The sequence below is a fragment of the Mycobacterium sp. FW102-FHT13B02 genome (genome assembly GCF_058790275.1).
Window position 1 is genome coordinate 1 of sequence record NZ_JBYTCM010000019.1, and the last position, 57671, is coordinate 57671.

The following is a 57671-nucleotide window of genomic DNA, read 5'->3' on the forward strand; positions in this document are numbered from 1 at the left end:
ACAGTAGGACGTCCCGACAAACCTTGCAAAACCCAGCAACCGCGGAGCCAGACTGCGATGTTCAATGGGATCGGACAATTGCGATGTCGAACGCGGAGCTGCTCTTCTCGAGCGTTCGCTCGAACACCTTCATGGCCGGCGACCAGTTCGCGGCGATTGCGGCGTCGGCGCGGGCGTGCTCGGCCTCGGGCAGAATCCGCGCGATGCCCGCGACCGGCCGCCCCTTTGGCCGGCCCCGAAGATCGCACGGCACCACAACGACTCGCGGATCGTTACGAATCCGCTTGACCTTCCCCGTCGACGCATCGGTGCGCACGTACAGCTTGCCTTCGGCGACACCGTGATTGACGGGGCTGGGCATGGCCTCACCAGAGCGTTTGAACGTGACGAGGACGATCTGCCGGGCCCCGTCGAAGCCCGAGAAATCCGACCCTGTCGGCTCCCCGATGTCGAAGGCGTCGCGGTGACGCAACCTGTCCATGCCCCGAAACATCAACCGGCCCATGGCCGCAGCAAGGTTGTTCCCGGTCATGGCCGGAGCCTAGTCGGGAAGTTGAATTCATCGTGGGCACAACGGTCGATCACCGACGCCGACGCACATAACGTCGCCGGCGTGACTGCTTCCGCGACTTCCCTCAACGCGATCACCGACGCCACCCGGGCGGCCGTCGCCGATAACTCCGCCGCAGCTGCCGTGGTCTTCAGGGCCTCGGCTCAGCCTGAGGGCACAGTCGGTAGCGAGATCACGCTCGGCACTTACCGCGTCCACGTCGACGAGCCACCCGCACTCGGTGGGCAGCACACGGCGCCCAACCCCGTCGAGTACTACCTCGCCGCGCTGCTGTCCTGCCAGGTGGTGACCTACCGATTCTGGGCCGAGCGGCTCGGTGTCCAGGTCGACTCCCTCAGCGCGAGCGCCGAAGGCGACCTGGATGTGCGCGGCTTCTTCGGCCTGGACGACAACGTTCGCCCCGGCTTCCAGCAGATCCGGGTCACGGTCAATGTCTCCGGCCCGGAATCCCCGGAGCGCTACCTCGAACTCCAGGAAGCGGTGGATGCACACTGCCCGGTGCTGGATCTGACGACGGAGGCGACGCCGGTGCACACGCAGCTGCTCATCAGATGACACATCCGATCCGATCTGGCTGGACCGCCGCAGTCGCACCTGGCAGCCCCAGCTTGCGGGTCCGGGGCTGCCAGGTGCGCGGCGTTCTGACTACCTCGCAAGCGGGGTGAGCAGGTCTGAGAACGCGTCCAACATGCTGCTCTCGCCGTTGGGATACGTCGAGTCGATGAACCGATCGACGTTGGTCTCGAAGGCCCCGAGGAAATGCGTGGTCATCATGGTGGTGTGGTGTGGCCCGGGAACCACGGGTTTGGGTTTGGCCTGGGCCGTGCCGACGCCGAATCCGAGACCTGCGCCGGTGACCAGTGCCGCCATACCGGCGATACCGGCGATACCGGCATACGAACTCTTCATGACTACTCCTTGAGTGTGAGTACGTCCGATGGGTTGAGTTGGCCGGCCATCGGGTACACGAGAGACAGCTCGCGGTAGTTCAATCTCAGCAAAGTGACAACGGACGCCACATCGAGACAGCTCAACCGTCCTGACCCGCCAGCCGACGATTCGACGTCACCACCGATCTAGCCCTGAGTCGATGTCGGTCTGCTCAAAGTGCGCCCAGAACATCGTGCTTTCGCCGACGTGTCTATTCGGATCACTGCAGACCGAGTTCGGCCTCGGCCCGCACCGATGGTGGGCTTGGCCTACCACCGGTGTCGCACGCTCGGCCACGAGCTAATAATCGTCACGGCGCGCGATGTGCTCGAGAACAGGTCGTACTACCCGGCTGTGGCCAGCTGTGCGAATCGCCGATTGCCGATCGGGCACAGCGCGTAAAGCTCACAGGCCGATTGGACCCATCGTGAAGAGGTCCTTACCGGAAGGACACTGCCGAGAAACCGAATTTGGCCTGCGCCTTGCGATCGTGTGCCGATGGCAATCGATCTCACCGACGCGCTTCCCCGCACTCAGCTGGGTGCTGAGTCGCCCGTGACGACGAGCCGAGCAGGAACATGAGAGAACGATGCACGAAGGCCGTTGCGGCGCTCGTCGGCTATCTACGCTTCGGCCAGCCGCCGGATGCCCCGGCGACAGGTTACAGCCCCCTGCTGGCGTTGGTGCCCCGGCGTCTCGCAGATGATGAAATCAGCGTAATGGCAGGTTATTTCGCGCCGCAGGCTGCGGCCGTGTCAGATGTCGACATCGCCGTCGCAATCATGACCTACACAGACGACGTCGCCGACCGCGCGGACATCGACCGCGTCAGGCGATCACTGTCGAGCAGCTGCTGACTGTCGTGGCGAGGCGGTCCGCAATGCACCCCCGGGCAGCGATTCGAGGTACGCACGTGAGCACGTACGCAGTCCTCCTGTCCTGCGCCACCGACGCCGTCGATGGGCCGGCTCTGGTGCGCCCCGAACGCTACTGTCAGTCTCACGACGCAACAGCGTTCGGCGAACGGATGCGCCGCGAACAGGGCCTCGAATATGAAGTGATGATCTGGACCGGGCCGACTTGGCGCAGCGTTCGCGGCGAAACCGCCCGCGAAGTCATCCGGCGTAGGTGGCAACCCTGATCTGGCGCCGACTGGCACGGACGGACTGGCCACGATCCCGACAAAGCCGGCCCGAACATCGAACTCGTGGCGGAGGTCGGTCGGTGGTTGAGCGGGTTAGCGCCTGCAGTTTGGGAGCATTGTCATTGGCTCCGTGCTATCACGGTCTCAATACTTGATCAGAACCGTGATTGGCCTGCTACGGCGTATGGCGTAGATACATCCAGTCTTCGATGAGTTCCCATAACGAGCTGTGAGCGTCCGAGCGATCGTCGAACGCGCCCGCCTCAGTCGCCCAGACGCTCATGATTCGGCACCTATTCCCTTGCGTGTGCACGGCCAGGATTTGCTGAATTTCGACCATCGATCACGATTAAAATTAACGCCTGAATAAAATTGCAGCGATAATGGAATTAATTGCGACAGTAAAGCTTCCATTGATCTTGAACCGTGCCTAGCATATTCAGCAGCGGTATGGCGGGAGCACTTTCGGCCCGATGCTCGGCGGCCCCACGTCATAGGCGGGGCCGACGTTGGCGTCGGCACCCGAGCCGGGGGCCGAGTAGAACCAAATCTTGCGGCGTGCGACGGGCGGCGGCGAAGGCTGGACAACGCCGAGCTGCACCTTCATCGGCCAGTCGTAAACACCACCGAGGTTGACCTTGGGGTCCGGATTCAAGCCCCGGTTGATCTCGGCATTGCGGTGGACGGCGAACATCTCGAGCGCTAGCGCGAACTGCTCGGTGTATTTGTTGCTCTTATGGAGGCCTGCCGTAACTGAAGTCGCGCAAAGACGCCTTAGCGGCCCCGATGGTCGGGTCCTTATGGCCTGGTTCGCGCGCCGGCGTTTGCGCCATGATCAATGGTAGCCCTTTCGAACCACAAGCGAACGGCGTTTCGTCCGGCCCGTTCGAGGTTGACCGAACGAACTCAAGAATTGAACAAGACGCTCACAGTTGGCTAAGCAGGTCGTCGAGCGCTTCCCATAAGTCGCCTTTGGGTGTGAACGTCCCCTGATACCAGTCCCATGCCCTGCCGAGGCCATCACTCACGTCGAGGCATAATCCACCACCGGCACCATCGCGACCGATTTCAACCAATTGATTTACGTCGGGCTTACTGCGTTCTCCACGAAATGTAAATTCTGAAGACTCACCATACTCTGCGGGCAACAAAAAGTTGCCGCTCGGACTCAGCCCAGCTCCGCCAAAGTCGTCGTAAAAGCCGTCATGGATTTCCAGATAAAAACCCTGCAAGTCGGCTGGAATGCCGCTCCAATACGTTGGAATGTCGGTACGGAGCAGCGGCGGGGGCCCGAATCTGGTATCGAATGCACTTTCGTTATCCGGATTGCGTAGGACGTACAGCAGAACTGGCTTCTGTCCAATCTCGTCCGCTGCGCGTGTCGAGACCATGCGCGCAATAAATACGCCGAGGCCATCTTGCGCCAGTTTGTGAGTCAGGCGCGGCAGGCGTCGCGCGATTACGGGCTGCCATACGCGTAGGGCGAGTTCGACGGCGTCCCGCCCGTCGGCTGCATTTGCGTCGAGCCACCATTGCGGCACGCTTCCGGGCGCGACGTCGTCGTTTTCGAGCAGGTCGATACGGTGTCCACCGATTCTGTCCCTAATGAACAGTTGATAATCTGCCCTGAGTGTCACGTTTGTTCATCCTTCACGAGCGAACGGCTTCGACAGCTTTCTGAAAAATGTGCTGGACGAACGCGACATCGATCTTGGGGAGATCGCTCGCGGCCGGCCCAGCGGTTGCGCTCACAGCCACAATATGCCGATCGTCGACCAGCCCAAGATAGACGTATTGATCCACCACACGATCACTGTGGTCGTCGAAGTCGGTGACGATATGAGTCCCGACAACCGTCATGTTGGCGATCGTAAGTGCCGGCGCTGGCACGATGGTGCCATTGACGTCACCGGGTCGGCTGAACGTGGCGTAGGAGCAGTCGGCGTTGTCCGGTGCTCGGTAAGACTGCGGATACTCTGCCGCCGAGACGCCAATAGTCTGTCCGGCCGAACGCGCAGTTATCGATTCGATCGATTGCCCGACGACGTCTCCTAGTCGCTGCAATCGTGCGCCGCATTGCGGCGGCCGGACCGTCAAGCCGTCAGCGGCGTGCCTGTGTTTGTCTGCTTCCGGCTGGGTGACGACGGCTTGTGGGTTCGTTCGAACTGTCCACCCAGAAGGGAACTCTTGCGTAACCCGGTGAACACCAGATATGGAGACAGACTTGTCGCCACCCGGGTGCGATGTCGGCTCTGACGTGTTTGTGCATGACATCGTGCTGCACAGGATCAGCGGGGCGAGCAACGCGGCAGCAGCGCGGTATCCGGTCATGCCTGCGCCCCCTGGGCAACCAGTGCAGCAAGGCCCAGTACTCCGCCCACAACGAGTACTCCGATGCCAGCTAACACTCCGACTGGATCACCGATCGGTGTCGACGCGATTACGGGTATCTCGAAAGGGTCGCCGACGGGAGGTGCTGACCGTGGAGCCGACGTCTCCGATGGACTCGTCCGCGGACTGTTGGGAATCCTCGGAACGGCGGTGTGGTCGGGGCTACTTGGCGGAGCTGGCGTCGGCTGTACGGCCGGCGCTTGGGTTGGTGCCTGGTTGGGCGCTTGAGTAGGCGCAGCAGTCGGGTGCTGTTGCCCCTGAGTAGTGTCCGGTTTTGTTGGGCTGGTCTTCGGCGCAGTTCGCGTGTCGCGCTGGCGCTCGGCAATTTCATTTAGCACCGCCTGCGTCGCTTCCTTCTCTTTCTTGCACCAGTCGCCAGACACATCATCCGGGACCGGCTCGCCCTTCACGGTCGTCCACTGACTGGGCAATTTGTCTTTTCGGGAACGGTTGAATACGGACGGATTCGGATACAAGTTAGCCAGCATATCCGCGATCGCCACCTGATCGGCCAATGGAAGACTCCTAAATTGTGGCAGCTTCACCAACGCCCTCAGGGGAATAATGTGATCCACGTCCCAGGTAATATACGTGCCGCCATTGCCGTAAGCCCCACTTTCAATACGGCTAATTTCGTCCTTGATCCCGGGGCCGAAATCTCCATTTTTCATCCGCTTACGGATGTTGGCGACCAGTTTTCGGGCTTCCGGCTCAAGCTTGTCGTATGCGTCTTGTTGCGCTTTGAGCTCCGCCTCGAGCTGCTCCGGTGTGAGATTGCTGTAGTCCTGTGGACCGAATATTGCATTCGGCTCGCAGTCATTTTGCTTTCGCTGCTGCTCTTGGTCGGAGGACTGTTCTTGTTGCTGTTCTTGTTGCTGTTCTTGTTCAGCCGGTTGCTGTTCCGGTTGTTGGCTCGGCTGCGGTTGCGGCTGTTGGCTGGGCTGTTGGAGAGGCTGGTCGTAGTCGGGTGGCTGTTGGCCATTCGCGGGCTGTAGTTGTTGGGGATTGCCCTGCGGGGAGTTGGGTTGTTGTTGCGGTAATTGCGCGGGTTGTTCGGCGGGATTGTTGATGTCGATCCCGTTGCCTTGGTAGGGCGCTGGATAGGACCCGCCGTTGTACGGAGCGGGGACCTCAGGCATCGCTGGCGGTTGCATCGGGAAAGGAGGCCCGCCGCCGTCGCCACCCGAACCGCCTGAGCCGCCGCCGGGCACACTAGGCTGGGCGGCCGCCCCGGGCAGTGCCGTGACGGTCGAACCATGCTCGTCGAGAGTGGTCGTGATGATCGCGGCCAGAAGCAGCGCCAATATCGAAACAATGGCCACTGCGCGCCGGTAGTGGTTCACGCGAGACCTCGATCGCGACTTCATCGGTGTCATGACTTTCCCTCTGACTCAACAACTCGGCGAGCGGATCAATACGCTTGGGTCATTCGGGGCCACCTGCCATGTTGGCTTTGGTCCAGGCAACTTCGTCCGACGCGGTGCGGGTGCAGGCGTCGTAGTCGTCGCCGATTTGGCCGAACACCGTCACGCACGAGATGGACATGTGCGCCAGTAGCCGGTCGTTGCAGGAGTCCACCGACGTGTAGGCCGGGGTGCCGGCCAGGCACAGTTGTTGCGTTTGGCAGGCGGCCACGAAGTTCGCCGCCCGTCCGTCTGCGGAACTGTAGGCGTCGGGGCCGCCCTGGCAATGACCGGAATGGCGCTGTGCATACACGGCCGGGTCGATGTTGTCCGGGCGGTGCGCCCCGGTCGGGTCGGTCATGTACCCGGTCGGGTTCGGTGGCGTGACTGACGCGGCCGGTGTCCCGGCGGGCAGCCCAGCCCAGTTCGGGGCAGGCGCGCCCGTAGTCGCCGCATCAGAAGCCCGGTAGGACAGGGTGATGGTGACTGGGAACGCGAAAACGCTTGTCGGACCGAGGTCAATGGTGAGGTTGGATTGTCCGGGTGGGAATCCCGGCCCCAGCGTGGGGGTGACGCCGACGAGGGCTTGGTTGGCGTCGGTGGCCGCGGGGATGCTGAAGGTGCCGATGACGTGGGCCGGATTGCCCGGTGCGGCATCGGTTTCCACCAGCACCACGTTGTTGCCTTGCCGCAAATGTGTCGCGGCGGGAAGCTTGATTCCGAATGGGATCGTGGATGCGGAGAACACCGTCTTGCGGGTCACGGTGACGTCGACACCGCCGCCGGAGAACGGGATGACCTGGTAGTCAACGTCATTGGAGCCGTAAATCGCGCCACCATCAGCAGTCCAGGTGGCCGGACCCAGCCCCAGCTCGCCGGGTAGGTGGATGGCGATCTGGCGGTTCGGGTGCGCCGTCGGGGCGAAGATGCCATCTTTGGCCCACATCGGCACCGTCACTGCACCGCGTTCCGCCTGAGCCGCCAGCGGTCGTTCCATACCCGCGGTCTCACCCTGCGGGGTGGTGGAGGAAACCCGTGCCCCACCAATGGGATTCACCCGGCCCGGGTCGTCAGGCATCGGGCGTTGGACCGGTAGCGGCACCGGGGGCCGCGACACCGGCGCCGGTACGGGGGACGGTGGTGCCGGTGCCGCGGGGTCCGCGCCGGCGGTGCCGGCAGATACACCACCGGCGCTGCTCATCGTCAGGAGCACCGCCGCGGTAATGGACGCCCAACGACGGGCGCCGCGCGGATGATGTCCTGAACGTTGTAGGAGTGCCACGGTCACAAATCCTTCGGCTCGCCGTAGAGGGTTTGGGTGTCGTTGCCGTTATCGGTGCGCACCCGAATCGTGGTGTACGACTGGATTTTCACCTGACCGCCACAGCCGTCGGCTTCGATGTTCTGATCGCGCAGATTCGACACCGCATGCATGCTGCGCAAGCTGATGCGATCCATCGGAACCTGCGCCAGCCCACCAGGTTTCAACAGCACCCGAATGTGGCCACCCAAATGCTCCTGCACGCCGAGCGTGGCACCAGCTGAGGCACCGGCGAAACCGCCGCCGCCTCCCCCGCCGCCGCCGGCGCCACCCTGGCCCTGACCAAAACCGCCGCCGTACACCTGGCCGTTGATCTGCTGATACGGATCAATGCCCGCGTCGACACCGACCTCCACACCGGGCGAGGAATCGGTGCGGCATCCAACGAAGTAGCCGGATTCGAGTTGAGCGTCCTGAATGACCGCGCCACCACTGCCGGTGATGCGGGCCTCGGAGCGCAGCGTGACGCGTGCCTGCCACGAGTTCGATGCCCCGGCCAGATTGTCGATGTGGTCAATCACTTCGTTGGTGGTGTTCACGTCCACCACCCAGCCGTCATCGGTGACGAATTGCGTCCACCGATCCGGCATCGGCTGCGGATCAGCGACCGCGACACCCGCACCGTATGCGCACGATGCGACAGATACAGCGAACACCTCGAACGTCGCGACCACACGCCGCGCCGACAAGCCAAATACGACCATGCACCAATCCCCCTGCGAAGACCAGCCTCAAGCCCCCCGGCTCACTTGGCCTTTCACGTAATACCGCGAACAATCGCATAACGCGACTGATGCGTCAACTCTTACGTGAGCAGAAGTAGAGCTAACAAGTTAGGTCAGTCAGCAAAGCTGGACAGAATCGCCCCTCGATGCGACTGCCCTCCGCGCATGAAGCAGCTATCAGTGGGACCATGCCCGCCGTCGGGGTGGGCTACTCCAGCAACGTGACAGAACGTGCCAACGTGCGCCGATGACGTAGCAGCACTCGCCGACAGCGATGCAACGTTCTGTAGCCACTAACTCAGCCGCCCGCATGCGTCGCTGAACTGCAATGGCCTGCATTGCCGCGATGGTGGTCGAATAGACGGGGACTCTGTGCGTGAATTCACACGAACCCAGCAGGCAACTTCCCATGCCAGCCGGGTGCCCACGGCGGCCCACTCACGAGTTCACCGGCGTCAATGTCGAGCCCGACCGGAATCTTAGATCGTCGAGTTTCTCTCCAGAAACAAGGCGCCCGTTAGACGCGGAACTACGCAGCTCGGGGACCAGCGAAGCCTCCCTAACCCATCTCGGGCGAGCTCATGGGCCGCCCGGTAGAAAGCTGTTGCGGGCGCGTGTCTACCGCGTGAATGAGCGGCGCGATGCTCGTTCGGGCGTATTCCTCGAGTCCATCTGAGGTGTCCAGCACGGGGGCTTGCGTTCGATCTCGAAGCCCTCATGATTCGGCGCCTATTCCCTTGCGCGTACACGGCCAGGATTTGCTGAATTTCGACCATCGATCACGATTCAAATTAACGCCTGAATAAAATTGCAGCGATAATGGAATCAATTGCGACGGTATAGCTTCCATTGATCTTGAACCGTGCCTAGCATATTTGGCAGCGGTATGGCGGGACCGCTTTCGGCCCGATGCCTCGGCAGTTCTGCGGACATAGGCCGAATCCGGGGGAAGGAGTAATCCAACGTGTCCCACCCGAATGTACTTTTGCCGTTTTTCGCCATCCTCGCGCTGTCCACCAGTGCGCATTGCCTATGGCTGCGTCGATTCGCGTGGCGTAGCTATTACGATCGGGCAGCAACGCTCTCTGTCGCCCTGGAAGGCCTCGCAATCCTTCTGATGACGCCACCAATAGGTATCCGTGTTGGCGTCGCACTGCACCAGCTCACCGGCTTATGGCACACGCATTACCTCTTAGCGCATTGGCTGCTTTTAGCCGGCGGCACCTGCGCTATCGCCCATTTCCTGACGCGTCTGGGAAACGACCACGCCGTCCGAATTTTCTTCCGCCGGCACGTCGAGCTGCCCGTTGCCCTGACCCTTCCGCTGATGCTCGCCACCTTTGCCCTCAGCAGCGTCAACCGTGCACCAACCGACCTCCTCCGGAGTCCGCCGGACACCTGGCTGACGGTCTACTGGGTTATCGCCTGTCTGATGGGGTTGCACCTCATCACGTGCGCCTTGCACTGCCTGATGATTTTGCGACGCGAACAACGCCATCGCGCGGTAGCGGATATCTACATCCTCGGGTACATCGCCGGGCTGATCGTCATAGCGACCCAGTTGACCACCATGTTCGTCGAGAGACGGTGGGCTGCGACGGCACCGCTAGTAGCAGGCTGCATCACGATCACCCTATTCGCGTGGAGCGCAACCTACTCGTGGCAGCGGCGACGAAACCGCACCGCCGGGTGAGAATCAGAAGACCTGAGGACTACAACGAGGTGCTCGGGCAAGTCCGCGTTGCTCCCGAGCGAATCGAGCAGCCCAGTGGCGTGGAGTCGCTGGGCGCTCGAATTGGGTTCGAACGTCGAACATTTGGCGGTGGCGGAGGGATTTGAACCCCCGGTTGGGTTTAACCAACTCTCGCTTTCAAGGCGAGTGCATTAGGCCGCTCTGCCACGCCACCGCCGAATAGCCTAAGGGGTCCGGCGCCGCGCGAGCCCCTCGGGTCCGTGTGTAGCGTGGCGGCTATGCGCGCAATCGTCGTCGAATCCCCTGGTCAACTGGCATGGTCCGAGGTACCGGACGTGACGGCCGCGGGCGGTGAGGTCGTCGTCGAGGTCACGACGGCCGGCGTGAACCGGGCCGACCTGCTGCAAGCCGCGGGCCTCTACCCGCCGCCGCCGGGCGCCAGCGACATCCTGGGGCTTGAGGTCTCTGGCGTCATCTCCGAGGTCGGCGCCGGCGTCGAGAATTGGGCAGTCGGTGATCAGGTGTGCGCGCTGCTGGCGGGCGGCGGCTACGCCGAGAAGGTGGCGGTGCCCGCGGCTCAGGTGATGCCGATTCCGGCAGGCGTGAACCTGCATCATGCCGCCGGTCTGCCGGAGGTCGCGGCCACGGTGTGGTCCAACCTGTCGATGACCGCCCACCTGCAGCCCGGCCAGCTGGTGCTGCTGCACGGCGGCGCCAGCGGCATCGGCACGCACGCCATCCAGGTCGCCCACGCACTCGGCGCGCGCGTCGCGGTCACCGCGTCACTCGAAAAGCTGGAACTCTGCCGTGAGCTGGGCGCCGACATCCTGGTCAACTACCGCGACGAAGACTTCGTGGAGCGGATGACGGAGGCGGGCGGCGCGAATGTCATCTTCGACATCATGGGCGCCTCGTACCTGGACCGGAACATCGACGCGCTCGCGCCCGACGGCCGCATCGTGATCATCGGAATGCAAGGCGGCGTCAAGGGCGAACTGAACATCGCCAAGCTCGTGGGCAAGCGCGCCGGCGTCATCGGCACCGCGCTGCGCTCCCGCCCCGTCGAGGGGGAATCCGGCAAGGCAGCGATCATTTCCGAAGTGGTGCAGCATGTTTGGCCCATGGTTGCCGACGGCCGGGTGCGCCCGATCATCGGCGCCGAGCTGCCCATCGAACAGGCAGCGGCGGCCCATCAGCTGCTACAGGTGGGTGCCGTGTCAGGGAAAGTGCTTCTGCGAGTGCGTGATTGATCTCCGCCGATACGCTGCAAAACGCGAAAGCACTACGCCCTGAACGCAGAATCAACCGCGGCAGATAGTTTGAGGCGGTGACGTTCACGTACACCGCGCCGGTGCGCTATCTGGAGGTCGACCAACAGGGCGTGGTCTTCAACATGTGGTACCTGGCCTACATGGATGAGGCCTTCGGCGCGTTCATCGCCCAAACGGCCTCGTGGCGCCAGATTTTCGACGCGGGCGTGGACACTCAGGTGGTGCACACCGAGCTGGATTGGTCGGGTTCTCTGAAGTGGGGCGACCAGATCCACGTCGACGTCACCATTCCCACCCGCGGCCGCACCTCGTTCACGGTCGAGTTCCTGATCCATACAGGCGATTCCGCCCAACCCATCGTGACCGCGCGCACCGTCTACGTGTGCATCGCGACAGATGGCTCCGGCAAGATCGAGCCGCCGCAGCTCCTGCTCGATGCGCTGGGCTACAAGTAACTAACCGAGCGAGGCCAGCGCCCGGACCAGCTGATCAACCTCGGCGGTCGTCGTGTAGTGGCCCAGGCCGACCGTCACGGCACCACCGATGTCGTTGACACCGATGGCCTCCAAGACGCGCGAGTTGCCGTCCGACACGGCCAGGACACCGTTGTCGGCCAGGCGGCTGATCACGCGGTCGGCAGGCACGCCCTGGACGGCGAAGCTCAGCACCGGGATGGCCGCCTCGGGGGCGCCGAGCACCATGACCAGCGGTAGCGACCGCAGCGAGTTACGCAGGTACGCGAACACCCGGTTGAGGTAGGCCTCGGCCGACTGCATGGAGCGCGCCAGCCGTTCGCGACGAGAGCCGGTGGCGGCGTCATCGAGATTGGCCAGATATTCGATGCTGGCCACAACACCGCCGAGCAGCCCGAACTGGTGCGCACCGACTTCCAGCCGGGCGGCGCCCGTGGCGGTCGGGTCCAGCGAGACCGTGGTCAACGTGTCGATGATCGAGGGGTCGCGGAACACCAGCGCGCCGATCGGCGGGCCGCCCCAGGCAATGGCGTTGAGCGCCACCACATCGGCGTCGACGTCGTTGATGTCCAGCAGCCGATAGGGCGCGGCCACCGAGTGGTCCACGACGACCATGCCGCCGTTCTCCCGCGCCATCTTGGTCACGGGCCGCAGATCGGTGACGGTGCCGAGCTTGGACGACGCCGACGTGATCGCGATCAACCGGGTCGGCCGGGTGATCAGCGTCTCCCACTGCCAGCTGGGCAGTTCGCCGGTCTCGATGTCGACCTCGGCCCACTTCACCTTGGCGCCATAGCGATTGGCGGCCCGCAACCACGGTGCGATATTGGCCTCGTCGTCCAGGCGGGTGACGACCACCTCGTAGCCCAGGCCGGACCGTGACGCCGACGCCTCGGCGAGGGAATTCAACAGGACGGCACGATCAGCGCCGAACACGACACCGCGCGGGTCACCGCCGACGAGATCGGCGACCGCTTGCCGTGCGGCCGTGAGGACCGCGGCGCTGCGCTGGGCGGCCGGGTGCGGCCCAGCGGCCGACGACATGGAACCGCGGAAAGCGGTCGAGACGGTGGTCGCTACCGAGTCCGGCAGCAGCATTCCGGTCGGGGCGTCGAAGTGCACCCAGCCGCCGCCCAGTGACGGGTGCAGACCGCGCACCCGGGCGACGTCATATGCCATGCCATGCCAACCTTCGAGCGATTCAGGCCTGCCAGCCAAAATTTATCCGGCGGGCGTGCCCCGCTGCACACCGGCGAAAGCCGGGCCACCCGAACAGCCATACTAGTGCAGTGAGCTTGGCGTCTGGCGTCCTTGTCGCCGTGTTGGTCATGGTGATCCCTGGAGCAATCACCGCTCGTGTAGCACAGCTAACCTGGCCCGTTGCCATAGCAGTCGGCCCCGCAGTGACCTACGGCATCGTTGCTTTGGCCGTCGTTCCACTCGGTGCCATCGGCGTTCCATGGAACGGCTGGACGGCGTTGCTGGCGTTCGTCATCGTGCTTGCAGTGGTTGCCGGGCTTCGTCGTGCCCTGCGGCGCTACGCGGACACCGCCGCCGAAGCACTCGCGATCACGCGCGGCCCGGCCCTGTTCGTCGCCGCCGGCATTCTCGTCGGCGCGACGGCGATCGCAATTTCAGCAATCGTCGGCATGCCGCATTGGCAATCCATTCCGAGCACCTGGGACTCGGTCTGGCACGCCAACACCGTCCGCTGGATTCTCGACGTCGGTCAGGCCTCACCGCTGCACATGGGTGAGCTTCGCAACGTCGAGACGCACGCTCTGCTGTACTACCCCTCGACGTTCCACGCCCTCGCCGCGATCTTCTGCCAACTCACCGGCGCCGCCCCGACTACGGCCTACACCCTGAATTCACTGGCAGCCTGCGTCTGGCTGTTCCCCGTCAGCGCGGCGAGCCTGACGTGGGCCATGGTGCGGCCGCACAAGTGCCAGCGCTGGAGCGCCGGGGCGGCCGCCGCGGCAGGCGCACTGGCGGCGTCGTTCACCGCCGTCCCATACGTCGAGTTCGACGTCGCCGCCGTCCCCAACTTGGTGGCCTACGGTCTCGCCGGACCGACCACGGTGCTGATCATGTCGTGCCTGCGGCACCGCGACCGGATCCCGCTGACCATCATCGCCCTCGTCGGGGTGTTCTCGACGCACATCACCGGCGGGGTCGTCGTCGTCACCTTCGTCGGCGTGTGGTGGCTGTGCGACAAGCTGTGGCATCCGGTGCGCGGCCGGCTCTCCGACTTCCTGAGCCTGCTCGCCGTCGCGGTGCCGTCGCTGGTGCTGCTGCTGCCGCAGTTCATCGGGGTGCTCGCGCAGGCGGACATCATCGTCGGGCATGCGTTCATCACCCACCAGAGCAGGCTCCGGGTGCTGTTCAACGCCGTCGTGCAGCACACGCGCCACCTCAACGACTATCCGATCCAGAACATCCTGATCCTGCTCGGTGCCCTCGGTGGGCTGATCCTGCTGGTCAAGCGGGTCTGGTGGCCGCCGACGGTGTGGCTGCTGCTGATCGTCGCGATCGTGCATTCGGGTGCACCGTTCGGCGGCCCGCTCGGCTTTGTCATCGGCAAGTACTCCGACCTCTACTACAGCGACCCGCGCCGGTTGTCTGCCGTCGTGACCATGTTGATCACGCCGTTCGCCGGGATCGCGTTGTTCGCCGTCATCGCCTTCGCCGTCGGCTGGCTGCAGAAACGGGCGCCCCGCACCGAACGGTTCTGGGCCGCGGTGACAGTGCTCCTCCTCGCCTTCTCCACTGTCGGGCTGGCCTGGCACTACTTCCCACGCCACCGCTATCTGATCGGCCAGAAGTACGACCAGATCATGGTCAACGACAAGAACCTGGAGGCCTTCGCCTACCTGGCGACGCTGCCGGGAGCCAAGGACACCTTGATCGGCAACGCCAACACCGACGGCACCTCCTGGATGTACGCCGTCGCCGGACTGCACCCGCTGTGGACCCACTACGACTACCCGCAGCAACAGGGGCCGGGCTACCACCGCTTCATCTTCTGGGCCTACGCCAACAAGGCGGACACCGATCCGCGGATCGCGCAGGCCGTGCACGCCCTGAACATCCGGTACGTGATCACCAGCTCGACCATCGTCAGAGGTTTCGTAATGCCCGACGGACTAGTGTCGCTGGATAAGTCGAAGTCGTGGGCGAAGATCTACGACAACGGGCGGTCCCGCATCTACGAGTGGCGCGGCGATACCGCTGCCCCGGCGAAGAGATAGGAACAGTGCAGCTATGACGCTGAACCCAGCAGACGACGACAACATCGAGGTCATCGGCGGAGACCTGGCGTTGGGCGGGGCCCCCGGCGGCGACCCCGAACAGGCCGACGAAGGCAAGTCGCTGACCGACCTGGTCGAGCAGCCGGCCAAGGTGATGCGAATCGGCACCATGATCAAGCAGCTGCTGGAGGAAGTGCGCTCCGCGCCGTTGGACGAGGCCAGCCGGAACCGCCTGCGCGACATCCACCGGTCGAGCATCCAGGAGCTCGAAGACGGCCTGGCTCCGGAGCTGACCGAGGAGCTCGAGCGGTTGTCGTTGCCGTTCTCCGAGGAGAAGGTGCCGTCGGCCGCCGAGCTGCGCATCGCGCAGGCCCAGCTGGTGGGCTGGCTCGAGGGCCTGTTCCACGGCATCCAGACCGCCCTGTTCGCCCAGCAGATGGCGGCCCGCGCGCAACTGGAGCAGATGCGCCAGGGCGCTCTGCCGCCCGGCGCCGAGGGCGGTCGCAGCCCGTTCCACTCGGGCACCGGCCAGTACCTGTAGCCCGTGAGCGAACCGCACATCTCCACGCAGAACGCGTGGGTCGAATTTCCGATCTTCGATGCGAAATCCCGTTCGCTGAAGAAGGCGTTTCTCGGTAAGGCCGGCGGTGGCATTGCCCGCAACGAGTCGAATGTCGTTGTGATCGAGGCACTTCGGGACATCACGATGTCGCTCAACATGGGCGACCGCGTGGGCCTGGTCGGGCACAACGGCGCCGGCAAGTCGACGCTGCTGCGCCTGCTGTCGGGCATCTACGAGCCGACGCGTGGTTCCGCGACCGTACGCGGCCGCGTGGCCCCGGTGTTCGACCTCGGTGTCGGCATGGACCCGGAGATTTCCGGTTTCGAGAACATCATCATCCGCGGCTTGTTCCTCGGACAGACCCGTAAGCAGATGCTGGCCAAGGTCGACGAGATCGCGGAGTTCACCGAACTCGGCGAGTACCTCTCGATGCCCCTGCGCACGTACTCCACCGGTATGCGCGTACGCCTCGCCATGGGCGTCGTCACCAGCATCGACCCCGAGATCCTGCTGCTCGATGAAGGCATCGGGGCGGTCGATGCGGAGTTCCTGAAGAAGGCCCGCACCCGGTTGCAGGCGCTGGTGGAGCGCTCCGGAATCCTGGTCTTCGCAAGCCATTCCAACGAATTTCTGGCCCGGCTCTGCCAAACCGCGATGTGGGTCGACCACGGCACCATCCGGATGACCGGCGGCATCGAGGACGTCGTCCGCGCCTACGAGGGCGACGACGCCGCACGGCACGTGCGCGAGGTGCTCGAAGAGAACGAGCGCGAGCGCCAGGCGTGACCGACATGTTGTGCGCGGTCATTGTGACCCACCGGCGGCCGGAGCTGTTGGCCAAATCCCTTGCCGTGGTGTGTTCCCAGACGCGCCTACCGAATCACGTGATCGTGGTCGACAACGACAACGACCCGGCGGTCCGGGTTCTCGTGGAGTCGCAGCCCGTGACGACGACCTACCTCGGCTCTGCCCGGAACCTCGGCGGCGCAGGCGGTTTCGCACTCGGCATCCTGCACGCCCTGGCCCTGGGTGCGGAGTGGGTATGGCTGGCCGACGACGACGGACGTCCCGCTGATTCGTCGGTGCTGGCGACGCTGCTGGACTGTGCGGCAAAGCACGATCTGGCCGAAGTGTCGCCGATGGTATGCGACCTGAATGAGCCTGAGCGGCTGGCCTTTCCGTTGCGCCGCGGGCTGGTGTGGCGCCGGCGTGTCTCGGAGCTGCAGGGGGACAAACAGGCCGGCGTCGATCTGCTTCCGGGCATCGCCTCGTTGTTCAACGGCGCCCTCTTCCGGGCGTCGACACTGGAAGCCGTTGGCGTACCGGACATCCGGCTGTTCGTCCGCGGCGACGAAGTCGAGGTGCACCGCCGGCTCGTGCGTTCCGGCCTGCCGTTCGGCACGTGCCTGAACGCGGTGTATCTGCACCCGCAGGGTTCCGACGAATTCAAGCCGATCCTCGGCGGCCGCATGCACACGCAGTACCCCGACGACGCCACCAAGCGCTACTTCACCTACCGCAACCGCGGATATCTGCAGTCCCAGCCCGGTATGCGCAAGCTGGTTCCCCAGGAGTGGGTGCGGTTCGGCTGGTACTTCCTGGTCACGCGACGTGATCCGGCCGGGCTGCGCGAGTGGATGCGATTGCGCCGCTTGGGACGAGACGAGAAGTTCAGCAGGCCCGGTTCGGGCGGACCCGATTCAGGAGGACAGCGATGACGTTCACGGACGCGGCCGCGCAGTCCAAAACGCTGCGCCGCGCCTGGGGCGACCTGGTGACCGGCTTCAGCAAGCGCGAACTCTGGCTGCACCTGGGCTGGCAGGACATCAAGCAGCGCTACCGGCGCTCGGTGCTCGGCCCCATCTGGATCACCATCGCCACCGGCACCATGGCCGTGGCGCTCGGCGGTCTGTACTCCCAGCTGTTCCACCTGCCGCTGGCCGAGCATCTGCCGTACGTGACGCTGGGCCTGATCATCTGGAACCTGATCAACGCGTCGATCCTCGAAGGCGCCGACGTGTTCATCGCCAATGAGGGCCTGATCAAACAGCTTCCGACGCCGCTGTCGGTGCACGTCTACCGGTTGGTGTGGCGCCAGGTGCTGTTGTTCGCGCACAACATCATCATCTTCGTCATCATCGCGATCATCTTCCCCAAGCCGTGGTCCTGGGCCGATCTCTCGGTCATCCCGGCGCTGGCGCTGATCGTTGCCAATTGCGTCTGGGTGGCATTGTGTTTCGGCATCCTGGCGACGCGGTACCGGGACATCAGCCCACTGCTGGCCAGCCTGGTGCAGCTGCTGTTCTACATCACCCCGATCATCTGGAACGACCAGACGCTACGCCTCCAGGGCGCGGGCACCTGGTCGAAAATCATTGAGCTGAACCCGCTTCTGCACTACGTGGACATCGTTCGCGCGCCGTTGCTGGGTGAGCCCCAGGAGCTACGGCACTGGGTCGTGGTGATCACGTTGACAGTCGCGGGCTGGGTTGTCGCCGCGATCGCGATGCGCCAGTACCGCGCGCGCGTGCCGTACTGGGTGTAGGTCGCTCAGCACTTGTCCGGGTGCGGCGACCGCAGCGGGCCGGGTGTCACGCGGGCAACTGTCTCGGACTTAGCTCGTTGTCTGCGGGGATCCGGCCGGTCATCTGACCGTCACCTCGGGTTCGGCGGCGCGGAGTTCAATTGCGGCGACCGGCTTTCCGCGTCCCACAGGAGCAATCATGACCATCACCGAAACCCCCACCACCAACGACATCGCGAACGGGCAGGTCATCGAGGCCGAGCTCGTCGAGACCGCTGACGCCGCGGAGAAAGAGACCAACAGTCTCGCCATCCGCGAGGTGCTGAGCGGCGTGCTGGAGCGTCAGCTCGACGCCGGCCACAGCCTCACCCGCCAGCTGGTCAGCGCCACCTCCGCGGCTGCCGAGGCTGTCGTCGAGTCGCCGGCCAAGGTGATCGCCTCCGTGCGCGACGGCGCCACCCTGCCGCACGCGGTGAACGAGACCGGCGCGGCCGTTCAGGACGTGCTGGCCGAATCGGGCCGCGACATCCGCAGCGCCGTCGGTGAATACGTCGGCCGCAACGCCGTCGGCCCGAACGCCATCATCGCCGGAGCGTCGCACGTGGCGGGTTCGCTGGTTCGCGCCCAGGGCGCCCTGACCGCCACCGCTGTGGACGGACTGTTCACCGTTGCCGGCACCGCCGCCCAGGGCGACGACGTGCGCGAGGCCGCCACCCGCGAGTGGAGCGAGCTGCGTACCACCGCGTCGTCGGCCCGCGAAGCCATCGAAGCGCAGGTTTCTGCTTCGCGCGAGAGCATCCGGGACGCGTTCGACACGGCGTCCTGATCACCCGGCCCGTCAGGGCCTTCTGACCACCCGGCCAGGCTCGAGGTCGGCTGTGATTCGGCAGCCGATCTCGGGCGTCCGGTGGTTATCCACAGGACTTGAAATGCCCCTGGCGACGCATGCCGGGGGCAAGTAATATCGAATGCATGTTCGAACACGTTGGCGTTGGTGACACAGGGGTTCTCGTGCACGACGTCTCCGTGGTCGACTCAATGATCCATTACGCGCGGGTATCGAACATCGCCGAATCCGGGAAGTTCAGGGCCATTGCGGACCTGGTGGCGTTGCGCGTCGATGACCAGGAGGGCCGGCAGTGGTGGGCCTGCGATGGCTGGGACGCCGCCGTCGCTGAAGTGGGGGCGGCACTGGGGATCGGGAAGCGCGAAGCGTCTGGGCAGTTGTCGATGGCCGTCGCGTTGCGGTTCCGGTTGCCGAAGGTGGCGGCGGTGTTCGCCGACGGCGGAGTCTCGGCGCGCACGGTCGGCACCATCTGCTGGCGCACTCGCCTGGTGGAGGACCCCAACACCCTGGCAGTGATCGACGCGGCACTCGCCGGAGCGCTGTCGGAGTGGGCCGGATTGTCCCGCAAGAAGATTGAGAAGAAGATCGACGGCTGGGTGCAGAAGTTCGACCCGGCCGCAGTCCTGAAAGCCCGGTCGGCAGCGCGCCGCCGCGGAGTCGGGGTGGGCAAACCCGACGATGAGACCGGGGTTACGTCCATCTGGGGTGCGCTGCTGGCCACCGATGCGGAGTTGTTGGATCGGGTGCTGACCGAGATGGCCCGGCAGGTGTGCGACAACGATCCGCGTACCTTTGGGCAGCGCCGCGCCGACGCCCTAGGGGCGCTGGCAGCCCGCGGGGACCGGTTGGCCTGCCAGTGCGGTGCCCCGGACTGCCCCGCCGCCGGCCCTGATGCGCGCGCCACCGCGGTGGTGATCCACGTGCTCACCGATGCGCTGCCCGCGCCAGTGGCTGACCCGCTGCTCAGCGGGGACCCGGCTGCACCCCTGGTTCCGCCCGTCCCTGGGCCCGCGCCCGAGCAGGTGACCGAGGCGGCGCAGCTCATCGACACGGCACCGGACACCGACGTACCCGCGCCTGAGCTCGATTCCTCATCTGCGCCTGAGCCGATGCCCGCGGTCACCGGGCACCCCGCCACCACCCCGGTGCCTGCGGGCCCACCAGCGCCGGTGCGCACACCCGTCGGGTATGTCCTCGGCGGCGGCGTGGTCCCGCCGGCGCTGTTGGCTGATCTGGTGGCTCGCGGCGCGAAGGTCCGCACCGTCGCCTCAGCCAGCGATCTCGGCGGGGTGCCGCGCTACCGGCCGTCGGCTGCGATGGATGAATTCGTGCGGATGCGGGCCATGACGTGCATGTTCCCCGGTTGCGATCACCCCGCCACCGCCAGCGACATCGACCACACCATTGCGTGGCCGGCCGGGCCGACGCATCCGGGCAACCTGAGCCCGAAATGCCGCAAACACCACCTACTCAAAACCTTCTACGGCGGGCCCGACGGATGGCATGACCGTCAACAGCCCGACGGCACCATCGTGTGGACCGCACCCACCGGCCACACCTACGCCAGCGTGCCCGAAAGCCGAATCCTGTTCCCCCGCAAGGTCGCCGACACACCGCTGCCGAATCCACCACCACCGGACGACACCGATCTGGACACCACCACGGCCCCTGGCCGGGACATCATGATGCCAATACGCCGCCGCACCCGCGCCCAGGACCTCGCCCAGCGGAATGCCTACGAGCGCGCTCTCAACGAGGCCGAGCTGCGAGAGATCGCGGCCGCGCAAGAAGCCGCGGCCCGCAGGCGCAAAGAACGCGAAGAACAGGAAGCCGCCGGGTCCGCAGAGCGACAAGACATCCCGCCACCTTCGGTATCAGGCGACGAAAACTGATCGGACGGCGGCCTCATCTCCGTCGAATTCGACAAGCCCGAGTGTCAGGGCATCGCTGAGGCTGAGAGCACCCGCGGCAAGACCCAGGATGCAGGCGGGACCGGCGGTGACGGAGGCGTCCAGCTTGCGGCCGTCGTACGGTCCGACTTCGAAGCCGGACCGGGTCGCGCGCAGCTGCAAGGTCTGGTCGCCGACCACAAGACCGATCGTCACTGCGGAACGGATCTTGACCCGGCCGTCGAGTAAAGCCGGAACAGCGAGGGTGAGCCACTCGGGCCGGAAGGAGTCACCGCCGGCGGGGCCGTTGATCATCAGCGGAGTCGACCAGCGGAGCAGGCTCTCGATCGGCTGGCGCAACTCCGCACCCCACGGGGTCAAGGTGTACTCGACGGCACTCCCCTCGCCGGCCAGCTTCCGCTCGACCACGCCTGCGGCTTCGAGGTCGCGGAGCCGGTCGGCGAGCAGATTGGTCGCGATGCCCGGAAGGCGCTCGATCAGGTCGCGATAACGGGCCGGCGCGATGAGGAGTTCTCTGACGATGAGCAAGTTCCACCGGTCGCCGACGATCTCGAGGGAGCGGGCGAGCCCACAGTATTGGTCGTAGCTTCGCATTGCCCGGTCCTTTTACTTGAGTTTCTCAAGTGACTATGAGATGTTCAAGCATAACCGGAAGCTGATCCGACGAGGGGTTGCCATGACCAACACCACTGCGGCCACACGGCCCGCCTGGGTCGACGACGAGCTGTTCCCGTTCGAAAGCCACTTCATCGAGATCGACGGCCACACCGTGCACTACGTCGACGAAGGGTCCGGCCCCACACTGCTGATGCTGCACGGGAACCCGACCTGGTCTTTCCTGTTCCGCGACGTTATCGACCTGCTGCGCAAAGACTTCCGATGCATTGCCCTCGACTACCCCGGTTTCGGATTGTCGACTCCGCGGCCCGGTTACCGCTACCTGCCCGAGGAGCACGCCGATGTCGTCACCGCATTTGTCGACGCTCTCGGCCTCAAGGAGACCACGCTGGTCGGGCAGGACTGGGGCGGCATGATCGGCTTGGCGGTGGCGCAGCGGCGGCCGGGCGTCTTCGATCGGCTGGTGCTCGCGAACACCTGGGCCTGGCCGGTCAACGGGGTCCTGCACTTCGAGGCTTTCGGTCGCATCATGGGTGGGCTCCCGATGCGCTTTTTGGTCCGGCAGTTCAATCTGCTGGTCAATGCCTTCATTCCGACCGGCCATCGGAGGCGAAAGCTCACCGACGCCGAGCTGGACCACTACCGCCGTGCACTCGACACCGCCGAGCGGCGCCAGGCGTCTGCTGTTCTTCCCGGCCGGGTCCTCGCGAGCCGGGAATTCTTCGCCGAGGTCGAAGCCGGGCTGCCGGACGTGGCCCACCTGCCCACGCTGATCATCTGGGGCGACGCCGACATCGCCTTCCGCGCGCAGGAACGCGAGCGGCTGGAAGCGACGTTCGGCGACCATACGACGGTGATCGTCGAGGGCGCCGGAACCTACGTCGAGTCCGACGCCCCCGACGAATTCGCTTCTGCGATCCGCTCATTCAGCGACGGCGCGCAACGGCCTTCCGAGTAGCGGCATTCAGTCGGTTCCACGAGTTGATGACGGTCGCCATGCCGACCACGTGCGCCAGCTCGCGCTCGCTGAAGACGGCGGCCGCTCGGGCGTACACATCATCCGGGACCGGGCCGCGGCTCAGATCGGTGATGGCCTCGGTGATCGCGAGCGCCGCACGCTCGCGCTCGGTGAACAGGTCGCCGGCTTCCTCCCACGCCGCAACCAGAGCCAGGCGCTGCTCGGTCTCACCGAAACGTCGGGCGTCATGGACGTGCATGTCGAGGCAGAAGGCGCAGTGGTTGATCTGTGAGGCGCGAATCTTGATGAGCTCGCCGATGGTCGAATCGAGCTCCTTGGACGCGGCATTGCTGAAAGCCATCAACCCGGCGTACAGCTCGGGAGCGACGTCGTAGATGTCGATGCGCTTGGCGTGGGTCGTGGTCGGTGCGTTCAGTGTCTCGGTCATGTCATCGACGTTAGCCATCAAAAACCCGCGTACATGGTTCAATTGATGCGTGGTTTCGTGGGCCAATTCCGCGGCGAGCGGTGCCGGACTGGACCTGCATCTGGACCTGGGCCGGTCGGTTCATCCCGGCCGCCGGGGTACTCGTGACCAGCTGATCCGGGCGCTGAGGGACGCTGTTCGGACGGGCCGGTTACCGGCCGGCACGATGCTGCCGCCATCCCGATCACTGGCCACCGACCTCGGATTGGCCCGCAACACCGTCGCCGAGGCCTACGCCGAATTGGTCGCCGAAGGGTGGCTGGGCTCGCGTCAGGGCGCCGGCACGTGGGTCGTCGGCTCGCACACCGAACCGACGCCGGCCACACAGCGCACAGGGCCGGGCACCCCGACCCACAACCTCATGCCCGGATCGGGAAACGTCGCGGCTTTCCCGCGCCAGGCCTGGCTGACGTCGGCCCGCCGAGCGCTGACCAACGCCCCCACCGAGGCGCTGCGCACCGGAGACGCCCGCGGCCGGCTGGAACTGCGCGCCGCGCTGGCCACCTATCTGGCCCGGGCCCGCGGCGTCCGCACCACAGCCGAGTCCATCGTCATCTGCGCAGGGACCCGCCACGCCATCGAGCTGCTGTCGAAAGTGGTCGCGCCGGGCACCATTGCCGTCGAGAACTACGGACTGTTCCTCTTCCGCGACGCCATCGCCGAGACCGGCGCCAGCACCGTGCCGATCCAGATCGACGATCGTGGCGCCGTCATCGAAGAACTCGAAAAAACCTGCGCCGCAGCGGTTCTCCTCACTCCGGCGCACCACTTCCCGCACGGCGTGCCACTGCATCCCGCACGGCGCACCCAAGCACTCGACTGGGCCACCCGCACGAAAAGCTATGTCCTGGAGGACGACTACGACGGCGAGTTCCGTTACGACCGGCAACCGGTCGGCGCGATGCAAGGTCTGGATCCCGAACGGGTGGCCTATCTCGGCTCGGCCAGCAAGAGCCTGGCCCCCGTGCTGCGACTGGGCTGGATGGTGTTGCCCGACAACCTGGTCGACCCGGTACTGGCCGCGGCGGGCGGCCAGCAGTTCTACGTCAACGCCATCGACCAGCTGACCATGGCCGATTTCATCGAATCCGGCCAGTACGACAAGCACATTCGCCGGATGCGTAACAGCTACCGGCGCCGGCGCGACGCGCTGGCCGCGAAGCTATCCGGTCTGGATGTCGAGATCAGTGGGCTCTCCGCCGGACTGCACGCCCTGATCCGCCTGCCCGACGGCACCGAACACGAAGCCATGCGGCGTGCCGCCGACGCCGGAATCGCATTGTCCGGGCTGGCGCTGCTGCGCCATCCTGACGCAGGAGCACACACCCCGCACCAGGACGGCGTGGTGGTGAGTTTCGGCACGCCCGCCGATCACGAGTTCAACGCGGCGCTCGACGCATTGCATGACGTGCTCGAGGCCGTCAGCCGCTGAGCGCCGCCAGCTCCGCCTTGAGATTGGTCCGGGCGGCGTCCTCCCACAGCCGCCGCCCCTCGTCCGTGCGGTACAGCGACGGCCCGGCGAGCATCGCCTCGATCATCCGGCCGCGCCACAGCCCGAAATCCGCATCGCTGACGTGGCCGTACTCGGACCGCACCCGGGCGGTGTTGTGTTGGTAGTCCGCCGGCGGCACGGCCAGCACGGCCAGGTCGGCGTCGGACAGCACCTGGCCGTTGTGGTCGTCGGCCGCGGGGTCGTGGGTGATGGTCACCCGCACCAGGCGGCCCACCTCTGCCACGAAAGCCGGGTCCACCCCCAGATCGGTGAGGTCAGACTCCGCGAGCAGCGCGCTGTTCTCCTCGTCGTCAGACTGGCCCGCGTACACCGCGTCGTGGTACCAGGCGGCAAGGCGCACCGCGTCAGGGTCGTCGGCGAACCCCTCCAGGGCGTCCACTCCGGCAAGGATGCCGCGCAGGTGACTGAGGTCGTGGTAACTGCGGTGCGGCTCGTCCCAGCGGCCCAGCAGAGCCGCTCCGACGTCGTCCACCCGCGGCGACTGAGAATATCGCGACAGCAGTGTGTGCCATGCCTGAAGCAGATCGGTCACGTGTCCATGGTGCACGTAAGCTGCCCGGGTGGCCGAGCCAGTGGACATCCCCGCCGAACACCATGCCGAACACAGCGCCGAGAAAGCCGTCGAGGCGTCTTTGGGACTGGTGACGCAGGCGTGGCGATTCGTCGTCACCGGCGGCTTGTCCGCAGTTGTCGACTACGGTCTCTACGCACTGCTCAGCGCGATTTTCGTGGCCAACGGCATGCCGGACGCCCGGGCCACACTCATCGCGAAGACGCTCAGCTTCATCGCCGGCACGACGACGGCGTACCTCATCAACCGGCGCTGGACCTTCCAGGCCGAGCCCAGCCGGGCCCGATTCATCGCCGTCGTGATCTTGTACGCGGTCACCTTCGGACTGCAGGTCGGCATCAATCAGCTGTTCTATCTGCAATTCGCCGGCGAGTCCTGGCGGCGGCCCGTGGCCTTCGTCATCGCCCAGGGCACCGCGACCGTGATCAACTTCGTGGTGCAGCGAGCCGTGATTTTCCGGCTGAAGTGACGTTGGCCGGTACCCTTTGACCGTTATGTCTACCCAGCCTGACGCCACGCTGCCCCTGACGCGCCGCGCCCTCACCGGGTTCGGCCGCACGGCACCGTCCGTGGCAAACGTGCTGTCCACACCCGACGTATCAGTGATCGCCGAGGCGGTCAAACGGGTCGCGGACGCAAACTCTTCAAGCCCCTCCCACCTGCGCCGAGGCATCCTCGGCCGCGGCCTCGGCCGGTCCTATGGCGACCAGGCCTGCAATGGCGGCGGAATCGTCGTCGATATGACGGCGCTGAACCGGATCCATTCGATCAGCTCAGAGACCGCCATCGCCGACGTCGACGCCGGCGTCAGCCTCGATCAGCTGATGAAGGCGGCCCTGCCGTTCGGACTATGGGTTCCGGTGCTGCCGGGCACCCGGCAGGTCACCGTCGGCGGCGCCATCGCCTCGGACATCCACGGCAAGAACCACCACAGCGCGGGCAGCTTCGGCAACCACGTGATGTCGCTGGACCTGCTGATGGCCGACGGCGAAGTGCACACGCTGACCCCGGACGGTCCGGACAGCGAACTGTTCTGGGCCACCGTCGCCGGAAACGGGTTGACGGGCATCGTGATTCGGGCCCGCGTCAAGATGACCCGCACGGAGACCGCATATTTCATCGCCGACGGCATCGCCACCCACGACCTCGAAGAGACCGTCGCCGTGCACCAGGACGGCAGCGAGGACAACTACACGTACTCCAGCGCCTGGTTCGACCTGATCAGCCCGGAGCCCAAGCTCGGCCGTGCCGCGGTGAGCCGCGGCAGCCTGGCCAAGGTCGATCAATTGCCGGCCAAGCTGGCGAAAGACCCGCTGAAGTTCACCGCGCCCCAACTGCCGGCGATCCCGAACGTCTTCCCCGTGAGCTTCATGAACAAGCTTTCGCTGTCCATGATCGGCGAAGCGTTCTACCGGATGAGCGGCAACTACCAGGGCAAGATCGTCAATCTGACGCAGTTCTACCACATGCTCGACATCACCTCAGGCTGGCAATACGCCTACGGCCCAGCGGGTTTCGCCCAGCACCAGTTCCTGGTGCCACCCGACGCCCTCGAGGAGTTCAAGGGCATCATCCGCTGGATGCACACCCAGAAGCAGTACTCGGCGCTGAACGTCTTCAAGCTGTTCGGACCGGGCAACAAGGCGCCGCTGAGCTTCCCGATGCAAGGCTGGAACGTCGCCCTGGACTTCCCGAACCGGCCGGGCGTCAACGAGTTCCTCAACGAACTCGACAAGCGCGCAATGGAATTCGGTGGCCGGGTGTACACCGCCAAAGACTCCCGCGTCAGCGCCGAGAGCTTCCACCGCATGTACCCGCGGATCGACGAGTGGATCGCCATTCGCCGCAAGGCTGACCCGAACGGCGTGTTCGCCTCCGACATGGCCCGCCGGCTCGAGCTCCTCTGAATCTTGAAAAGGAAATCCATGATTGACGCAACCGGCAACCCGCAGACCATCCTGCTATTCGGCGGTACCTCGGAGATCGGCCTGGCCATCGTCGAGCGCTACCTCAAGAACGCCAAGGCACGGGTGATCCTCGCCGACCTGCCGAACGCGCCGAAGCGTGAGGCCGCCATCGCACAGATCGAAGCCGCCGGCGCCAAAGAGGTCGTCTACCTCGATTTCGATGCGCTGGACACCAAGTCCCATCCGGCGATCATCGAATCCGCTTGGGCGCAGGGCGATGTCGACGTCGCGATCGTCGCGTTCGGCATTCTCGGCGACGCCGAGGAACTGTGGCAGAACCAGTCGAAGGCCGTACTGACCGCCCAGATCAACTACACCGCAGCGGTTTCCGTCGGGGTTCTGGTCGGCGAGAAGATGAAGGCGCAGGGCTTCGGACAGATCATCGCGATGTCGTCGGTCGCCGGTGAGCGGGTCCGCCGGTCCAACTTCGTCTACGGCTCCACCAAAGCCGGTCTCGACGGCTTCTACCTCGGCCTCGGAGAGGCGTTGCGGGAGTTCGGGGTTCGCGTGCTGGTCATCCGCCCCGGGCAGGTCCGCACCACCACGACGCTGGAGCACTGGAAGGCCACCGGCGCCAAGGAGGCCCCGTTCACGGTCGACAAGGAAGACGTCGCCAACCAGGCCATCGCTGCCGCAGCCAAGGGCAAGGAGCTCATCTGGGCACCGAACCCGGTGCGTTACCTGATGGCCGTCATCCGGCACATCCCGCGGTCGGTCTTCCGCAAACTCCCGCTCTGATGCGCAGCGCGCTGGCCGCGGGTGCCAGGGTGAGCGGCCAGATGCTGGCCGCCATGGCGCTGGCGGTGGTCATCGCGGTCATTGCGCTGCAAGCGATTGCGCGCGTGCAGTGGCCGGCGTTCAACTCCTCGAACCAGTTGCATGCCCTGACCACCGCGGGCCAGTGCGCCGTGCTGATCGGGTTGCTGCTGGCCGGGTGGGCGTGGCGCCGGGGCTGGCGCAAGAGCGCCAAACTGGCGGCCACGTCGCTACTGGCAGCGTTCTCGGTCGTCACCCTCGGCATGCCGTTGGGCGCCACCAAGCTGTATCTGTTCGGCATCTCGGTCGACCAGCAGTTCCGCACCGAGTACTTGACGCGCCTCGCCGATACCGCCGTCCCGCACGACATGACGTACCTGGGTCTGCCGCCGTACTACCCGTCGGGCTGGTTCTGGCTCGGCGGCCGGGTAGCCGCGCTCACCGGCACGCCCGCGTGGGAGATGTTCAAGCCGTGGGCTGTCGTCACGATCACGGCGGCGATCGTGGCCGCATTCGTGTTGTGGGCGGCCATGATTCGGTTCGAGTACGCGCTGGCCGTCACCACCGCGACCGCCGCGGTGACGCTGGCCTACTCATCGACCGAGCCGTACTCGGCCGTCATCGTGGTCCTGATGCCGCCGGTCGTCGTGCTGGCCTGGTCGGGGCTGAAGGCGACCACGCGGCAGGCAGGCGGGGGCCAGCGCAGTGGGTGGGCCGCGGTTATCGGCACCGGGCTGTTCCTCGGTATCGCCGCGCTGTTCTACACCCTGTTTCTCGGCTACCTCGCCCTCACGCTGACGCTCATGGCGTTGCTGCTGGCCGCGACCGGGCGACGGTGGGAACCGCTGTTCCGGCTGGGCGTCATCGCCGTCATCTCCGGCGTCATCGCCGCCATCCACTGGGGCCCCTATCTGCTGGCCGCCCGGCACCACCCCGCGGACAAATCCACGGCATTGCACTACCTGCCCATGTCCGGCGCGCAGTTGACCTTCCCGATGCTCGACGCCACGCTGCTGGGCGTCATGTGTCTCCTCGGCACCCTGTGGCTGGTGGTCCGGGCCCGCAGCTCGACCCGCGCTGGCGATGAGCGCCCGCGCGAAGAGCAAATTGCTGGAGCGCTCGCGATAGCGGTCGTGTCCGTCTATCTCTGGTCGTTGTTGTCGATGCTGGCCACCCTGGCCCGCACCACTCTCCTGTCCTTCCGGTTGCAGCCCACCCTGCTGGTGCTGCTCGTGGCGGCCGGCACCTTCGGCTTCCTGGAGGTCGCCCGCGGACTGGCGCACCGCTACGCACAACCGACCACCAACCGGATCATCGCCGTGGCCGCCACCATCGGCGCGATCGGCGCGGTGTCGTTCAGCCAGGCGATCCCCGACATCCTGCGGCCCGACATCGCCGTCGCCTATACGGACACCGACGGCTACGGCCAGCGCGCCGACCGGCGCCCCCCGGGCTCCGAGCGGTTCTATCAGGAGATCGACCGAAAGATCACCGCCGCGACGGGCAAGCCCCGCAACGAGACCGTGGTGATGACCGCCGACTACAGCTTCCTGTCCTATTACCCCTACTACGGGTTCCAGGGCCTGACGTCGCACTACGCGAACCCGCTGGCGCAGTTCAAGGAACGGTCCGGCGCCATCGAAAGCTGGGCGACCATGACCAACCCCGATGACTTCGTCAAGGCGCTCGACACGCTGCACTGGCAGGCGCCGGCGGTGTTCCTGATGCGCCACGGCGGCACCGGCACGTACACGCTGAGACTGGCCGAGGACGTCTACCCCAACCAGCCCAACGTGCGCCGCTACCAGGTAGCCCTCGACGAGCGGCTGTTCGACAGCAAGCACTGGCAGGTGACCGATATCGGCCCGTTTGTGCTGGCCATCCGTAGCGGCCACTAACATCTAGCCCCGTGGCCGGGGAACCTGAGGTAGAGCGCAATCACCGCACAGCGCGGTGGATCGCGATCGTCGCCGGACTGCTCGGCGCGTTCCTGGCGATGGCGACGCCGCTGCTGCCGGTCACCCAGACCACGGCACAGCTGAACTGGCCGCAGGCGAGCGTGCTCAAGAGCGTCGACGCACCGCTGATCGGCTACGTCGCGACCGACCTCGACATCGCCATCCCGTGCTCGACGGCAGCCGGCCTCACCGGACCCGCCACCACGCTGCTGTCCACCGTGCCCAAGCAGGCACCCAAGGCCGTCGACCGGGGTCTGCTGATCGAGCGCGTCGGCGGCGACCTGCTGGTCATCGTGCGCAACACCCCAGTAGTCAGCGCGCCGTTGACCCAGGTACTCAGCCCCGCGTGTAAAGAACTGAAGTTCACCGCGCACGCCGACAAGGTCACCGGCGAGCTGGTCGGCCTGGTACAGGGCCCGAAGGACCGGAACCCCGGCAAGCCGCTGCGCGGTGAGCTGAGCGGCTACGACTTCCGCCCGCAGATCGTCGGCGTCTTCACCGACCTGTCCGGCGCGGCCCCTCCCGGTCTGACGTTCTCGGCCACCATCGACTCGCGCTACAGCACATCGCCGACGCTGCTGAAGATGCTCGCGATGATCTTCGGCGTGGTGCTGACCGTCGTCGCACTGGGCGCCCTGCACGTGCTGGACCTCGCCGACGGCGTCCCGCACAAGCGCTTCCTGCCGTCGCGCTGGTGGTCGGTGAAGCCGCTGGACGGCGTCGTGGCGGTGACCCTGGTGTGGTGGCACTTCGTCGGCGCCAACACCTCCGACGACGGCTACATCCTGACCATGGCCCGGGTCTCCGAGCACGCCGGGTACATGGCCAACTACTACCGCTGGTTCGGCACCCCCGAGGCGCCCTTCGGTTGGTACTACGACCTGCTGGCGCTGTGGGCGCACGTGTCCACAGCGAGCGTCTGGATGCGCCTCCCCACGCTCCTGATGGCCCTGGCCTGCTGGTGGGTGATCAGCCGCGAGGTGCTCCCCCGCCTCGGCCACGCCGTCAAGAACAGCCGCGCCGCGGCCTGGACCGCCGCCGGCATGTTCCTGGCGTTCTGGCTCCCGCTGAACAACGGCATCCGGCCGGAACCGATCATCGCGCTCGGCATCCTGCTGACCTGGTGCTCGGTGGAGCGCGGCGTCGCCACCAGCCGGCTGCTGCCGGTGGCCATTGCCATCATCGTCGGCGCGCTGACGCTCTTCTCCGGCCCGACGGGCGTCGCCGCGGTCGGCGCCCTGCTGGTAGCCGTCGGACCACTGAAAACGATTGTGGCGCGGCATACTTCGCGCTTCGGCTACCTCGCGCTGCTCGCCCCGATCCTGGCCGCCGGCACAGTGACGGCGATCCTGATCTTCCGCGACCAGACGCTGGCCGCCGAGATCGACGCCAGCTCCTTCAAGACCACCGTCGGCCCAGCCCTGAGCTGGTTCGACGAGCACATCCGCTACGAGCGACTGTTCACCACCAGCCCCGACGGCTCGGTCGCCCGCCGGTTCGCGGTGCTGACGCTGCTGCTCGCGCTGGCCGTCTCGCTCGCAATGTCGTTGCGCAAGGGGCGAATTCCAGGTACCGCCGCGGGTCCGGCCCGCCGCATCGTCGGGATCACGATCATCTCGTTCCTGGCCATGATGTTCACGCCCACCAAGTGGACGCACCACTTCGGCGTGTTCGCGGGGCTGGCCGGATCATTGGGCGCGCTGGCCGCCATCGCGGTCGGCACGGTCGCCATGCGGTCACGCCGCAACCGGGCGATGTTCGCCGCTGCCGTGTTGTTCGTCATGGCACTGTCATTCGCCACGGTGAACGGCTGGTGGTACGTCTCCAACTTCGGGGTGCCGTGGTCGAATCAGTTCCCCGAGTGGCACTTCGGCTTCACCACGTTCCTGTTCGGGCTGTCGTTCCTGACGCTGCTGTGGGCGGCGTGGCTGCACTTCTACGATCATGATCCCGAGAGGCCGGTCAGTCGCCGGATTCCTCAGGCGCCCTTGGCAATCGCGTCGTGGCTCGTGGTGTTCTTCGAGGTGCTGTCGCTGACCCTCGGCATGACGCAGCAGTGGCCGGCGTGGTCGGTGGGCAGGTCCAACCTGCAAGCCCTCACCGGTAAAACCTGCGGCCTGGCCGACGACGTCATGGTCGAGCAGGATCCCAACGCCGGCAAGCTCGTCCCGCAGGCCGGGACCGTCGGTGACGCGCTCGGCGCCGGTGGCGCAGAAGGCTTCACCCCCAACGGAATTCCCGCGGACGTCTCCGCGGATCCCGTGATGGAACCGCCGGGCGGCACCAACTTCGCCGACAACGACGGCGGCGTCGTCTCCGGGGCCGAGCCGGGCACCGAAGGCGGCACCACCGCCGGGATGGGCGTCAACGGCTCCCGAGCCAAGCTCCCGTACAACCTCGACCCGGCGACCACCCCGGTGCTGGGTAGCTGGCGCCCCGGCGTCCAGATCCCCGCACGCATGCGCTCGGGCTGGTACCGGCTGCCCGCACGCGATCAGGCCGGACCGCTCCTGGTCGTCGCTGCCGCGGGCCGCTTCAACCAGGGCGAGGTGCGGGTCGAGTACGCCACTGAAAGTCAAGCCGCGCAAGGCCTCGTGGCCGGGGCCGTCGGCTTCGCCGACGTCGGCGCGGCACCCGCCTGGCGCAACCTGCGCGCCCCCATGGCCGCCATCCCGCCCGACGCCACCCTGATCCGCATCGTCGCCACCGACGACGACCTCGCGCCCCAGCACTGGATCGCGCTGACCCCGCCGCGCATCCCGAAGCTGCGGACTCTGCAGGATGTCGTCGGCTCCACCGATCCCGTGATGCTGGACTGGCTCGTCGGGCTGGCATTCCCGTGCCAGCGCCCGTTCGGCCACAACAACGGCGTCACCGAGGTGCCCAAGTGGCGCATCCTGCCGGACCGCTTCGGCGCCGAGGCCAACTCGCCCGTCATGGACTACCTCGGCGGCGGGCCGCTCGGCATCACCGAGCTGCTGTTCAAGGCCTCCCCGGTGCCGACGTATCTGAAGGACGACTGGTTCCGGGACTGGGGCTCGCTGCAGCGGTTCACCCAGTACTACCCGGACGCGCAGCCGGCCCAGATCGACCTCGGGACCGCCACCCGCAGCGGCTGGTGGGCCCCGGCGCCGTTGCGGCACTCCTAGTCGCCCCGGCCGGACCACTGCTCGTGTGTCAGCTCTCCTGCCACATGTTTGATTTGAGCCCGTCGGATCGGACTTGTCTGGGGAGAGAGCGCGTCATTCCTGACTGAGCGGCGGTGAACCGGGCCAAAAATCGCCATGCGGTCAGGCTCGCGTAGCTCTCGGTGCGAAATACCGAGAACTCGCACCCGGAGTTCGCCAACAAGAAAACCCACGGCTTTCACCTGCCTCACCAAGGCAACAAGCTCCACTGAGGGGTCACATTCCGGCCAACTACCTCGACATTCCCCGTCAGTGCGCTAGGCCACATATGACTGTCGCCTAGTCTTGAGCCTCGTGCCTGCCAGGACTGCCCGTCTCGTCGCGATCATCGCGGGCCTTGCCGGTCTGCTGCTCTGCGCGCTGACCCCACTGCTGCCCGTCAAGCAGACGACCGCGACCATCTTGTGGCCCCAGGCCCCAAATGCCAGCGGAAACGTCTCTGACCTCACCGCCCCACTGGTGTCCGGTGCGCCGCTGGCGCTGGATGTCTCCATTCCGTGCCAGGCCATCGCGAGCCTGCCACCGGCCGGTGGTCTGGTGTTCTCGACCATCCCGCCCGACGGCATCGACGCCAGCCGCAACGGGCTGTTCGTCCGGGCCGATACGAACACAGTCACCGTCGCTTTTAGGGACACCGTGGCCGCGGTCGCCAAGCGCTCCGACATCGCCGCCGGGAAGTGCAGTGGCCTGCACCTGTGGGCCAACAACAGCGGCGTCGGCGCCGACTTCATCGGCCTGCCCGGCGCGACCGGCACCGGCAGCGTGGAGAAGAAGCCCCAGGTGGCCGGCCTTTTCACCGAACTCAAGGTGCCGGCGCAGCCCGGTCTGTCCGCACGGGTCGATGTCGACACCCGCTTCATCGTCGAGCCCACGCTGCTCAAGTCCGTGGCCATGGGCCTCGGTGTGGTGCTGACGCTGGTCTCCATCCTCGCGCTGGGACTGCTGGACCGGCAGGAAGGCCGGCGCGTACATGACGGGTGGCAGCGGTTCTGGAAGGTCAGCCGCTGGCACTGGCTCGCCGACATCGCGGTGTTCACGGGCCTCGTCGGATGGCACCTGATCGGTGCGATCTCCTCGGATGACGGCTACAACCTGACCATCGCCCGCGTCTCCAACCAGGCCGGCTACGTGGCCAACTACTTCCGTTACTTCGGCACGTCCGAAGCGCCGTTCGACTGGTACCAGTCGGTGCTCGCGCACATGGCGACCGTCAGCACCGCCGGCGTGTGGATGCGGCTGCCCGCGCTGCTGGCCGGCATGGCGACCTGGACGCTGCTGTCGCGCTGGGTGTTGCCGCGGCTCGGCCCCGGCGCCCGCGGAGTGTCGGCGAATGTGATCGCGATATGGACCGCAGCGGCTGTCTTCCTGGCCGCCTGGTACCCGTTCAACAACGGCCTGCGCCCTGAACCGCTCATCGCCTTCGGCGTGATCGCGACCTGGGTGCTGATCGAATATGCCATCGCCACCCGGCGCCTGGCCCCCGCCGCTGTCGCCATCATCGTCGCGGCATTCACTGCGACCACCGCGCCGCAGGGCCTGATCGCGCTGGCTCCGCTGCTCGTCGGCGCCCGTGCCCTGGTCCGCACGGTACGCAGCCGCCGGGCCGGGACCGGTCTGCTGGCCCCGATCGCGACCCTGGCCGCGTCGGCGGCACTGATCCTGACGGTGATCTTCCGCAACCAGACCCTGGCCACCGTCGCCGAATCGGCCCGCATCAAGTACACGGTGGGCCCGACCATCTCCTGGTATCAGGAGTTCCTGCGCTACTACTTCCTCACGGTCGAGGACAGCGTCGACAGCTCCATGACCCGCCGCTTCTCGGTGCTGATCCTGCTGCTCTGTCTGTTCGGCACGCTGACCCTGCTGCTGCGCAAGGGCCGCGTGCCGGGCCTGGCCAGCGGGCCGGTGTGGCGCCTGCTCGGCAGCACCATGCTGGGCCTGCTGCTCCTGCACTTCACCCCCACCAAGTGGGCCGTGCAGTTCGGTGCGTTCGCCGGGCTGTCGGGCGCGTTCGGCGCCATCATCGCGTTCGCGTTCGCGACGGTGGGGCTGCACAGCCGACGCAACCTGGCGCTGTACGTGACGGCGCTGCTGTTCGTGCTGGCCTGGGCGACGTCCGGGATCAACGGCTGGTTCTACGTCGGCAATTACGGGGTGCCGTGGTTCGACCGGCAGCCCGTGCTGGCCGGCCACCCCGTCACGTCGATGTTCCTGGTGCTGGCGATCATCACCGCACTGCTCGCCGGCTGGCTGCACTTCCGCATCGACTACGCCGGCCACACCGAGGTCGCCGAGACCCGCCGCAACCGGGCGCTGGCATCGACACCGCTGCTGATCGTCGCGATCATCATGGTCGTGCTCGAGGTCGGCTCGATGGCCAAGGGCTTCGTCCAGCGTTACCCGCAGTACACGACAGCACGGTCCAACCTGGACGCACTGGGGTTGTCCGACAAGACCTGCGCCATGGCCGACGATGTGCTCGTCGAAGCCGACACCAACGCCGGCCTGCTGCAGCCCGTCCCGGGCCAGACCTGGGGCAAGTACGGCCCGCTGGGCGGCGAGAACCCGGTCGGTTTCACGCCGAACGGTGTCAGCGACTCGCTGGCCCCACCGCACCCCGTCGTCGCCAACCCGGGCACGGTGAACTCCGACGGCTCACCCAACAAGCCCAACGTCGGCATCGCGTTCGCGGCCGGTACCGGTGGCGGTTACGGCCCGACCGGCGTGAACGGCTCCAACGTGTTCCTGCCGTTCGGTCTCGACCCAGCCCGTACGCCGGTGATGGGCAGTTACAAGGAGAACGGCGTCGCGGCCAAGGCCACGTCAGCCTGGTACCAGCTGCCGCCACGCAGTGCGGACCGGCCGCTCGTCACCGTCGCCGCGGCGGGCGCCATCTGGTACTACGACGAAGAGCACGAGTTCCACTACGGCCAGTCGCTCAAACTGCAGTGGGGCGTGCACCGCCCGGACGGCAGCTACCAGGCCCTCGCTGAGGTTCAGCCCATCGACACGTTCGCCCAATACGCTTGGCGCAACCTGCGATTCCCGCTGAAGTGGGCACCGCCGGAGGCCAACGTCGCCCGCATCGTCGCCGACGATCCGAACCTGTCCGAGGACCAATGGTTCGGCTTCACACCGCCGCGGGTCCCGACCCTGCAGACCGCACAGCAGTTCCTCGGGTCGCAGACGCCGATCCTGATGGACATCGCCACCGCCGCGAATTTCCCGTGCCAGCGCCCGTTCGCCGAGCATCTCGGCGTGGCGGAGCTGCCGCAGTACCGCATCCTGCCCAACACCAAGCAGGTCGTGGTGTCGTCGAACATGTGGCAGTCGGCGCAGAAGGGTGGCCCGTTCCTGTTCATCCAGGCGCTGCTGCGCACGTCGACCATCCCGACCTACCTGCGGGGCGACTGGTACCGGGACTGGGGCTCGATCGAACGGTACGACCCGGTGGTACCGCCGTCAGTGGCCCCGCCCGCATCGATTGACCAAGGCACCATGACCGTCAACGGTTGGAGCCGCCGCGGCCCGATTAGGGCCCTGCCATGAAGCCCGATCAGGGTCTTCCGATGACCGGGACGGGAATGAACGCACAGCAAGTCAAGGTCACCCGGTGGGTGGCGATCGTCGCGGGCCTGATCGGCTTCGTGCTGTCGGCGCTGACGCCACTGCTGCCGGTGGTGCAGTCGACAGCGCAGCTCAATTGGCCACAGCAAGGCCAGTTCGGCAACGTGACCGCGCCGCTGATCTCGCAGACGCCGGTGTCGATGACGGCGACCATCCCGTGCGACGTGCTTCGGACGCTGCCGCCGTCGGGCGGTCTGGTGTTCGGCACGGTGCCCAAGGACGGCAAGCAGGCCGCACTGAACGGGCTGTTGGTCAACGTGTCCAGCAGCCGCGTCGACGTCACCGACCGCAACGTGGTGATCGCCAGCGTGCCGCGCCTCAAAGCGATTGGCACCCCGGGCTGTTCGCGCATCGAGATCATCTCCGACAAGAACGGGACGTTCGCGACGTTCGTCGGCCTGACGGGAACCGACGGCAAGGAGCTGCGGACCGGTTTCGCCGACCCCAACCTGCGGCCGTCCGTCGTCGGCATCTTCACCGACCTGAAGGGCGCAGCACCGCAAGGCCTTTCGGTGTCGGCAACCATCGACACCCGGTTCATCAACCGGCCGACCATCATCAAGTACACCGCGATGTTCGGCGGCATCGCTGCCACCATCGTGGCGCTGCTGGCCCTTTGGCGCCTGGACCGGATGGACGGGCGCCGCATGCAGCGGCTCATCCCCAGCCGCTGGCGGACGTTCAACATCGTCGACGGCGTCGTGGTCGGCGGCTTCCTGCTGTGGCATGTGCTGGGCGCCGGGTCATCTGACGACGGCTACATCCTGCAGATGGCGCGCGTCGCGCCGCACGCGCAGTACATGATCAACTACTTCCGCTGGTTCGGCAGCCCCGAGGATCCGTTCGGCTGGTACTACAACGTGCTGGCCCTGATGACCCACGTCAGCGATGCCAGCATCTGGATCCGCCTGCCGGACTTGATCTGTGCGCTGATCTGCTGGCTGTTGCTGTCGCGCGAAGTGCTCCCCCGACTCGGCCCCGCCGTGGTGGGCAGTAAGGCCGCCATGTGGGCCGCGGGCCTGGTCCTGATGGCCGCGTGGATGCCGTTCGACAACGGCCTACGCCCCGAAGGCCAGATCGCCACCGGCGCCCTGATCACCTACGTGTTGATCGAGCGCGCCATCGGCACCAGTCGGCTGACCCCGGCGGCACTCGCCATCATCAGTGCGGCGTTCACGCTGGGCATCCAGCCGACGGGCCTGATCGCGGTGGCCGCCCTGCTCGCCGGTGGTCGCCCGATCCTGCGCATCCTGGTGAAGCGGCGCCGCGAGGTCGGCACCTGGCCGTTGGTGCTCCCTCTGCTGGCGGCCGGTTTCGTCGTCCTCACCGTGGTGTTCGTCAACCAGACTGCGGCAGGGGTGTTGGAGGCCACCCGGATTCGCACCGCCATCGGCCCGAGCCAGGCCTGGTACACCGAGAATCTGCGGTACTACTACCTGTTCCTGCCGACGGTCGACGGTTCGATGACCCGGCGCTTCGGCTTCCTGCTGACCGCGCTGAGCCTCTTCACGTCGATGTTCATGATCCTGCGACGCAAGCGGGTTCCCGGCATCGCCCGCGGACCGCTGTGGCGCCTGATGGGCATCATCTTCGCCACCATGTTCTGCCTGATGTTCACCCCGACCAAGTGGGTGCACCACTTCGGCCTGTTCGCGGCCGTGGGTGCCGCGATGGCCGCGGTGGCCACGGTGCTGGTGTCGCGGTCCGTCCTGAAATCGGCGCGCAACCGCATGGCCGTCACCTCGGCGGTGCTGTTCCTGCTGGCGCTGGTTTCGGCCACCACCAACGGCTGGTGGTACGTGTCGAGTTATGGCGTGCCGTTCAACAACGACATGGTGGCCGTCGGCGGAATCAAGCTCAGCACAATCTTTTTGACGCTGTTCGTGATCACCGCGGTGTGGGCGTTCTGGCTGCACTTCAACAGCGACCGCCCCGAAGGCCGGCTCACCAGGCTGGTTACGGCGGCCCCGATCCCCCTGGCTGCCGCGTTCATGGTCGTGGTCTGTGTGGCATCGATGGCCATCGGTGCGGTGCGCGAATACCCGACGTACTCGAACCTGGCGAGCAACCTACGGGCGCTCAACGGCGGCTGTGGACTGGCCGACAACGTGCTCGTTGAGCCTGATTCGAATGCCGGGTTCCTGGCCCCGCAGGCTGGCGACTACGGCCCGCTGGGCGCCCTCGGCGGTATCGAGCCCGTCGGCTTCACTCCCAATGGCGTACCGGACCGCATTGTCGCCGAAGCGATTCGGCAAGACTTCCCGATGCCGGGCACCGACTCGGACTGGGACGCCGCGGTGAGGCTCAAGACGCCGGGAATCAACGGCTCCACGGTGCCGCTGCCCTACGGCCTGGACCCCGCACGGGTACCGGTCGCCGGGACATACACCAGCGGCCCGCACTCGCAGGCCAAACTGACCTCGGCCTGGTACGGCCTGCCCGCCGCCGATGCCGCGCACCCGCTCGTGGTCGTCACCGCAGCCGGCACCATCACCGGCAACAGCTCACTCAAGGGCCGCACCGAGGGCCAGACCGTCGAGCTGGAGTACGGCCGCACCGGCCCCGACGGCCACCCCGTCGCGGGCGGACGGCTGGTGCCCTACGACATCGGCCCGACACCGTCGTGGCGCAACCTGCGTTTCGACCGTCGACAGATTCCGGCCGATGCCACCTACGTTCGCGTGGTGGCGGTGAACCTCTCGCTCAACGAGGGCGACTGGATCGCCGTCACCCCGCCGCGCGTGCCCGAGGTGAAGACCATCCAGGAATTCATCGGCAAGAAGCAGCCGGTGCTGATGGACTGGGCTGTCGGCCTGGCGTTCCCGTGCCAGCAGCCGATGCTGGTGCGCAACGGCGTGACCGAGGTGCCGAAGTTCCGCATCACACCGGACTACACCGCCAAGAAGCAGGACACCGACACCTGGCAGGACGGCATCAACGGCGGTCTGCTCGGTATCACCGATGTGCTGCTGAAGGCTCACGTGATGTCGACGTACCTGTCCGACGACTGGGGCCGGGACTGGGGCTCGCTGCGCCAGTTCACGACCGTCGTCGACGCAACGACAGCTGAACTGGACCTGGGCACCGCGGTGCACAGCGGCTTCTGGTCACCGGGACAGATGCGGATCAAGCCCTAGCTCGTTCCGCCGATTGGCCTGGGGGTACCTCCCGCTTGCGGGGGACTATGACACGCGTTTCGCGAAACGTCGTGTCGTAGCTGCCCATTCGGCGTCAGGGAGGCTCATCACCGGTCGTCCCACTAGTTCTTCCGGTCGCCCGTGGTTCCATCGGCAAGCCCCAACCTTCCTGCAAGCCAGGGCAGTTCCTTCTTCAGACCGGCCGCCCAGACGGGGAAGCTGTGGCCGCCGGGCACGGTTTCGAAGCGCACATCCATGCCGGCGTCTTTGGCCAGTTGGTAGAGCTTCTCCAGGCCTGGCCGATATTCGCGATCGTCGGCACCGACGACGAATACGCCGGCGACGGTTGGGTAGTGCCGCGTCCGCATCAGATCGGCGGGATTGACCGCAACAAACTTCGCGTTGTCACCGCCGAAAGCAGCGGAGATCGTTCGCTGGCGGTCACCCAGCGTCGGTTCCAACTGACCGGACATGTCGAGGAAGGTCGGGTACTGATCCGGGTAGTTGGTGACGAGTTGCAGGGCGCACGTACCGCCGTACGACAAGCCGCCGACAGCCCATTTGGCGCGATCGACGTCGACATCGAGAGTGCCTGTGGCCCAATCGGTCACGTCAGTGGTCAGGTAGGTGGCGGCATTGCCCAGATCTGAGTTCATGCAGAGCGGATTGCCCATGGCGGTTCCGGTCCCGTCGGCGACGATGACGACGGGCGCGACACCGTCGTGCGCTGCGGCGTAGTCGTCCATCGTGTCGGCAAGTCGCGCACCCACGAGCCAATCCGACGGAGCACCGGGCTGACCGGCGAGCAACAGGAGAACAGGCAACCGCGGCCGAGGACTACTGGAATAGGCCGGCGGCAAATACACTTTGGCTGCCCGGGCGGCGAACTGCGACGCCGAAGCCGGGATCGTCACGGTCGCGATGGTTCCATGAGCGGGCAGCCCCGACGGCTTTCGCCACTGCGACAACGGCACCACCGTTTTCGCCTTGCCCAACTCGGACGCATTCGCCGTATTGATGTGGTCCAGCCCCAAGGCCGCTCGCAGGGTTGGGTATTGGCCGAAATGACTGTTCACATGGGCGAGGCCGAGCAGCACCACCAGACCGGCGGCACACACCGTCACCACCCGACGCCAGATCGCCTCGGCAAACATCAACCGCGTCACCAGAATTGCCAGCCCGACGACGCATACGCCCAACCAGACATACACGACGTCCGGTATCGGCTCTGGAACCGGCCGCCATTGCTTTTCGACGTACCACCGTGCCGCAAAGGTCACCGCTATTGCCACCGGCAGCGTAATCGCGGCAATGGCAACAAAAAAGCGGCGCGATGGTTTGCCCAACAGCCATACGAAACCCAGCACACCGAGGATGTTGATGACCATCAAGAGCCAGCCATCGATGATAGAGGCGTCAAGCACCTTGACCACGTCGGCATCCTCCGCTGCACAATATTTGAATCATCGAGTTTCCCAATACCATTCGAAATTCGTGCACTTCCGCCCTTCATTCAGCGACGCCCAATACGCGGGAAGTGCGATCCCAAATATCCCGCACGGGCGACCACTTTGCGCCATATACTGCGAAATTGACGCAGACGTCGGGGAGGACTCGCAATGGGGACATCAACAGCCGTGGAAAGACGGCCGAGACGACCGCTGCGCGATGTGAACGGCGCAGCGTCGGCAGAAGCCGCGTTGATCGTGGCGATCTGCACGATCCTCGTCACCCGGGCGTACCTGGCCGCGACCGGCTATCCCCAATTGGGCACGGCCACTGTGCACATCGCACATGCGGTCTGGGGGGCCGCCGGGATGATGGTCGGGCTGATGTTGGGTTGGATGTTCCTGGGCCACCGCGTCCGGGTCATCTCAGTCGTCATCGGCGGTATCGGTTTCGGCCTGTTCCTCGATGAAATCGGCAAATTCGTCACCAAGTCGAACGACTACTTCTTCCAGCCCGCAGCCGCCATCATGTACACGGCAATCTTGGTCTTGCTGGTGATCAACCGGGCAATCCGCGATTTTCGGCAGCCCAGCCGGGAAGAATGCCTTGCCAACGCCGCCGCGATCGCCGCCGACGGCGTCGCCCTGGGTTTGGGGGCGCACTACCGGGCGACCGCCGAACGCGCATTGACACGAGCCGAAGAACTCGGTGCCAATGACGAATCGGTGGCCGCGATCAGGACATTGCTGGCTCAATCCCAAGACCGCCCAGAGCATCTGCGTGCCCTGGGTGCCCAGCTGGTTGAAATGGTTCCCGGGTTGGTGCGCAGCCCTCGATGGGTGCCAGTATTGGGCGGGGTGATGGTTGCCATCGCCCTGTATCTGGCGGGCAAAGGGATCATCCAATTGTCGGCGTGGGGGTTCCTGCCGGGCCACAGCGACCGGACACTGTTTGTCGGCCCGATGGGTATCGGCGACGGAATCCTCTTCGCCAGCGCACTGATCACCTTGGCGTTGGCAGTACCTGCGCTGCTCGACCGCAACCGCAGCGAATTGTCGCGGCTGCGGTCGCTGCGAATGGCGGCACTGGTGTCGACAGCGCTCACTGCGCTCGTCGAATTCGCGGACCAAGTGCGGGTGGCTCTCTACATCGTCGCGTTCGGGCTGTTCATGTTGGCGGTGCTGTCATACCGGATCCGCGCGTGCATCGAGGCTGGCGGCGACGCGCTCGAACCAGCCGACCCGCAGCCACACGCTGCACCGGCACCGGCACCGGCTGCACCCGTTGTCCTGCAGTCCAAGGATCCTGCTGCCACTCCGACGCTGCGGCAGCTGGTGCGCCGGGTGCGGTTCACCCTGCTTCTCACCGGCACAATCGTGGTGATCGGGCTGGCAACCGGCGCGCTGTGGACACCGGTCACACGATTCTCCTGGTTCAACGACGTCGCGATCGGATGGCCGGCCCTCCGCGAAGGCCGTTGGTGGACGGTGGTGTCGAGTTGGTTCTTCGGACTCACGCCGGGTCAGTACATCACCATCACCGCGGTCTTCGTGGTCGTTGTGGGCTGGTGCGAAATCCGCTTGGGCACCAAGCGAATCGCGCTGATCTGTGCGCTCGCACAGATCACCGGTGTGGTCGGCGCATCGTTGATCGCCGCCGGGCTAGATGCCGCCGGGCTGCCATGGGGCCATGACCTCGCGCAGGTGCGGGACGTCGGGTGCACGACCGCGATGATCGGTGCCGTGGCAGCCACCAGCGCGACGCTGCGTTCCCCGTGGCGTTTGCGCCTGCGCGCAATCCTGGTCGCCTACGTGGTGATCGGGCTGCTCTTCGAAGGCAAATTCGCCGACATCACGCATGCGGTGGCACTCGTCATGTGCCTGGTGATCGGCGAACGGTACTTCAGCACCGCCGAACGCGGGTGGCGGCCGCGAACCCGCCGCGAAGTACGCACCATCGCCTTCGTCGGGCTCCTCGTGATGGCCGCCGTCTACATCGTCATCGTCGTGGCACCGGGCCGGGGCCCGCTCGGACCGACCGCCGGCGCCCGCAACACCCTTCTCGACACGGTGGTCAACGTCGTGGTGATTGCACTGGTAGCCAACCAACTTCGGCAGGGACGACGGTGGGCCTGGTGGGTCACCATCATTTTCGGCTGGCTGTCGATCGGCGCCGCGGTGATCGCGCTGTACCTGGCCATCGTCGAAGGTGCCGACGACGGAAACGGCGCCATCACCTTCGGCACCGGGCTGTTGTGGGCGGGAATCGTCACACTCCTGATAACGGGACGACAAGCGTTCCAGGTGCCGGTACGCCGTCGGCTCCGTTCGGGCGCGCTGGCCGGCAACACCCCGCCAGAAGCTGCGCGTGAACTCTTGCGGCAGTACGGATCCGGCACCATGTCGTGGATGACGACATGGGCCGGCAACAGCTACCACTTCGGCGCCGCCGGTGATCGCTATGTGGCCTTCCAGCGGCACGCAGGCGTCGTCATCGCACTAACCGATCCTGTGGCCCCACCCGACCAAATCGCGGCCACCGTGGCTGACTTCGTCAGCGACACCGAAGCCAACGGACTTGTGCCATGCCTCTTTTCGGTATCCGCCGCAGTGGCAGATGATGCGCGTGCGCAGGGCCTGCGCACGGTACAGATCGCCGAAGACACACTGATCGATCTGGAGAACCTCGAGTTCACCGGAAAGGCTTGGCAGGACGTGCGTTCGGCGATGAATCGCGCCAACCGCGAAGGCATCGATTTCATCATGACGACGCTGGCCGATCAGCCGTTCAATGTGGTCGCGCAGGTACGGGCGATCTCCGATGCCTGGGTCGGCGACAAGGGAATCCCGGAAATGGGCTTCACGCTGGGTGGTGTCGAAGAAGCGATGGATCCCGAGGTGCGGGTGGGCCTGGCCATCGACTCGACCGGCAATGTCCATGGCGTCACGTCGTGGCTGCCGGTGTACGGCGCAGGCGCAGTGGTACAGGGCTGGACGTTGGATGTCATGCGTCGGCGCCACGACGGATTCCGCCCCGTCATCGAATACCTGATCGCGTCGGCCTGCATGGCTTTCAAAGACGAAGGGATGCAATTCGTCTCGCTGTCCGGTGCGCCGTTGGCACGCAGCGGCGACGGACCGTTGGAGCCGCTCGGCAAGGCGCTCAATGTGCTCGGTGGCGCGTTGGAGCCGCTGTACGGCTTCCGGTCATTGCACACTTTCAAAGAGAAGTTCCAGCCCCGCCACGAGCCCGTCTATATGTGCTTCCGCGACGAGTCCGATCTCCCGCGAATCGGTATGGCATTGACCCGCGCCTACTTGCCCGACGCTTCGACGACCGATCTCGCGCGCCTGACGATGGCCGGTAAGTAGTTCGGGCCGACAGATCGGGCCACCACCTCGGCAGGCAGGACGGGCGGGACGGCGAGGAGCGTGCCAGATCGCCCTTGACAGATTCCCAATCAAACGCAATCATTAGCAATCAAATCCAAGTGGTGCAGATCACAGGCCAAGGGAGGTGTCGTGGCATTCACCGGACCCGCTCCGCGCGATGCGTCGGGCGCCCTCTACGCCGACCAGCGCAAACAGCAGTTGCTCGAGATGCTGCGCCGCGACGGCCGCATCGACGCCACCCGTACCGCGTCCGAGCTGGGCGTGACGGGCGAGACCATCCGCAAGGACCTCATCCTCTTGGAGCGCCAAGGCTTGTTGCGGCGGGTACACGGTGGCGCGGTGCCGGTCGACTACCTGTCCTACGAGCCGGCCGTCGAGACACGGACCGAGTTCCTCGCCGAAAAGGCCCGCATCGCAAAGGCCGCGCTGGCACATCTTCCGGAACGCGGCTCGGTTCTGATCGACGCCGGTTCCACCACCGCGCAGCTGGTCGAACTGTTTCCCGGCGACCGCGAACTCACCGTTTACACGAACTCGTTGACGCAGGCACTGACGCTGCTCAGCCGGCCACAACTGACGGTTTACACCTTGGGCGGACGAGTTCGGTCCAAAACCTTTGCCGAGGTTGACGATTGGGCTGCCCGCGCGCTCGCCGAGATCAACGTCGACGTCGCCTTCCTGGGAGCCAACGGCATCAGCACCGACCGTGGCCTCACCACCCCCGCCCCGTCCGAAGCCGCGGTGAAGCGACGGATGCTCGCGTGCGCGCACCGACGCATCCTCCTTGCCGACCACAGCAAGTTCGGGATCGTCAGCGGAGCCCGGTACGGCGGGCTGGAAGACATTGACCTGTTGATCACCGACACCGGCGTGGACAGCCCACAGCTCTCCGAACTATCCGCCGCCGGCGTCACCGTGGAACAGGCGTGATATCCACCGAAACCGCAACAGCTTTCGCGAATCTCTGAGTTCACCAGTCACCAATATCGCCACCCCGGACGCGCCTTCACCGCGCGCCGCCGGTAATCCCATCGCGTCGTCGCGCTGCCCAAAAGGAGAACCCCCATGGCCGATCCGAAGATCCTCGGTCTGGTCCTGGCCGGGGGCGAGGGCAAGCGGCTGTCCCCTCTGACACTCGACCGAGCCAAGCCCGCAGTGCCGTTCGCGGGACTGTATCGATTGGTCGACTTCGCCTTGTCGAACCTGGTGAACGCCGGAGTCCTGCGGATCGCCGTCCTCACGCAGTACAAGAGCCACAGCCTCGATCGCCACATCACCACGACCTGGCGGATGAGCAGCCTACTCGGCAACTACGTCACCCCAGTGCCCGCCCAACAGCGTCTCGGCCCGCAGTGGTACACCGGTTCCGCCAACGCCATCCACCAGTCGCTCAACCTCATTCACGACGAAAAGCCGGACCTGGTCGTTGTTTTCGGCGCCGATCACGTCTACCGCATGGACCCGCGGCAGATGATCAACCAGCATCTCGACGGTGGTGCCGGCGCCACCGTCGCCGGAATCCGGGTGCCGCGCAACGAGTCAGGCGCATTCGGCGTGATCAAGACCGCCGCCGACGGTCGGCAGGTCGAGGCGTTCCTGGAGAAGCCGGCCAACCCGCCGGGCCTGCCCGACTCGCCTGACGACTCGTTCGTATCGATGGGAAACTACGTGTTCTCGACCGGGGCGCTCATCGATGCGCTGCGCGCTGACGCCGACGACGAGTTCAGCAAGCACGACATGGGTGGCGACATCATGCCGATGATGGTCGAGCAAGGCCGCGCCCAGGTTTATGACTTTCAGAGCAACCAGGTGCCCGGCTCGCACGCCGAGAACAGCGGCTACTGGCGCGACGTCGGAACCCTGGACTCCTACTACGACGCCCACATGGACCTGTGCGCCGTGGTCCCGGCGTTCGACTTGTACAACAGCGCGTGGCCGATCCTCACGCATATTCCGCCACACCCGCCGGCGAAGTTCGTCCACGACGTCGGCGACCGGGTCGGTCGTGCCGTCAACAGCGTCATCTCCAATGGCGTCATCATCTCCGGCGCGCTGGTGCGCGATTCCGTGCTGTCGCCGGGTGTCCGAGTGGAGGAATACGCCACGGTGGACCGCTCGGTGATCCTGGACAACACCGTGGTCGGCGCACATGCCTTGGTACGCAACGCAATTGTCGACAAGAACGTCGTGGTCCCGCCGGGCGCCCAGATAGGAGTCGACAAAGAACATGACCGGGCACGCGGCTTCGCCATATCGGAGAACGGCGTGACAGTCGTCGGCAAGGGCCAACGGGTCACGCCCTGACCGTCAATTGATGAGGAAGCACGAGGTACGACATGATCGGAAAGCGAACAGCGTTGCCACTGCCCGCGCCGTCCATCCGGCCGGTGGCCGACGAATGGGAATGGCAGGAGTCAGCCCGCTGCCGCGCAATGGATTCCAACATCTTCTTTCACCCCGATAACGAGCGGGGCCGGGCGCGCAGACAACGTGAACAACGGGCCAAAGAGATTTGTCACCAGTGCCCGGTGCAGGCCCCGTGCGCTGCCTTCGCGCTGCTGTCCGGCGAGCCGTACGGCATCTGGGGCGGTGTGTCCGAATCCGAACGCTTTTCCGCACTGGGCATTTCAGATCCACGCACCGCCGCAAACCTGAGCACGACGAAGCGCCGGGAGGTCCGGCGGACCGATCTGGCTGCCGCGAGCGGCGAATAACAACAACTCACGCCCACACCCACAGCAGTTCCCCAACCAACACAAGGAGATAACACATGTCCAACGCAGCACACCACACCTCGCCGGCAGTCCGTATGGTCGCGGCGATCATCGGCGGCAGCGCCCTGGCGGTCATGGGAACCCTCGCGGTCACCACCGCACGCCACGATCAATCGGTTCTGGAAGCATCCGGGGGGCCGGCAACCATCACCAGCACCACCCCGCCGTCTACTCCGCTGATCGCCTTCGCATCACCGACTGTGACGGCGACCTACTCCGGGAAACACTAAGCCGCACTGACCACTTCGGCCGGCTTGGTGTGCACCACGACAGCGAGTGGGGTGCGGATGTAGCGCAGCCACGTCAGCGTCAAGGCGGCCACGTAGAAGGCGACGAAGACCCAGAACGCCGCAGTGGCTGAGCCACTGGACAGGTAGGACTGCCGCAGCGCCAGGTTGATCCCCACACCCCCGAGCGCGCCGATGGCGCCGGCGAAGCCGATGAGGGCGCCGGACATGCCGCGGGACCAGTTCTGCCGGTCGGTCTCGCTGCCCACCACCGATCGGCTACGGGCCTCGAAGATCGACGGAATCATCTTGTACACCGAGCCGTTGCCGATGCCCGACAGGACGAACAGCGCGACGAAGCCGACGATGAAGCACGTCATGGTGGCAGCGTCGACGGCGCCGCCGGTGTGGTCATGGTAGGCCGACGCCGAGATCAGCAGCGCGCCAAAGAGAATCATGCCAGAGAAGGCGCCCATGGTGACGCGGCCACCGCCGACCCGGTCGGCGAGCTTGCCACCGTACACCCGTGCCACGGAGCCGAGCAGTGGTCCGACGAACGCAATCTGAGCCGCGTGCAGCGCCGCCTGCGCGGGGCTCTGACCGCCGGCGACGAAGTTGATCTGCAAGATCTGGCTGAAGGCGAACGAGAAGCCGATGAACGAGCCGAAGGTGCCGATGTACAGGAACGCGACGATCCAGGTGTCCGGCACGGTCAGGATGGAACGCATTGCCGTGGAATCGATTCGGTGCTGCGCAAGGTTGTTCATGAACATTGCGGCGCCGACGGCTGCGACGGCCAGCAGCACCAGGTAGATCGCGCACACCCAGTAGGGCGCACGGTTGCCCGCCACGGCGATCACCAGCAGGCCGACGACCTGGATGGCCGGCACACCGAGATTGCCGCCACCGGCGTTGATTCCGAGCGCCCAGCCCTTGAGCCGCTGCGGGTAGAACGCGTTGATATTGGTCATCGACGACGCGAAGTTGCCGCCACCCAGGCCGGCGAGCGCCGCGCATAGCAGATACGGCCACAACGGCAGTCCGGGGTGCGCCAGCAGCCACATGCTGCCCAGCGTCGGAATGAAGAGGACGAGCGCGGAGAAGACGGTCCAGTTGCGGCCACCGAACGTAGCGGTGGCCATGGTGTACGGAATGCGAAGACAGCCACCGACGAGCGTTGCGGTGGCGGCCAGCAGGAACTTGTCACCGGCCGTGAAGCCGTATACCGACTGCGGCATGAACAACACCATGACCGACCACATGGTCCAGACCGACAGTCCGATGTGCTCCGCGATCACCGACCACAGCAGGTTCCGGCGAGCGACGTTCTTGTTGCCGGCTTCCCACGCGACGATGTCTTCAGGATCCCAGTCGGTAATGGTTCGCGATCGAAACATGCTGCAAATGTAGAAATTTCATGTTTCCGCGAGGCGCTGGACGATGACCCGATCGTGAAGATTCATTCACCCCTCGCCTTACCGTGGTGTGAGGCCCGGCTCTACAACTGCCTCAATCGCCGAACGTGAAGTGAATGACGAAGATTCAGTGATTTCTCGCCATCTACTTCACGTTCGGCGCGGCAGCAGGTCCTAGACCCAGCGGCTGCGCGGCGGTGGCGCCTGCGGCGTGACCCACGCCTTGGCGTACCGACTGTTGCTGGCACGCTGCGGATCCCGGCTCCGGTAGACCACATACGGCCGCACCAGGTAGCCGATCGGGGCGCTGAACATGTGCACCAACCGGGTGTAGGGCCAGACGCCGAACAGCGTCAGGACGATGAGCACGTGCACCTGAAAGGACAGGGGTGCCGTCGCCATCAAATCCGGTGTGGGGTGCGGTGTGAAAAGGCTGCGCAGCCAGGGAGACACCGTCTCCCGGTAGTTGTAGGCCGACGCCACGTTGCCCAGCGTGTTGACCATGCCGGTGATCAGGGCGCCGACCAGCAGCAGGTACATGAGCTTGTCGCCGACGGTGGTGGCACCTCGCACCGCGGGCACGGTGACCCGGCGGTAGAGCAGGATGGCGGCCCCGGCGATCACCGCGAACCCAGCCGGTGCACCCATACCGATAGCCAGCAGGTGGTAGGTGTGTTCGGAGATGCCGATCGCCGACGTCCACGATTCCGGGATCAGTAGGCCCACAACGTGTCCGCCCAGTACGCCGAGAATCCCGAAGTGGAACAGCGGGCTGCCCAAGCGCAGTAGCTTGCTTTCGTAGATTTGAGATGACCTTGTGGTCCAACCGAATTGGTCGGTCCGGTAACGCCAGATATGGCCCAGAACGAACGAAGTGAAGGCGATGTACGGCAGCGTCATCCACAAGAGGTCGGTCACTGGAGTCTTCTCCTCTTCGCGCAGGCGCTCATCGCAATCTTCTCCTCTTCGCGCAGGCGCTCATCGACGACCACCGGTTACGGCCGGATCCATCATCATCGGATCCATGGCGAACGGGTCCAGGCCGACGTCTTCGTCGGGCGGACCGTCGGCGGCAAGTTCGGTGATGCGCCGGCGGTCGGCGGTGTTGATCGGCGGCAATGTGGCGAGTACGGCCGTCATCAATCCCGCGTACGGGGAATTGCTCTCCTGCAGGGAAAGTCGCAGCAGCTCGAGTACCGGTACATGTTCGGCCAGCAGCCGCTCGCCCCGCGCCTGGTCGACGGTTGCGGCGAACTCGAGCACCAGCGGCAGGTAGTCGGGCAGCTCTTCGTCACCGATGGTGATGTCGGCCTGCCGGTAGGCATGCTTGAACCGCAGCAGCGCCATGCCACGCTTACGGGTGTCGCCGTAGGCGTAGTACGTCAGGTGCAGGCTGGCCCGCCTGCGCATGTCGAACGTCTCGACGTACCGGGTGGCGCGTTCGGTGGCGTTGGTCTCGCAGAAGTACCGCAGGAAGTCGGTCACCTGCGTACGGATCGGCTCGGGCAGTTCACCTGCAGCCGCCGCCACTTCGTCGGTGAGAGCGCATGTTTCGGCGGTCGGATAGTCGAGCAACAGCGCCGTGATGCGCCACACCAGGCGCTGCTGGTGTTCGGACAGGTCAGGACCCGTCGCTGTGCGACGGCCCAGGGACAGCAGCTTCATCGGGTCGGCACCAGCCCGTCGGGACTGCGGCCATCCCAGTTCAGCAGGTTGACCCGCGTCGGATCATCCTTCGGCACAGCACTGTTGGTGTCGACGAGGTGGAACTTGTCGGCCATGGCGTCGAAGGCCGACATACCCGGACCACCGTCGCCGTCCAGGCTGCAGCCGGTCGCGATGGCGTCCAGCCGGTGCGCATCAGAGCCCGCACCACTCGGAATCACATACCGGTCCTGGTATTTGGCGATGGCCAGCAGCCGGTACATCGACTCGATCTCCTCACCGGTGAGGCGGACCGACTCGGGGATGGTCTCGTCGAACTCCTCGCCGAGGTTGGCCGACCGCATGTAGGCCCGCATGGCCGCCAACCGCTGCAGCGACGCCCGAACGGGCCCGACCTCCCCCGCCGTGAACAGTTCGGCCAGGTACTCGATCGGGATGCGCAGGGTGTCGATGGCGCCGAACAGATTGTTCTTGTTCTCGCCGTCGTGGCCGGTCTCCTTGAGGATGTCGACCACGGGAGACAGCGGCGGCACGTACCAGACCATCGGCATGGTCCGGTACTCCGGATGCAGCGGCAGCGCCACCTGGTAGTCGACGATCAGCCGGTACACAGGCGAATTCTGTGCGGCCTCAATCCATTCCGGCGAGATACCGGCGCGCTCGGCTTCCGCGATCACCCGGGGGTCATGCGGGTTGAGGAACACGCCGAGCTGCGACGGGTAGAGGTCCTTGTCATCGGTGACCGACGCCGCTTCGAGCACCTTGTCGGCGTCGTAGAGCATGACGCCGATGTACCGAAGCCGGCCGACGCACGTCTCGGAGCAGACGGTCGGGATGCCGACCTCGACACGGGGGTAGCAGAAGGTGCACTTCTCGGCCTTGCCGGTCTTGTGGTTGAAGTAGATCTTCTTGTACGGGCAGCCGGTGACGCACTGCCGCCAGCCACGGCACTTGTCCTGATCCACCAGGACGATGCCGTCCTCGGCACGCTTGTAGATGGCGCCCGACGGGCATGCCGCCGCACACGCCGGGTTGAGGCAGTGCTCGCAAATGCGCGGCAGGTAGAACATGAAGGTCTGCTCGAATTCGAGCTTAACCTTGTTCGAGACCTCTTCGACCTTGGCCAGCACCGGATCCCGGCCCACCTGCTCAGGACCGCCACCCAGGTCGTCGTCCCAGTTGGCGCCCCAGGTGACCTTGGTGTCCTGGCCGGTAATCAGCGACTTCGGCCGCGCGACCGGCGTGGTGTCCATCAGCGGCGAGGACAACAGGTTCTCGTAGTCGTAGGTCCACGGGTCGTAATAGTCGCTGACCGTCGGCAGGTCCGGGTTGGCGAAGATGTTCAGCAATCGCTTGAGCCGGGAGCCCGACTTCAGCGTGAGCTTGCCCCGCTTGTTGAGGGTCCAGCCACCCTTCCAGCGTTCCTGGTCCTGGTACTGCCGTGGATAGCCCTGTCCGGGACGGGTTTCCACGTTGTTGAACCAGACGTACTCGACACCGCTGCGGTTGGTCCACGCCTGCTTGCAGGTGACGCTGCAGGTGTGACAGCCGATGCACTTGTCGAGGTTCATCACCATCGCGAGTTGCGCCATGACCTTCATCGGTCCACTCCGCAAGCTCCGTGTCCGGTCATGTCAGTACTCCACTTCTTGCGAACGGCGACGGATGGTCGTCACCTCGTCGCGCTGATTTCCGGTGGGGCCGTGGTAGTTCAGCGCAAAGGACTGCTGGGCGTAGCCGCCGATCAAGTGGGTGGGCTTGATCATGATGCGGGTCAGGGCGTTGTGGATACCGCCGCGCTTGCCGGTCTTCTCGGTACGCGGCACGTCGACCGCCTTGTCCTGGGCGTGGTACATGAAGACCAGGCCCTCGGGCATCCGGTGACTGACGATCGCGCGGGCATTCACCACACCGTTGCGGTTGGTGCACTCGATCCAGTCGTTGTCCTTGACCCCGATCTTGGCGGCGTCCACGTCGGACATCCAGATCGCCTGTCCACCACGGGAAAGCGTCAGCATGTACAGGTTGTCCTGATACGCCGAGTGGATCGACCACTTGGAGTGCGGCGTCAGGTAGCGGACCGTGATGGAGCGACCGGTCGTGTCCCCGCCTGTGCTACCGACAACGGGTTCGTCGAACAGCGCTGTCATGTCCAGTGGCGGACGGAACGTCGGCAACTGCTCGCCCATCTCGTCCATCCAGTCGTGGTCGAGATAGAAGTGCTGCCGGCCGGTGAGGGTGTGCCACGGCTTGAGCCGTTCGGTGTTGATGGTGAACGGCGAGTATCGCCGGCCGCCGGTCTCCGACCCCGACCACTCCGGCGAGGTGTTGACCGGCATCGGGCGGGACTGCGTGTCGGCGAAGGTGATTCGCTTGCCTTCGTTCTCGGCTGCCAGGTCGACCAGTTCCGTGCCCGTGCGACGTTGCAGGGCTTCGAAGCCCTCCACCGCCAGGCGCCCATTGGTGGTACCGGACAGCGCCAGGATGGCTTCAGCGGCATGGGTGTCCTTGGCGAGCGACGGCCGTCCCGCGGCCACACCGCGGTCGGAAACCCCGTTCACGCCACGCAGATACTCGACCTCTTCGTCGGGATGGGTCGTGACACCCTTGACCGTCAGGCCCAGGGTTTCCACCAGCGGTCCCAGTGCGGCCATCTTGTCGGCCAGGGCGGGGTAGTCGCGTTCCACCGTCACCAGGCGCGGCATGGTCTTGCCCGGAATCGGTTCGCACTCACCGGCTCTCCAGTCCAGCACCTTTCCGCCCGGCTGGGCGGTGGCATCGGAGCTGTCGTGCGCGAGCGGCATCGCCACGATGTCGCGGCGCTTGCCCAGATGCTTCTCGGCCAGCCACGAGAAACCTCGGGCAATCCGGTGGAAGGCGTCGAAGTCGGTCTTGGTCTCCCAGGGCGGTGAGATCGCCGGAGAGAACGCGTGCACGAACGGATGCATGTCGGTGCTGGACAGGTCGTGCTTCTCGTACCATGTCGCCGCCGGGAGCACGATGTCCGAATACAGCGTCGTGCTGGTGTTGCGGAAGTCCAAGGACAGCAACAGATCCAACTTGCCCGCCGGCGCCTCGTTGCGCCAGCGCACTTCCTGCGGACGTATCCCCTCCTCGTCGCTGGCCGCGACATTGTTGTCGGCGCCCAGCAGGTGTTTGAGGAAGTACTCGTTGCCCTTCGCCGACGAGCCCAGCAGGTTGGACCGCCACACCGTCAGACAGCGCGGGAAGTTCTCCGGGGCGTCAGGATCTTCGCAGGCGAACTGCAGGTGCCCGGATTTCAGGCCGTCCAGCACGTGCTGCGCCGCGTCCTTGCCGAGGCGGTCGGCTTCATCGGCCAGATCCAGCGGATTGCGGTTGAACGTCGGGTAGCTCGGCATCCAGCCCAGTCGGCTCGCCAGGGCGATGTTGTCGGCTGCGGTCCGGTTCGCCAGTGTGCCGGTGGCCAGCGGCGACGTCATCGGCTCGGTGGTGAACCGATCGTAGCGCCACTGGTCGGTGGCCAGGTACCAGAACACGGTGCCCTGCATCTGGCGCGGCGCCCGCTGCCAGTCGAGCCCGAATGCCAATGCGCCCCAGCCAGTTACGGGGCGACACTTCTCCTGTCCGACGTAGTGGGCCCAGCCGCCGCCGTTGACGCCCTGGCAGCCGGTGAGGATGACCAGGGACAGGAACGAGCGGTAGATCTGGTCGGAATGGAACCAGTGGTTGGTGCCGGCGCCCATCAGGATCATCGAGCGACCCTTGGAACGCTCTGCGTTGTCGGCGAATTCGCGGGCGATGCGCTCCGCGGCCTGCGCCGGCACGCCGGTGATGGCCTCCTGCCAGGCCGGTGTGTACGGCTCGGCGGCGTCGTCGTAGCCGGTGGGCCACGTGCCCGGCAGCCCGTCGCGGGCGACCCCGTACTGCGCGAGCATCAAGTCGAACACTGTTGTGACACGTTGGCCCGCAACGATTCTGGTCGGTACACCGCGCTCCAGCACGCCCGGCTGGTCCGTATCGAACCGAGGTAGTGCAACGGTAGCGGCATCGTTGACGCCACCGTGCAGCGTGAGGAGGGGGTCGACCCCCTGCAGGTCCAGGTTCCATCGCCCTTCACCGGAGGCGGTGAAGCGATGGCCCAGCGACCCATTGGGCACCACCGGAGTGCCGTCCGCGTCGAGGAAAACAGGCTTGGACTCAGCAGCTTCGGTGTCGGCGTACTCGCCGCCGAGATCCGCTGCGGTGAGGAACTTTCCGGGCACCAGCCGGCCGTCGCGCTCGGTCAGCGAGACCAGGAACGGCAGATCGGTGTACTTCTTGACGTAGCCGGTGAAATACGGGGTGTTCCTCTCGACGAAGAACTCCTTGAGGATGACGTGACCCATCGACATGGCCAGCGCTGCGTCCGTGCCGGGATTGGCCGGCAGCCACTCGTCGGCGAACTTGGTGTTGTCCGCGTAATCCGGTGACACCACGACGACTTTCTGGCCGCGGTACCGGGCCTCGGTCATGTAGTGCGCGTCGGGCGTGCGGGTGACGGGAACGTTCGAGCCCCACATGATCAGATAGCCGGCGTCGAACCAGTCGGCGGATTCGGGGACGTCCGTCTGGTCGCCGAACACCTGTGGCGACGCCACCGGCAGGTCGGCGTACCAGTCGTAGAACGACAGCATCGATCCGCCCATGAGCGAAATGAACCGGGCCCCAACGGCATGGCTCACCATCGACATGGCGGGAATCGGCGAGAAACCGGCCACGCGGTCGGGTCCATAGGTCTTGACGGTGTAGACGTGGGCGGCCGCGGCGATCTCAGCGGCCTCCCACCACTCGGCGCGGACGAAGCCACCCCGGCCACGAGCCGACTTGTAGGCCTTGGCTTTGACGGGATCCTCGACGACGTCGGCCCAGGCCAGCACCGGGTCCTGTAGCCGCTCCTTGGCTTCGCGGTAGTAGTCGAGCAGCAGGCCGCGCACGTACGGATAACGCACGCGGGCAGGCGAATACGTGTACCAGGAGAACGACGCGCCGCGGGGACAGCCACGCGGCTCGTATTCGGGCTTGTCGGCGCCGATCGACGGGTAGTCGGTTTGTTGTGACTCCCAGGTGATCACGCCGTCTTTGACGTAGATCTTCCACGAGCACGAGCCGGTGCAGTTGACGCCGTGGGTGGAGCGCACGACCTTGTCGTGCGCCCAGCGGTCGCGATAGAAGTCGTCGGCCGACCGGCCACCGACCTTGTGGATGGTGCGCTGGTCATCGGAGATCTCACCGCGGTGGAAGTACTTGGACAATCGCAGCAGCGCGTCGCCGGACATCGCCGGAGGCGATGATTTGGCTGATTTGGCTCCCGTCTGGCTTCCTGCCAACTCGACCACAAGCCCTCCTTTCGAGCCGATGAAACATGAGGCTAGGGCCGGTCGGACGGCGGTCAAAAGAACGCACGGGGCCATTTCCGGGCCTGTGCGACCGCGTTAACAGGCTCGTCATGTCATGAAACAGAGGCGGTTTCGGCATCGTGGGTTCTACCTGCAGCGATTTGCCGATCAAGGCGAACGCGGAGCAGCGCTGTGCGTCGCCCGTCACATTGCCGCGGGGTTGCGACCCCGAAGTTTTATCAGCGCGGTAACAAACCGCGACCGGTGCTCGGAACGGCAGATTCCCCTCCGAAGACAGAACACCGGCACCGTCACCGATGTCCTGATACGTCACACACAAATCCGACGGTCCCACCCATTGTCGTTCGAACATTTGTTCGATAGAATGTGGTGTGGGAATCGCAGAGGATCTCACCACCAGTCTCGACATTGCCCGAGGTCTGCGTGTTCCGGAGGACATCACCGGAGGCGACGCTCTCGAGTCGATGCGAGTGCTGGTGACGCTGCGGAATGTGGTTGATCATCTGGCTGCGACGGTGACCGGGGTGCTGGATCGGTATGCGGTGGCGGCTTCGCAGGGGCGGACGCTGCGGGAGTTGTTGATGTCGTTGGGGTGCGCGCCGAGTGTGGCGGAGCGGATGGTCGGGGTCGGCGGTGCGCTGCCGCTTCTTCCGACGCTGGCCGCCCACGCCGCGGACGGTGCGATCTCGGGCGAGCATGCGGATGCGATCGTCAAGGGCATCAACCACATTCGGGCACGCTCGCCGGGTGATGTGGCCGAGGAGGCCCGGTTCGCGCAGGTGACCGACCTGTTGGGGCAGTTCTTCTCCGGTGCCACCCCAGCGCAGATCGGTGACCGGGCCCGGCGGTTGGGTAACCGGGTCGCCGCGGCCGAGGGTGGCCTGCCGGCTGCGGAGGACCGGTCGATCAACACGGTCGATCACCGCGTCACCTCCGACGGGCGGCTACAGGTGCGCGCGGACCTGGACGCCGAGGTCGGCGCCAAGCTCGTCGCGGCGACGGAGCAGCATTCAGCGCCGCGACCCGAACCCGACGGCAGCCCAGATACCCGCTCGGCCGGGCGACGGCGGGCCGATGCCCTGGAGGCGGTGTTGGATATCGCCGCCCGCGGCGGGGATGTCGCCTCGGCGCCGCGCACCCAGCTGCTGCTGACAGTGCCCGCCGACACCCCGGACCTGGCCCAGCTGGAGTTCATGGGATCAATCAGCATGGCGACGCTGGACCGGCTGACCTGCGACACCACCGTGACCACCGTGATCGTGGACGGCGAGCAGGTACCCCTGGACATGGGCCGCGACAAACGGTTGTTCCCGGCGCCGCTACGCAAAGCGCTGTACCTGCGGGATCAATGCTGCATCAAATGCGGGGCACCGCCCGGACGTACCCATGCCCATCACATCGTGCACTGGACCCACCACGGCGACACCAGTTTGGGGAACGGCTGCCTGCTGTGCCCGGGCTGTCATGCCAATGTCCATCACGACGGCTGGGACGTGGTCATGGGCCTGGACAAACACCCCTGGCTCATCCCACCGGCGGTCGTCGACCCGCAGCGAAGACCGATACCCGCCTACA

Annotated in this window: 46 protein-coding genes and 1 tRNA gene (1 of these 47 running past the window's edge); 28 read left to right on the top strand and 19 right to left on the bottom strand. The window is 65.7% G+C overall.

Annotated elements, in window-relative coordinates; all coding sequences use genetic code 11:
• Positions 1–61: 61 nt before the first annotated feature.
• Complete coding sequence (locus tag AC3WTE_RS24815; RefSeq protein WP_492441803.1) at positions 62–532, bottom strand: PPOX class F420-dependent oxidoreductase; 471 nt, start codon at positions 530–532, stop codon at positions 62–64.
• 81 nt (positions 533–613) lie between these two features.
• Here AC3WTE_RS24815 and AC3WTE_RS24820 point away from each other — a divergent pair, with 81 nt between their 5' ends.
• Positions 614–1126, top strand: a complete 513-nt coding sequence (locus AC3WTE_RS24820) for an OsmC family protein (RefSeq protein ID WP_492441805.1) — start codon at positions 614–616, stop codon at positions 1124–1126.
• Positions 1127–1216: 90 nt separating this feature from the next.
• Here AC3WTE_RS24820 and AC3WTE_RS24825 read toward each other — a convergent pair whose 3' ends face one another.
• Entirely contained in the window at positions 1217–1480 is a 264-nt protein-coding gene (locus AC3WTE_RS24825; RefSeq protein ID WP_492441807.1) for a hypothetical protein, read from the bottom strand.
• A gap of 599 nt (positions 1481–2079) precedes the next feature.
• Here AC3WTE_RS24825 and AC3WTE_RS24830 point away from each other — a divergent pair.
• A complete protein-coding gene (locus AC3WTE_RS24830) occupies positions 2080–2358 on the top strand; it encodes a DUF3349 domain-containing protein (RefSeq protein WP_492441809.1) in 279 nt (92 codons plus the stop codon).
• Positions 2359–2414: 56 nt separating this feature from the next.
• The gene (locus tag AC3WTE_RS24835; protein WP_459367376.1) at positions 2415–2642 is read left to right on the top strand and encodes a hypothetical protein; all 228 of its coding nucleotides are present in this window, start codon (positions 2415–2417) and stop codon (positions 2640–2642) included.
• A gap of 442 nt (positions 2643–3084) precedes the next feature.
• Here the strand turns inward: AC3WTE_RS24835 and AC3WTE_RS24840 are convergent, their stop codons facing one another.
• The 6 genes from AC3WTE_RS24840 to AC3WTE_RS24865 all read right to left on the bottom strand — a co-directional run bounded on the left by AC3WTE_RS24840 (position 3085) and on the right by AC3WTE_RS24865 (position 8350).
• Positions 3085–3339 carry a hypothetical protein gene (locus tag AC3WTE_RS24840; RefSeq protein ID WP_492441811.1) on the bottom strand — a complete coding sequence of 85 codons (255 nt, stop codon included), beginning with the start codon at positions 3337–3339 and terminating at the stop codon, positions 3085–3087.
• Positions 3340–3571: 232 nt separating this feature from the next.
• Positions 3572–4282, bottom strand: a complete 711-nt coding sequence (locus tag AC3WTE_RS24845) for a hypothetical protein (protein ID WP_492441813.1) — start codon at positions 4280–4282, stop codon at positions 3572–3574.
• A gap of 13 nt (positions 4283–4295) precedes the next feature.
• Positions 4296–4976 (bottom strand): DUF5642 family protein, encoded by a 681-nt coding sequence (locus AC3WTE_RS24850; protein WP_492441815.1) that lies wholly within the window; start codon positions 4974–4976, stop codon positions 4296–4298.
• Positions 4973–6379, bottom strand: a complete 1407-nt coding sequence (locus AC3WTE_RS24855; RefSeq protein ID WP_492441816.1) for a hypothetical protein — start codon at positions 6377–6379, stop codon at positions 4973–4975. The genes AC3WTE_RS24850 and AC3WTE_RS24855 overlap by 4 nt, the downstream gene beginning before the upstream one ends.
• A gap of 82 nt (positions 6380–6461) precedes the next feature.
• The gene (locus AC3WTE_RS24860; protein ID WP_492441817.1) at positions 6462–7721 is read right to left on the bottom strand and encodes a hypothetical protein; all 1260 of its coding nucleotides are present in this window, start codon (positions 7719–7721) and stop codon (positions 6462–6464) included.
• A gap of 2 nt (positions 7722–7723) precedes the next feature.
• Positions 7724–8350, bottom strand: coding sequence for an MspA family porin (locus AC3WTE_RS24865; RefSeq protein WP_492441972.1), 627 nt, complete (start codon positions 8348–8350; stop codon positions 7724–7726).
• Between the two features lie 1099 nt (positions 8351–9449).
• On the opposite strand from AC3WTE_RS24865, the gene AC3WTE_RS24870 reads away from it, so the two are divergent.
• Positions 9450–10178: a hypothetical protein gene (locus tag AC3WTE_RS24870; protein WP_492441818.1), complete on the top strand. Its 729-nt coding sequence runs from the start codon at positions 9450–9452 to the stop codon at positions 10176–10178.
• A gap of 124 nt (positions 10179–10302) precedes the next feature.
• Here the strand turns inward: AC3WTE_RS24870 and AC3WTE_RS24875 are convergent.
• A tRNA-Ser gene (locus AC3WTE_RS24875) sits at positions 10303–10392 on the bottom strand.
• 64 nt (positions 10393–10456) lie between these two features.
• On the opposite strand from AC3WTE_RS24875, the gene AC3WTE_RS24880 reads away from it, so the two are divergent.
• Together AC3WTE_RS24880 and AC3WTE_RS24885 are read left to right on the top strand one after the other, a co-directional pair.
• Positions 10457–11428 carry an NAD(P)H-quinone oxidoreductase gene (locus tag AC3WTE_RS24880; protein WP_492441819.1) on the top strand — a complete coding sequence of 324 codons (972 nt, stop codon included), beginning with the start codon at positions 10457–10459 and terminating at the stop codon, positions 11426–11428.
• 77 nt (positions 11429–11505) lie between these two features.
• Positions 11506–11904: an acyl-CoA thioesterase gene (locus tag AC3WTE_RS24885; RefSeq protein ID WP_492441820.1), complete on the top strand. Its 399-nt coding sequence runs from the start codon at positions 11506–11508 to the stop codon at positions 11902–11904.
• On the opposite strand, the gene AC3WTE_RS24890 is transcribed toward AC3WTE_RS24885, so the two are convergent.
• Positions 11905–13101, bottom strand: coding sequence for a cysteine desulfurase-like protein (locus tag AC3WTE_RS24890; protein ID WP_492441822.1), 1197 nt, complete (start codon positions 13099–13101; stop codon positions 11905–11907).
• A gap of 110 nt (positions 13102–13211) precedes the next feature.
• Here AC3WTE_RS24890 and AC3WTE_RS24895 point away from each other — a divergent pair, with 110 nt between their 5' ends.
• The 7 genes from AC3WTE_RS24895 to AC3WTE_RS24925 all read left to right on the top strand — a co-directional run bounded on the left by AC3WTE_RS24895 (position 13212) and on the right by AC3WTE_RS24925 (position 20998).
• Positions 13212–15173 carry a DUF6541 family protein gene (locus AC3WTE_RS24895; protein WP_492441824.1) on the top strand — a complete coding sequence of 654 codons (1962 nt, stop codon included), beginning with the start codon at positions 13212–13214 and terminating at the stop codon, positions 15171–15173.
• Between the two features lie 13 nt (positions 15174–15186).
• A complete protein-coding gene (locus tag AC3WTE_RS24900) occupies positions 15187–15714 on the top strand; it encodes a bacterial proteasome activator family protein (protein WP_459367387.1) in 528 nt (175 codons plus the stop codon).
• A 3-nt stretch (positions 15715–15717) separates the two neighbouring features.
• A complete protein-coding gene (wzt, locus tag AC3WTE_RS24905; protein WP_492441826.1) occupies positions 15718–16521 on the top strand; it encodes a galactan export ABC transporter ATP-binding subunit Wzt/RfbE in 804 nt (267 codons plus the stop codon).
• Positions 16522–16526: 5 nt separating this feature from the next.
• Positions 16527–17453 (top strand): galactofuranosyltransferase GlfT1, encoded by a 927-nt coding sequence (gene glfT1 / locus AC3WTE_RS24910; RefSeq protein WP_492441974.1) that lies wholly within the window; start codon positions 16527–16529, stop codon positions 17451–17453.
• Positions 17450–18280 carry a galactan export ABC transporter permease subunit Wzm/RfbD gene (gene wzm / locus AC3WTE_RS24915; protein WP_492441828.1) on the top strand — a complete coding sequence of 277 codons (831 nt, stop codon included), beginning with the start codon at positions 17450–17452 and terminating at the stop codon, positions 18278–18280. Before glfT1 ends, wzm begins: the two co-directional genes overlap by 4 nt.
• A 178-nt stretch (positions 18281–18458) precedes the next feature.
• Positions 18459–19085: a hypothetical protein gene (locus AC3WTE_RS24920; protein WP_492441830.1), complete on the top strand. Its 627-nt coding sequence runs from the start codon at positions 18459–18461 to the stop codon at positions 19083–19085.
• 146 nt (positions 19086–19231) lie between these two features.
• The gene (locus tag AC3WTE_RS24925) at positions 19232–20998 is read left to right on the top strand and encodes an HNH endonuclease signature motif containing protein (protein ID WP_492441832.1); all 1767 of its coding nucleotides are present in this window, start codon (positions 19232–19234) and stop codon (positions 20996–20998) included.
• Here the strand turns inward: AC3WTE_RS24925 and AC3WTE_RS24930 are convergent.
• Positions 20981–21610, bottom strand: coding sequence for a winged helix-turn-helix transcriptional regulator (locus AC3WTE_RS24930; protein ID WP_492441834.1), 630 nt, complete (start codon positions 21608–21610; stop codon positions 20981–20983). The genes AC3WTE_RS24925 and AC3WTE_RS24930 overlap by 18 nt on opposite strands.
• A gap of 82 nt (positions 21611–21692) precedes the next feature.
• Between AC3WTE_RS24930 and AC3WTE_RS24935 the strand changes: the two genes are divergently transcribed.
• Entirely contained in the window at positions 21693–22592 is a 900-nt protein-coding gene (locus AC3WTE_RS24935) for an alpha/beta fold hydrolase (protein WP_492441836.1), read from the top strand.
• On the opposite strand, the gene AC3WTE_RS24940 is transcribed toward AC3WTE_RS24935, so the two are convergent.
• Entirely contained in the window at positions 22561–23040 is a 480-nt protein-coding gene (locus tag AC3WTE_RS24940; protein ID WP_492441838.1) for a carboxymuconolactone decarboxylase family protein, read from the bottom strand. The two genes, AC3WTE_RS24935 and AC3WTE_RS24940, sit on opposite strands and share 32 nt — an antisense overlap.
• 49 nt (positions 23041–23089) lie before the next feature.
• On the opposite strand from AC3WTE_RS24940, the gene pdxR reads away from it, so the two are divergent.
• Positions 23090–24511 (top strand): MocR-like pyridoxine biosynthesis transcription factor PdxR, encoded by a 1422-nt coding sequence (gene pdxR / locus AC3WTE_RS24945; protein ID WP_492441839.1) that lies wholly within the window; start codon positions 23090–23092, stop codon positions 24509–24511.
• Here pdxR and AC3WTE_RS24950 read toward each other — a convergent pair.
• Positions 24501–25124, bottom strand: coding sequence for an HD domain-containing protein (locus tag AC3WTE_RS24950; RefSeq protein WP_492441841.1), 624 nt, complete (start codon positions 25122–25124; stop codon positions 24501–24503). The two genes, pdxR and AC3WTE_RS24950, sit on opposite strands and share 11 nt — an antisense overlap.
• A gap of 46 nt (positions 25125–25170) precedes the next feature.
• Here AC3WTE_RS24950 and AC3WTE_RS24955 point away from each other — a divergent pair, with 46 nt between their 5' ends.
• From AC3WTE_RS24955 to AC3WTE_RS24985, 7 genes are all read left to right on the top strand, one after another.
• Positions 25171–25632, top strand: coding sequence for a GtrA family protein (locus AC3WTE_RS24955; RefSeq protein ID WP_492441975.1), 462 nt, complete (start codon positions 25171–25173; stop codon positions 25630–25632).
• A gap of 25 nt (positions 25633–25657) precedes the next feature.
• On the top strand, positions 25658–27070 hold the full coding sequence (gene dprE1 / locus AC3WTE_RS24960) for a decaprenylphosphoryl-beta-D-ribose oxidase (protein ID WP_492441843.1): 1413 nt from the start codon (positions 25658–25660) through the stop codon (positions 27068–27070).
• A gap of 18 nt (positions 27071–27088) precedes the next feature.
• A complete protein-coding gene (dprE2, locus tag AC3WTE_RS24965; protein WP_492441845.1) occupies positions 27089–27868 on the top strand; it encodes a decaprenylphospho-beta-D-erythro-pentofuranosid-2-ulose 2-reductase in 780 nt (259 codons plus the stop codon).
• Positions 27868–29784, top strand: coding sequence for a galactan 5-O-arabinofuranosyltransferase (locus tag AC3WTE_RS24970; protein WP_492441846.1), 1917 nt, complete (start codon positions 27868–27870; stop codon positions 29782–29784). Before dprE2 ends, AC3WTE_RS24970 begins: the two co-directional genes overlap by 1 nt.
• Before the next feature lie 11 nt (positions 29785–29795).
• Positions 29796–32993, top strand: a complete 3198-nt coding sequence (locus tag AC3WTE_RS24975) for an arabinosyltransferase domain-containing protein (protein WP_492441848.1) — start codon at positions 29796–29798, stop codon at positions 32991–32993.
• Positions 32994–33326: 333 nt separating this feature from the next.
• The gene (locus tag AC3WTE_RS24980) at positions 33327–36581 is read left to right on the top strand and encodes an arabinosyltransferase domain-containing protein (protein WP_492441850.1); all 3255 of its coding nucleotides are present in this window, start codon (positions 33327–33329) and stop codon (positions 36579–36581) included.
• A gap of 20 nt (positions 36582–36601) precedes the next feature.
• On the top strand, positions 36602–39796 hold the full coding sequence (locus tag AC3WTE_RS24985; protein ID WP_492441852.1) for an arabinosyltransferase domain-containing protein: 3195 nt from the start codon (positions 36602–36604) through the stop codon (positions 39794–39796).
• A 122-nt stretch (positions 39797–39918) separates the two neighbouring features.
• Here the strand turns inward: AC3WTE_RS24985 and AC3WTE_RS24990 are convergent, their stop codons facing one another.
• Positions 39919–41229 carry an alpha/beta hydrolase gene (locus AC3WTE_RS24990; RefSeq protein ID WP_492441854.1) on the bottom strand — a complete coding sequence of 437 codons (1311 nt, stop codon included), beginning with the start codon at positions 41227–41229 and terminating at the stop codon, positions 39919–39921.
• Between the two features lie 186 nt (positions 41230–41415).
• Between AC3WTE_RS24990 and AC3WTE_RS24995 the strand changes: the two genes are divergently transcribed.
• The 5 genes from AC3WTE_RS24995 (at position 41416) to AC3WTE_RS25015 (ending at position 47641) form a co-directional block, all read left to right on the top strand.
• On the top strand, positions 41416–44616 hold the full coding sequence (locus AC3WTE_RS24995; protein WP_492441856.1) for a bifunctional lysylphosphatidylglycerol flippase/synthetase MprF: 3201 nt from the start codon (positions 41416–41418) through the stop codon (positions 44614–44616).
• 150 nt (positions 44617–44766) lie between these two features.
• Positions 44767–45567: a DeoR/GlpR family DNA-binding transcription regulator gene (locus AC3WTE_RS25000; protein ID WP_492441858.1), complete on the top strand. Its 801-nt coding sequence runs from the start codon at positions 44767–44769 to the stop codon at positions 45565–45567.
• Positions 45568–45702: 135 nt separating this feature from the next.
• Positions 45703–46941, top strand: a complete 1239-nt coding sequence (gene glgC / locus AC3WTE_RS25005; RefSeq protein WP_492441860.1) for a glucose-1-phosphate adenylyltransferase — start codon at positions 45703–45705, stop codon at positions 46939–46941.
• Between the two features lie 53 nt (positions 46942–46994).
• Complete coding sequence (locus AC3WTE_RS25010; RefSeq protein ID WP_492441977.1) at positions 46995–47351, top strand: WhiB family transcriptional regulator; 357 nt, start codon at positions 46995–46997, stop codon at positions 47349–47351.
• Between the two features lie 56 nt (positions 47352–47407).
• Positions 47408–47641, top strand: coding sequence for a hypothetical protein (locus AC3WTE_RS25015; protein WP_492441862.1), 234 nt, complete (start codon positions 47408–47410; stop codon positions 47639–47641).
• Here AC3WTE_RS25015 and AC3WTE_RS25020 read toward each other — a convergent pair.
• The 5 genes from AC3WTE_RS25020 to AC3WTE_RS25040 all read right to left on the bottom strand — a co-directional run bounded on the left by AC3WTE_RS25020 (position 47638) and on the right by AC3WTE_RS25040 (position 56015).
• A complete protein-coding gene (locus tag AC3WTE_RS25020; RefSeq protein WP_492441864.1) occupies positions 47638–49035 on the bottom strand; it encodes a nitrate/nitrite transporter in 1398 nt (465 codons plus the stop codon). The two genes, AC3WTE_RS25015 and AC3WTE_RS25020, sit on opposite strands and share 4 nt — an antisense overlap.
• Positions 49036–49227: 192 nt before the next feature.
• On the bottom strand, positions 49228–49971 hold the full coding sequence (gene narI / locus AC3WTE_RS25025) for a respiratory nitrate reductase subunit gamma (RefSeq protein WP_492441866.1): 744 nt from the start codon (positions 49969–49971) through the stop codon (positions 49228–49230).
• A gap of 60 nt (positions 49972–50031) precedes the next feature.
• Complete coding sequence (gene narJ / locus AC3WTE_RS25030) at positions 50032–50718, bottom strand: nitrate reductase molybdenum cofactor assembly chaperone (protein WP_492441868.1); 687 nt, start codon at positions 50716–50718, stop codon at positions 50032–50034.
• On the bottom strand, positions 50715–52319 hold the full coding sequence (narH, locus tag AC3WTE_RS25035) for a nitrate reductase subunit beta (protein ID WP_492441870.1): 1605 nt from the start codon (positions 52317–52319) through the stop codon (positions 50715–50717). Before narH ends, narJ begins: the two co-directional genes overlap by 4 nt.
• A 33-nt stretch (positions 52320–52352) precedes the next feature.
• A complete protein-coding gene (locus AC3WTE_RS25040) occupies positions 52353–56015 on the bottom strand; it encodes a nitrate reductase subunit alpha (protein ID WP_492441872.1) in 3663 nt (1220 codons plus the stop codon).
• Positions 56016–56467: 452 nt separating this feature from the next.
• Between AC3WTE_RS25040 and AC3WTE_RS25045 the strand changes: the two genes are divergently transcribed.
• Positions 56468–57671, top strand: the 5' portion of a protein-coding gene (locus tag AC3WTE_RS25045) for an HNH endonuclease (protein ID WP_492441874.1). It continues 35 nt past the right edge of the window; the window shows 1204 of its 1239 coding nt (coding positions 1–1204); the start codon lies at positions 56468–56470; its stop codon lies beyond the right edge, outside the window.

Excerpts from the sequence above, each read along its gene's own strand:
- AC3WTE_RS24815 (WP_492441803.1), bottom strand. The coding sequence starts at position 532 with ATGACCGGGAACAACCTTGCTGCGGCCATGGGCCGGTTGATGTTTCGG.
- AC3WTE_RS24825 (WP_492441807.1), bottom strand. The coding sequence starts at position 1,480 with ATGAAGAGTTCGTATGCCGGTATCGCCGGTATCGCCGGTATGGCGGCA.
- AC3WTE_RS24830 (WP_492441809.1), top strand. The coding sequence starts at position 2,080 with ATGAGAGAACGATGCACGAAGGCCGTTGCGGCGCTCGTCGGCTATCTA.
- AC3WTE_RS24840 (WP_492441811.1), bottom strand. The coding sequence starts at position 3,339 with ATGTTCGCCGTCCACCGCAATGCCGAGATCAACCGGGGCTTGAATCCG.
- AC3WTE_RS24850 (WP_492441815.1), bottom strand. The coding sequence starts at position 4,976 with ATGACCGGATACCGCGCTGCTGCCGCGTTGCTCGCCCCGCTGATCCTG.
- AC3WTE_RS24865 (WP_492441972.1), bottom strand. The coding sequence starts at position 8,350 with ATGCCGGATCGGTGGACGCAATTCGTCACCGATGACGGCTGGGTGGTG.
- AC3WTE_RS24880 (WP_492441819.1), top strand. The coding sequence starts at position 10,457 with ATGCGCGCAATCGTCGTCGAATCCCCTGGTCAACTGGCATGGTCCGAG.
- AC3WTE_RS24890 (WP_492441822.1), bottom strand. The coding sequence starts at position 13,101 with ATGGCATATGACGTCGCCCGGGTGCGCGGTCTGCACCCGTCACTGGGC.
- AC3WTE_RS24900 (WP_459367387.1), top strand. The coding sequence starts at position 15,187 with ATGACGCTGAACCCAGCAGACGACGACAACATCGAGGTCATCGGCGGA.
- glfT1 (WP_492441974.1), top strand. The coding sequence starts at position 16,527 with ATGTTGTGCGCGGTCATTGTGACCCACCGGCGGCCGGAGCTGTTGGCC.
- wzm (WP_492441828.1), top strand. The coding sequence starts at position 17,450 with ATGACGTTCACGGACGCGGCCGCGCAGTCCAAAACGCTGCGCCGCGCC.
- AC3WTE_RS24920 (WP_492441830.1), top strand. The coding sequence starts at position 18,459 with ATGACCATCACCGAAACCCCCACCACCAACGACATCGCGAACGGGCAG.
- AC3WTE_RS24925 (WP_492441832.1), top strand. The coding sequence starts at position 19,232 with ATGTTCGAACACGTTGGCGTTGGTGACACAGGGGTTCTCGTGCACGAC.
- AC3WTE_RS24930 (WP_492441834.1), bottom strand. The coding sequence starts at position 21,610 with ATGCGAAGCTACGACCAATACTGTGGGCTCGCCCGCTCCCTCGAGATC.
- AC3WTE_RS24935 (WP_492441836.1), top strand. The coding sequence starts at position 21,693 with ATGACCAACACCACTGCGGCCACACGGCCCGCCTGGGTCGACGACGAG.
- AC3WTE_RS24940 (WP_492441838.1), bottom strand. The coding sequence starts at position 23,040 with ATGACCGAGACACTGAACGCACCGACCACGACCCACGCCAAGCGCATC.
- dprE1 (WP_492441843.1), top strand. The coding sequence starts at position 25,658 with ATGTCTACCCAGCCTGACGCCACGCTGCCCCTGACGCGCCGCGCCCTC.
- dprE2 (WP_492441845.1), top strand. The coding sequence starts at position 27,089 with ATGATTGACGCAACCGGCAACCCGCAGACCATCCTGCTATTCGGCGGT.
- AC3WTE_RS24970 (WP_492441846.1), top strand. The coding sequence starts at position 27,868 with ATGCGCAGCGCGCTGGCCGCGGGTGCCAGGGTGAGCGGCCAGATGCTG.
- AC3WTE_RS24985 (WP_492441852.1), top strand. The coding sequence starts at position 36,602 with ATGACCGGGACGGGAATGAACGCACAGCAAGTCAAGGTCACCCGGTGG.
- AC3WTE_RS24995 (WP_492441856.1), top strand. The coding sequence starts at position 41,416 with ATGGGGACATCAACAGCCGTGGAAAGACGGCCGAGACGACCGCTGCGC.
- glgC (WP_492441860.1), top strand. The coding sequence starts at position 45,703 with ATGGCCGATCCGAAGATCCTCGGTCTGGTCCTGGCCGGGGGCGAGGGC.
- AC3WTE_RS25015 (WP_492441862.1), top strand. The coding sequence starts at position 47,408 with ATGTCCAACGCAGCACACCACACCTCGCCGGCAGTCCGTATGGTCGCG.
- AC3WTE_RS25020 (WP_492441864.1), bottom strand. The coding sequence starts at position 49,035 with ATGTTTCGATCGCGAACCATTACCGACTGGGATCCTGAAGACATCGTC.
- narJ (WP_492441868.1), bottom strand. The coding sequence starts at position 50,718 with ATGAAGCTGCTGTCCCTGGGCCGTCGCACAGCGACGGGTCCTGACCTG.
- narH (WP_492441870.1), bottom strand. The coding sequence starts at position 52,319 with ATGAAGGTCATGGCGCAACTCGCGATGGTGATGAACCTCGACAAGTGC.
- AC3WTE_RS25040 (WP_492441872.1), bottom strand. The coding sequence starts at position 56,015 with ATGTCCGGCGACGCGCTGCTGCGATTGTCCAAGTACTTCCACCGCGGT.